The organism is Acidovorax sp. GW821-FHT09B03, assembly GCF_059418305.1.
Genome location: NZ_JBWKPP010000016.1, coordinates 1 through 56385 on the forward strand (window position 1 = coordinate 1; position 56385 = coordinate 56385).

Below are 56385 nucleotides of genomic sequence, written 5' to 3' on the forward strand. Positions count from 1 at the left end.
GCCGCCGTCAGGGTCGTCTTGCCGTGGTCCACGTGGCCAATCGTACCCACGTTGACGTGGGGCTTGGTCCGTTCGAATTTACCTTTTGCCATTTTCAATTCTCCAAAGAGCAATGCCTGTGTTGTGGTTTAACGTCTGCATCCGGTTGCTGGTTCGCCCTGCACAGGCAACGGGGCGGCACCGGATCGCAGACTGCAAAATCTTGCGAAAGAGGGTCGAGGCGGCCGCCGGCACCTGCATGCAGGCGCTGGCGGCAGTCTCTTGCGGATTGCTTACTTGGCGCGCGAAGCCATGATGGCTTCGGACACGTTGCGAGGCGCTTCGCTGTAGTGCTTGAATTCCATCGAGTACGTGGCGCGGCCTTGCGTTGCGGAGCGCAGCGAGGTCGAGTAGCCGAACATTTCCGACAGCGGCACTTCGGCGCGGATGGCCTTGCCACCGCCCGGGATGTCGTCCATGCCCTGGACCATGCCGCGGCGGGAGGACAGATCGCCCATCACCGTGCCGGCGTAGTCTTCAGGCGTTTCCACTTCCACGGCCATCATGGGTTCCAGGATGACCGGGTTGGCCTTGCGGCAGCCTTCCTTGAAGCCGAAGATGGCAGCCATCTTGAACGCCAGTTCGTTCGAGTCCACATCGTGGTACGAACCGAAGTGCAGCGTGACCTTGACGTCGACCACGGGGTAGCCGGCCAGCACGCCTTGCGTGACGGCTTCGTTGATACCCTTTTCCACGGCCGGGATGAATTCGCGAGGAACCACACCGCCCTTGATCGCGTCGACGAACTCGATGCCCTTGCCGGCTTCGTTGGGTTCGATCTTGAGCACGACGTGACCGTACTGGCCCTTGCCGCCGGACTGGCGCACGAACTTGCCTTCGGCTTCTTCCACCGTCTTGCGGATGGTTTCGCGGTAGGCAACCTGGGGCTTGCCCACGTTGGCTTCCACGCCGAATTCACGCTTCATGCGGTCGACGATGATTTCCAGGTGCAGCTCGCCCATGCCGGCGATCAGGGTCTGGCCCGATTCTTCGTCGGTCTTCACGCGGAAGGATGGATCTTCTGCAGCCAGGCGCTGCAGTGCGATGCCCATCTTTTCCTGGTCGGCCTTGGTCTTGGGTTCCACGGCCTGCGTGATCACAGGCTCGGGGAACACCATGCGCTCCAGAATGATCTGGGAGTCGATGTCGCTCAGCGTTTCACCGGTCGTCACGTCCTTCAGGCCCACGCAGGCAGCGATGTCGCCGGCGCGGATTTCTTCGACTTCCTGGCGCTCGTTGGCGTGCATCTGCACGATACGGCCGATACGTTCCTTCTTGCCCTTGATGGGGTTGTAGACGGTGTCGCCCTTGCTCAGAACGCCGGAGTACACGCGCACGAAGGTCAGCTGGCCCACGAACGGGTCGGTCATCAGCTTGAATGCCAGGGCCGAGAACTTCTCGCCGTCGTCCGCCTTGCGGGTGACTGGCTTTTCGTCTTCGTCGGTACCGGTCACGTCAGGAATGTCCGTCGGTGCTGGCAGGTAGTCGATCACGGCGTCGAGCATGCGCTGCACGCCCTTGTTCTTGAACGCGGTGCCGCACAGCATCGGGTGGATTTCCGTGGCGATGGTGCGCGTACGCAGGCCGAACTTGATTTCGGCTTCGGAGAGGTCGCCCTCTTCCAGGTACTTGTTCATCAGCTCTTCGGAGGCTTCGGCAGCGGCTTCCACCATCTTCTCGCGCCATTCCTTGGCGGATTCCACCAGGTCGGCCGGGATTTCTTCGTAGCTGAACTTCATGCCCTGCGAGGCTTCATCCCACAGGATGGCCTTCATCTTCAGCAGATCGACCACGCCGGTGAACTTGTCTTCGGCGCCGATCGGGATCACCACGGGCACGGGGTTGGCCTTCAGGCGCAGCTTCATCTGCTCGTAGACCTTGAAGAAGTTGGCACCGGTACGGTCCATCTTGTTCACGAAGGCCAGACGTGGCACCTTGTACTTGTTGGCCTGGCGCCAGACGGTTTCCGACTGGGGCTGCACGCCACCCACGGCGCAGTACACCATGCAGGCGCCGTCGAGCACGCGCATCGAACGTTCCACTTCGATCGTGAAGTCCACGTGACCGGGGGTGTCGATGATGTTGAAGCGGTGCTCTTCGTAAGAGTTGTCCATGCCCTTCCAGAAGCAGGTCGTGGCAGCCGAGGTGATCGTGATGCCGCGCTCTTGTTCCTGCTCCATCCAGTCCATGGTGGCAGCGCCGTCGTGCACTTCACCAATCTTGTGGCTCACGCCCGTGTAGAACAGGATACGTTCGGTGGTCGTGGTCTTGCCAGCGTCAATGTGGGCCGAGATACCGATATTGCGGTAGCGCTCGATGGGAGTCTTGCGAGCCATGGTGGATCCTTGGATGGGTCGTGTTATTCGGGGGAGGGGCCCAGCATTGTGGCGCTGCAACCCGTCAATTTTGTGACCGCCTCAATCGCCACAAGGCTGCAGGCAAAAATGCCGGCAGCCTTGCGCTTGGCGACGAGGGCAGTTCGTCGATTTAGAAGCGGAAGTGGCTGAATGCCTTGTTGGCTTCGGCCATGCGGTGAACTTCGTCACGCTTCTTCATGGCACCACCACGGCCTTCGGTGGCCTCCAGCAGCTCGTTGGCCAGACGCTGGGCCATCGACTTTTCGCCGCGCTTGCGGGCCGCTTCCTTGATCCAGCGCATGGACAGGGCCAGGCGACGGACAGGGCGCACTTCGACGGGCACCTGGTAGTTGGCACCGCCGACGCGGCGGGACTTCACTTCGACCATGGGCTTCACGTTGTTGATGGCAACGGTGAAGGCTTCCAGCGGGTCCTTGTCAGGGTGCTTCTTCTCGATCAGTTCCAGGGCACCGTAAATGATGCGTTCTGCAACAGCTTTCTTGCCGCCTTCCATGATCACGTTCATGAATTTGGACAGCTCTACATTGCCGAACTTGGGATCCGGCAGGATTTCACGTTTGGGGACTTCGCGACGACGTGGCATTTTTCACCTCATATTGCTTCAGTTGGCATCTTTTCAGACACCGCGAGATTCATTCAGAACCCCACTTACTCGACCCACACGGAACACTCCGCGCTTGGGGTCACTTCGTTTGACTGCGCCTGCCAGGCGAATCAAACACCGATGGAGACACAACCGCCAGGGCTTACTTGGCCTTTGGCTTCTTGGCACCGTACTTGGAGCGCGATTGCTTGCGGTCTTTCACGCCTTGCAAGTCGAGCGAACCGCGCACGATGTGGTAACGCACACCGGGCAAGTCCTTGACACGACCGCCGCGAACCAGCACCACGCTGTGTTCCTGCAGGTTGTGGCCTTCGCCGCCGATGTAGGAAATGACTTCGAAGCCGTTGGTCAGGCGAACCTTGGCGACCTTGCGCAGAGCGGAGTTAGGCTTCTTTGGCGTCGTGGTGTACACACGGGTGCACACGCCGCGGCGCTGGGGAGAGTTCTCCATCGCAGGGCTCTTGGACTTGATCTTTTCGACCTCGCGCCCCTGACGGACTAGTTGATTGATGGTTGGCATGAATACGTCCCTAAACGTAAAAAACGAAAACGTGAAACCCTTCGGAATTTCCGAAAAGCCTTCTAATGTAGCAGCATGAGCCCCGACGGGCAAGCGGCACGCGGTTTTCCGTGCAACCCGGTCGACCGTTCTTGCGCCTGCCCTGGCGTCTTGCTGCTCTTGGAAGCCCTTACTTGATCCAGAGGCGAATGGCGTCCCAGGCACGGCCCAGGATGCCGGCCTGCGCCACGCCGTCCAGCGCCACCAGGGGCACCTCGGCCAGCGTCTGCTCGCCCAGCACCACCTTCAGCGAACCCACGGCCTGGCCCTTGGTGAAAGGCGCCACCAGGGGATCGGGGCGGGCGATCTCGGTCTTGATCTTGCCGCCACTGCCCGAAGGCACGGCCACCACGATGGCCTCGCTGCGGCCGATTTTGAGGGTATTTTCCGTACCCTTCCAGACGGCAGGGGTGGCCACGGGCTGGCCCGCGTCGAACAGCTTGACCGCCTCGAAGGCGGTATAGCCCCAGTTCAGCAGCTTCTGGCTTTCATTGGCACGGGCGTTCTCGCTGGCGGCGCCGAGCACGATGGACAGCAGGCGGCGCTGGCCCACGTTGGGGAAGTCGCGCTTGGAGGTGGCCACCAGGCAGTAGCCGGCAGCGGCGGTGTGGCCGGTCTTGAGGCCATCCACCGTCGGGTCCCGGAACAGCAGCGAGTTGCGGTTGTTGCCGTTGGAGACGGGCGTGCCCGGGTAGCTGTACTGCTTGGTGGCGTAGTAGTGCATGTACTCCGGGAAGTCCTTCATGAGCCGGCTGGCCAGCACACCCAGGTCGCGCGCCGTGGTGGTATGGCCGGGCTCGGTCAGGCCCTCGGGGTTCTTGTAGGCGGTGTTCTTCATGCCCAGGGCCTTGGCCTGGTCGTTCATCAGCTTGACGAAGTTCTCGGCCGTGCCGCCCACGCCTTCGGCCAGCGCCATGGTGGCGTCGTTGCCCGACTGGACGATCATGCCCTTGATCAGGTCATCCACCGGCACCTGCATCTTGGGGTCGATGAACATGCGCGAGCCGGGCATCTTCCAGGCCAGCACGCTCACGGGCAGCTTCTGGTCCAGGGCGACTTTCTTGGCGCGCAGGGCGTCGAACACCAGGTAACCGGTCATCAGCTTGGTCAGCGAAGCCTGCTCCACGGGCACGTCGATGTCCTTGGCGGCCAGCACCTGACCGGCCGTGATGTCCAGCAGCAGGTAGTTGCGCGCGGCGATCTCGGGCGGCTGCGGGGCCTGCACCTGCGCCCACAGGGCGGCGGGCGCAAGCACCGCGGCGAGGAGAACGGAGCGCAGCGTGGGCAAGAGGGACTTCATGGAAACGGGCATTCGGGTGAGAGAAGAGGAGAGAAAACAGCAGAAAGCAGCGGGATAGCGGCGTGCGGTGTGCGCAGCGCACCGGCTGGCCGTGGAGCGTCAGGCCCCGGCCAGCAGGTGGCGGGTCACCAGGTTTTTCAGAAGCGGCAATTGTCCGTGAAAGAAATGCCCCCCACCGGGGACGACTGTCACAGGGAGTATCTGGGGGCGTGCCCAGTCCATCACCGCCGCCAGGGGCACGGTGTCGTCCTGCTCGCCATGCACGACCAGGGTGCGCTCGTGCGCCTCGGGGGGCACCGGGGCCACGGTGAAGCGGCTGGCCGCCGTGCCCACCAGCACCACACGCTCGATGGCGCGCTCGCCCCACAGGCTGGCCAGCGCATGGCTGGTGACGAACGCCCCGAAGGAGAAGCCGGCCAGGGCCAGCGGCCCCTCGGGCGCCGCCTGGCGCACCACCTCCAGGAAGTCCTCGGCTTCGCCCCGGCCTTCGTCGTGCGTGCCGGCGCTGCCGCCCACGCCCCGGAAGTTGAAGCGCACCGCCGTCCAGCCGCTGTGCACGAAGGCCCGCGCCAGGGTCTGCACCACCTTGTTGTCCATGGTGCCGCCAAACAGCGGATGGGGGTGGGCGATGACGGCGATGCCGCGCGGTGCGGCAGCACCCTCGGACAGCACGGCGGCGTCGCGCACCGCCTCGATGGCGCCGGCGGCGCCGGTCAGGGTCAGGCGTTCGGTCTGGGAATTCACGGAATTTGCTACCAGGTCAATAGCGGCCTGCACAAAAGGGACAAGGCAGGCAGCCTGAAATCAGGAGAGGCGACTGCGCTCTGAATGGAAATCAGCGCCCGAGTTCCGGCGGCGTCACCAGGCGTTCGACCACCTGGCCATTCTTGAGGTGGGACTCGACGATCTCGTCGATGTCGGCGTTGTCCACGAAGGTGTACCAGACCGCCTCGGGGTAGACCACGGCGATCGGCCCGCCCGCACAGCGGTCCAGGCAACCCGCCTTGTTCACACGCACCTTGCCGGCGCCGGACAGGCCGGCGGCCTTCACCTGCGACTTGCAGCGGTCGAAGGCCGCCTGCGCGCCATGGTGGGCGCAGCTGTCCTCACCGTTGGTGCGGTCGTTCAGGCAAAAGAAGATGTGGCGCTGGTAATAGCCCGGCTGTGCCGCCGGTGCCGTCGTGGAGGTGTCGGTCATGGCATCATTTTAGAAGCGGGCGTCGCGCCAGCCCGCACCCATAACCCCCACAGGGAGAAGCGGCCCCGCAAAAGGGCCGCGTCCCACAGACAGGAATCGAACCTGCGGGGTCAGAAATCGAAGCTGGCGGACACCTGCCAGGTGCGTGGCGGCGCCACCGCGATGAAGTTGCGCCCGGCAATCGTCCAGTAGGCCTTGTCCGCCAGGTTGGTGATGCCGGCCTGCAGGGTCATGGTCGTGCCGTCGCCCACCGCGGTCCGGTAGCGCACGCCCACGTCGATGCGGTTCCAGGCAGGCACGCGCTGGGTGTTGGCCAGGTCCACGAAGGCGCCGCCGGTGTGCAGGTAGCGCCCCGTGAGCGTGAGCCCCGGCACGGCCGGCAGGTCGAACTCGGCACCCAGGTTGGCCGTGATTTCAGGCACGCCGATGGCCTTCTTGCCATCGGCCGTGCCGCCCGCCGTGCGCGACATGCGCCCATCCGTCCAGGCCACGCCGCCCAGCAGGCGCAGGCCGCGCGCCACCTCGCCAAAGGTCTCCAGCTCCACACCCCGGTTGCGCTGCAGGCCGGCGGCGCGGAACACATTGCGGCCGTCCACGAAGGCCGTGGCCCGGCGGATGTCGAAGTACGCGGCGGTGATGCCGTAGCTGCCCTGGTCCCACTTGAGCCCCAGTTCGTGCTGTTTGGACAGGTAGGGTTCCAGCTGCTCACCCGCATTGGCCGAGCCGGCGGGCGCAATCGCGCCCTGGGCCAGCGATTCGGCATAGTTGCCATAGACCGAGAGCCCGCCCCCCAGCTTGTACAACGCCGCCAGCGTGGGCGTGACGCGCGACTGGCGGTACGGCGCCTTCTCGATGCGCTGGTGGCGCACGGCCGCCGTGAGCAGCAGGCGGTCGTCCAGCAACGCGACGGTGTCGGCCACGGCCAGGCTGTCCAGGTGCAGGGCCGGGCTGTCCACCCCAGGTACGCTGGGGATGCCGTTGGCAAACGGGTCGGGCACGGCCAGCGGCTGGTAGATGTTGCTCACCACCGGCGCGGCCAGCGGCACGGAGATGGAGCGCAGGTTCTGCAGCTGCTGGCGCTGCAGCACCGTGCCCACGGCCAGCTTGTGCCGCGTGGCGCCCCACTGGAATTCGCCGCGCACGCCCAGGTCGGTGACCTGGTTGGCCTGGGTCCAGAGCAGGCTGGAGGCGCTGGTGTAGCGCACCCGGCCCGCGCCGTCGACCGTGGTCTGGTCCACGTACTGGCGCACCGGTGGCGCTTCGCGCAGGCGCCCATGGCGGGCATGGGCCGTCCAGCCGCTCGCGAAATCCCATTCTGCGCTGAGCAGGCCGTAGGTCTGGCGCAGGTCCATGGCTTCCCAGGAGGGCTTGGCGTGCACGTGCGGATCGGGCACTGCCGGCACGGCCGCACCGGCCTGCAGCAGCCAGTGGCCGAACAGCGGCGAGGACTCGCGCCGCGTGCTGCCCGCGTCCAGCACCACGCGCAGCCTGTCACCCCGGTAGTCCAGCGCCACCTGGGGTGCGATCAGCCGCCGCTGGGCGCCATCGTAGAGCTTGCCATCCTCGGCCGATAGGTTCAGGCGGGCACCGAACTGGTTGTCCACGCCAAAGCGCTGGCCGATGTCGGCATGTGCGCCCAGCAGCGACTTGTCGAGCGCCAGGATGGACACGGAGCGCACCGGCGCATCGGTGGCCCGCTTGGGCACCAGGTTGAAGCTGCCGCCCACCGTGGCGCCGTAGCCCGACGCCCCGACCAGCCCACCGGCCGGCCCCTTGAGCACCTCCAGCCGCTCATAGTGGCGCACAGGGATATTGCTGTACGCGAACAAGCCCTCCAGGCCATCGAACAGGTAGGCATCGCTGTTGGTCAGGAAGCCCCGGATGGAACTCTGGTCCAGCGGCGAGGTGGCCGACAGGCTGGTGCGGATGGACGGGTCGTTGGCGACCATGTCGTTGACGTTGCGCGCGCCCTGGTTGCGCACCAGTTCGCTGGTCCAGGCCTTGGTGCTGAACGGCGTCTCGAACACATCGCTGTTGCCCAGCATGCCGGTGCGGCTGCCGCGCGCCACCTGGCCGCCGGCGTAGGCGCTGGGCAGCTCGCCCGGCAGCTCCTGGCTGGCCGTCACGCGCACGGCCGGCAGCGTGGTGGTGGCGCCGTCGGCCCCGGCGGGCGCTGCGGGAGCCGCCGCCCGGCGCAGCGAATAACCGCCGCCCGGCTGCGCCAGGGCCTCCAGGCCCGTGCCAGCCAGCAGGCGCGCCAGCGCTGCACCCACCGGCCAGGCACCCGACAGGCCCGGCGTGGCCAGGCCGGCCACCAGCGCGGGCTCGTAGCTCAGGTTGACGCCCGCGGCACGCGCAAAGCGGTCGAGCCCGGCACCCAGCGGGCCGGCCGGGATGGAAAAGCTGCGGCTCTCTGCGCTGGCGGGTGGGGCCGCGGCCGTGGCGGGCTGGGCAGCCGCCGGCAGGCTGGCCCATGCCAGCATGCAGGCCAGGGCAGCGGCGGTCGGGCGCGAGGGAAAACGGCGGTCGGTACGGGGCATGGCGGCGGCGGTTCCAGGACGGTGGAGGGACCCCGGGGCAGGTGCCCAGGGGAGGCTTTCACCAGGGAGGCCGCTCGAAACGCCCGATCCCCTCACTTTTTCGGGAAATATTTTTCAAGCCGGGGTCGATGGCCCCACCGAGACCCACAGCCGGGTGCGGTAGACCACCTCGACCGGCTGGGTCTGCAGCAGGAACTGCAGCGCCCGGTCGGTATCGCGCACGTGGTAGACGCCCGAGACGCGCAGGCCGGCCACGCGCTCGTCGCAGACGATGCGGCCGTGCCGGTAGCGCGCGAGCTCGGCCAGCAGGTCGGCCAGGCGCATGTCCTGCCCGGCCACCACGCCATCGGCCCAGCCGTCGGCATCGAAGCCCAGCGGCGGCGCCGGCTGGGCCCCCGTGGCGCCGAGCCACCAGGCATCGCCCGGCCTCGCCATGCGGGAGGCCGTGTCTTCGGCCGGGTGCATCTGCACGGCGCCTTCCTGCACGCTGATGCGCGCCCGGCCCGGCTCCAGCCGCACCACGAAGCGCGTGCCCAGCGCCTGCAGCGCACCGAACGGCGTCTGCACCCAGAAGGGCCGCCTGGCCGGTGCACCCGCATCGGCGCCGGTGGTCACCAGGATCTCGCCGCGGTGCAGCCTCAGCGTGCGCAGTTCGGGGGACAGGGCCGAGGAGAGCGCCGTGTCGGTGTTGAGCACGACGGTGGTGCCATCGTCCAGGCGCAGCGTGCGCTGCTCACCCACGCCGGTGCTGGCATCGGCCAGCAGGCGCTGCCAGGGCGCATGTTCGCGCACCGTCCAGCCCGCGGCGACGGCCATGCCTGCCAGACCCAGCAGGCGCAGGCCCTGGCGGCGGCGCTGGCGCTGCGCCTCGGCGGCGTGCAGGGTGCCCAGGGCCAGCGCGGGCGGCACGGCGGCGAAGTCACCGCGCAGCGACTGCACACGCTCCCAGGCGCTGGCGTGGACCGGCGCGGCCTGCAGCCAGCGCTCGAAGGCGGCGCGGGCGCGCGGCGTGGGCGTGCTGAAGTCGAGCTTGACGGCCCAGGCGATGGCTTCGTCCACCACGCCCTGCGGCAGCGGGTCAACGCCGGTCTTCATGGGCCGAAACGCAGTGCATAACAGTGGCGCAGCGCCGTGGCCACATAGCGCTCGGCGGTGGCCAGCGAGACGCCCAGGCGCTCGGCGATCTGCGGGCAGGTCAGCCCCTCGAGTTGGGCCCAGAGGAAGGCCGTGCGCACGCGCGGCTTGAGCGCATCGAGCATGCGGTCGATGGCGACGAGCGTTTCGAGCAGGACCAACCGGTCTTCGGGCGATGGTGCTTCGGCCTCGGGCAGATGGGCCAGGGTGTCCCGCCAAGCCTGCTCCAGCGCCCGGCGGCGCCAGTGGTCGGCCACCAGGCCACGGGCGATGGTGCCCAGGTAGGCGCGCGGCTCACGCGGGGTCTCCAGCGTCTCGCGTGCCAGCAGGCGCATGAACACGTCCTGCGCCAGGTCGGCCGCATCGCAGCTGTTGCCCAGTTGGCGGCGCAGCCAGCCATGCAGCCAGCCGTGGTGGTGGCGGTAAAGCGTGTGGATCTGCTGCAGGGCGGGCTCGGCAGCCGGCATGGGAACCTCTTTTCGGGGTGCCCGGCACCCGACTTTTAAATGCGAATAATTATCATTGTAGGATTGATGGGATGCTTTTCGCAATCCGGGGCCAGGCGATGGTGCGCCCGCAACAGCGCTTCGGCCTCTCTTGCGCTGGGCCTGGCATGGCAGATCCGGCGGAGATCGCAGTCGGCTAGGTGTCGCGCCGGGCGACGCGCACCACGACGTAGGCCAGCGCCGCATAGGGCCAGACCCAGCCCAGCCACTGGCCCAGCCCGTAGAAGCGGATGAAGCGCCCCTGCTCCCAGGCCTGCAGCGTCTGGGCAAAGTAGGCGCTGGTGGGGGCCTGGTTGAGCAGGCCCAGGTGCCACACCAGCACCAGCAGCAGCACGGCGGCGCAGGCACGCCGGGGCAGCGCCAGCAGCAGCACCGCTAGCGCCAGGGCGCCCCACACGCCCACGCGCACGGGCAGCCCCATCCACTCCCAGGCATGGGCGGGGCCCCAGCTCAGCGCCGCCGACAGGGCCGTGAGCACCACGCCCACCACCACCACGGCCAGGGCGAACAGGGCCCGGCGCCCCATCTCGCGGATGATGCAGTAGCCCAGCAGGCAGGGAATCAGCAGGCCCAGCGTCACGCACAGCAGCTCGCCACCGGGAGACAGGGGGTCGAGCGCGGTGTCGCGCATGGGCAGCCAGTCGAGGAACGGGGTGTCGGCCAGGATCTCGACCAAGGCCCCTTCCAGCCGCTCGAGCACCTGCCCCAGACCGAACGGCAGGGCCGCCGGGAACAGCAGGGCCAGGGGCCACAGCGCCAGCAGCACCAGGGCGCCATGCGCATCCTGCACGAACCAGCGGTTGCGAAAGTCGCTCCAGCGGTCGATGGCCCCCAGGCGTTCCAGCGCCGCGGCCGTGAGCGCCCCGGCCAGCGTGCCCGCCGAGTTGAGCAGCAGGTCCATGTTGGAGGGCACGCGCCGGGGCAGGTAGATCTGCAGGAACTCCAGGCTCAGCGACAGCAGCACGCCGGCCAGCGTGGCCAGCACCCATGCGCCCCAGCGCCAGCGCATGCGCAGCAGCGCCAGCGCCAGCAGAAAACCCAGCGGGGCATAGCCCACCAGGTTGGAGGTGACGTCAAAGCCCGTCCAGTAGGGCGGCGGAATCGGCGAGGCCAGGAACACCCAGGGGTCGATGCCCTGCGCACGCCAGCCGTCGAACGGGAACAGGCTGGCGAAGACGATCAGCGCCGCGTAGATCAGCGCCAGGGGACCTGCGGAGCTCTTGTACACGGGGTGGCGTGCCTCGGGGGGTCAGAAGGGCTTGACCACCACCAGCACCACCGCGGTCACAAGCAGCAGCACCGGCACCTCATTGAACCAGCGGAACCACCGGTGGCTGCGGCGGCTCGTGCCGTCGGCCAGCTTGCGCAGCAGCACGCCGCAGGCATGGTGGTAGCCGATCACCAGCACCACCACGGCCAGCTTGGCATGCATCCAGCCATTGCCCGGCCCGCGGCCGATGCCATAGCCCATCCACAGCCACAGGCCCAGGGCCAGCGCCGGCACGGCCAGCAAGGTGGTGAAGCGCAGCAGCTTGCGCGCCATGAGGATCAGGCGCTCGCGCTCGGCCACCGAGCCCGGCGCCACCATGGCCAGGTTGACGAAGATGCGCGGCAGGTAGAACAGGCCGGCGAACCAGCTGGCGATGAAGACGATGTGGAAGGCTTTGACCCAGAGCATGGCGGCAGTTTAAGGGAACGCTGAACCCGCGCTGGCGATGCACAGCCAGGGCGGGCAAGGTGGACGGTGCCGCAAAAAAAAGCCCGGCAAAAGCTGCCGGGCTTCGAAAGCCCTGCCTGCATTGCGGCAGCCCAGAGCCCCGCTCAGGGAGGAAAAGCGGGGGGCAGCAAGCTGCCCGGAACCAATTTAGCACCAGCCCGCGGGGCATACAAGCAGGGTTTGACACGTGCGCAAGACCCCCTGCGGCAGCCCCGGTACCAGCGCTTGAGGCACAATTTTCCCCATGCACCTCCCAAGCCCCGCCCCCTTCCCGCAGAACCGCCCGCGCCGCCTGCGCCGCGATGCCTTCACCCGCAACCTGGTGCGCGAGCACCGCGTGACCCCGCACGACCTGATCTACCCCGTGTTCGTGCACGAGGGCGAAGGCCGGCGCGAGGCCGTGGTCTCCATGCCCGGTGTGGACCGGCTGAGCCTGGACCTGCTGCTGCCCGTGGCGGAAGACTGCGTGCAGCTCGGTATCCCGGTGCTGGCCCTGTTCCCGGCCATCGACCCGTCCCTGAAGACGCCCGATGGCAAGGAGGCCCTGAACCCCGAGGGCCTGATCCCGCGCGTGGTGCGTGCCCTGAAGAAGGAATTCCCGGCCCTGGGCGTGATGACCGACGTGGCGCTGGACCCCTACACCAGCCACGGCCAGGACGGCGTGCTCGACGACACCGGCTACATCATCAACGACGACACGGTGGAGATCCTCACCGGCCAGGCGCTCACGCACGCCGAAGCGGGCGTGGACATCGTCGCCCCCAGCGACATGATGGACGGGCGCATCGGCGCCATCCGCGAGGCGCTGGAGGTGCAGGGCCACATCCACACGCGCATCATGGCCTACAGCGCCAAGTACGCGAGCGCTTTCTACGGCCCCTTCCGCGATGCGGTGGGCACGCGCGGCGCACTGGGCAAGGCCGACAAGAACGTCTACCAGATGGACCCCGGCAACACCGACGAGGCGCTGCGCGAGGTGGCCCTCGATATCGCCGAGGGTGCGGACATGGTGATGGTCAAGCCCGGCATGCCCTACCTGGACGTGGTGCGCCGCGTGAAGGACGAGTTCCGCGTACCCACCTTTGCCTACCAGGTGAGCGGCGAGTACGCCATGCTCAAGGCCGCGGCCGCCAACGGCTGGCTCGACCACGACGCGGTGATGATGGAAAGCCTGCTGGCCTTCAAGCGCGCGGGCGCCGATGGCGTGCTGACCTACTTCGCGCGCGATGCGGCACGCCTGCTCCTGAACCGATAGCACCCGACGTGTCCGATCTGCCAGCTTCCATGCGCATCTTCCACATCCAGAGCAGCGGGGCGCAGGAGCTCGACGCCATCCCTGCAGAGCCGCCGGCCCAGGGCTATGTCTGGATCGCCTGCGCACGGCCGGTCTTCCAGGCCCAGCTGGCCGAGGTGCAGGCCGCCCTGCTGCGGCTGACCGGGCTGCAGCTGGTGGACCTGCACGTGGCCGACCTGCTCAACGTGCAACTGCCCTCGCACTACGACTACACCTCGCAGTACGACCTGCTGGTGTTCCGCCGCCTGACCACGGCCCCCACGGGCGAGGATGCCGTGGCCCCGCCCACCCCACCCCGGCGGGGCGGCCCGCCGGTGCTGCGGCGCATCGACACCAGCGCGGTGGGCTTTGCCGTGTTCGACAATGTGCTGCTCACCGTACACCCGGGCGACTGCAGCGTGCGCGACGCCTATGCGGCGCGCCTGCTGGCGCCAGCGCCCAGCGACCCGCGCGAGGGCCGGGCCAATCCCACGGCTTCGGGGCTGCGCAAGCCCACCTCGCCCGCCGACCTGATGCTGCGGGTGGTGAACCTCATGGTCGATGGCTACCTGGACCTGCGCCGCGAAATCGCGCGCCAGCTGGAGCACTGGCAGACCGAGCTGCTCCGGCCCCGCGCACGCTACGTCAACTGGAGCTCGCTGCTGGAAGCGCGCCTGTCGCTGCATGCCCTGGACGAAATCTGCGAAGACCAGCACACGGCCGTGCAGGACTGGATCGATGCGCTGGAGACCTGGGCCGTGCCCGAGTCCCCCACGGGCCTGCGCGACCTGGACCTGCTCAAGGTGCGCAGCCGCGACGTGCTCGAGCACATCGAGCGCGTGGTGCACCACGTGCGCCGCATGGAGCAGAACACCGAGACCGCGGTGCAGATGCATTTCTCGGTGCAGGGCAACCGCACCAACGACATCATGCGCACGCTGACGGCGCTCACGGCCGTGTTCCTGCCGCTGAACCTGATCGCCGGCATCTTCGGCATGAACTTCGAATTTATCCCGCTGATCCACAAGCAGGACGGTTTCTGGTGGGCCATGGGCTCCATGATCACCATTGCGGTGGTGCTGGTGGCGGTCTTCTGGCGCAAGCGCTACCTGGCCCGTACAGGCTCCTGACGGCCGACGGCCCCGCCCTCGCAGGGGGGCAGGTCAGTTGGTGCCGGATGCCAGCAAAGCGTCCTTGAGCTGGTTGTCCACCGGTGAGGCCCCCAGCCAGATGCGCAACACCATGCCGAAATACTCGGCATCGCCGACGGGCGCACCCTGCGGCTGGCCCTGGATGAAGAAGGTGGTGCCCTTGCCCGGCACGAATTCCATCGCGAAGGTATCGCCCGAGGCCAGCTTGGTACGGCCCGAGAAGACTTCGACCAGGCGGTTGCTCGACGGCGTGTGGCGCCGGATCTGGTCCGGCGTGGCGTTGGCAGACAGGCCCTTGATGAACGACAGCCCCAGGTCCGTGCCCGGGATGTCGCGCTGGGCGACGAACTGCAGACGCACCGGCCCGCTGGTGGCGGCCAGCGCCTCGTCGGCCGTGCGCACCTTCTTGGGCAGGTACAGCGCCATGTCGTAGACCTTGAACACGGCGCGGTAGCGCGTGCCCGCGCCCTGCAGCACCAAGGGCGTGCCCTGCACGTTCTGGGTTGGCTCGAAGGCCGTGGCCGCGATGGCTGGCGCCACGAAACCCAGGCTGGCGGCCGCCAGGGCCAGTGCGCAGGCGCTGCGGGCCACGGGACGGTGGCCAAAATGGAAGGAAAGGGTTGTTGTGTTTTTCAAGGGCTTGTCTCCGCAATGCAGGCCGGCATGCCAGGGGAACCCCCTGGCCGCGCCGCACCTGCGCGGAAATCATAGGCCAGAGCGCGCCACGGGGCTCTATTTGCTTGGCACGGGAATGCCGAACAAAGCCGCGCTGTTGCCAAAAGCCACACCCTGCGCCACCGCGGGCGGCAGGCCGCCCAGCCAGCTGCGGTAGCCCTTCATGAGCCCCTCGTAGTGCTGCCAGCGCTGGTTGACCCAGGTGTCCGAGCCGATCACGAAGCGCGTGGGGTACTTGAGCAGCAGCGCGCGCCAGGCCGGGCACAGCTGCTCGTTGTCGCAGACCAGGCCCGGGCGGTAGGACAGCTCTCCCACCAGGCCTGGGTAACGCGCCATGAGCGCGTCCACCCGCTCCACCGGTGCGCCGCCGATGCCCGTGTGCGCCCAGATCAGCCGTACCTTCTGCCCCTTGGAAGGGGTGTTGGCCATCAGCAGGTCGATGGCGGCATCGTCCACATGGGCCAGCACCACCAGGTCGCGCTGCTCGGCCAGTGCCATGAGCTTCTTCGCCACCGGGCCGTCGGCATTGGCGCTGTCGTACAGGTGGAACTCGCCGATGCCCTTGTAGGGGCCCGAGGCCGTGCCCTTGGCCAGTTCGGCCTGCACCATCTCGTAGATGGTTTCGTCGCGGAACCAGTTGCTGTAGTCCTCGCGGTTGCGGTACAGCCGCACGAAAGGCACGACGGTGATGCCGGCATCGCGCACCTCCCTGGAGGCTGCCAGCGCCAGCGAACCCGTGTTGGGCCGCGAGTTGGCGACGATGGCGCGCACGCCCGAGGCCTTCATGCGTGCGATCACGTCGGCCGGCGGGTGCGGGCCGTTCTGGCCGTTCCAGGCCTCTTCGTTGTAGTGCAGGTGCGCGTCGAACAGCGGGCCGGTGTAGTCGGCGGCCTGCGCGGCGCCCGCTGCGCAGGCCGCTGCCAGCAGCCAACCCCCCAGCCCTTGGAAGCGTCGGGCCATGGCGTCAGCCCAGGTGCTTGTCGAAGAAGGCCAGCGTGCGGTCGCGCGCAGCCAGGGCCGAGGCTTCGTCGTAGCTGCCGCGCTGGTCGCAGTTGAAGCCGTGGTCGGCCTCGTAGATATGCACCTCCACCTCGGGGTGGGCGCGCGCGAAGGCCTGCACGCCATCCACCGGGATGTGCTTGTCGCGCTGGCCGAAGTGGGCGAGCACGGGCACCTGGGGCTGGCGCGCGGTCTCGGCCTCGGTGGTGATGCCGCCGCCGTAGTAGGGCACGGCGGCCGACAGGCCCTGGAGCAGGCAGGCCGAGCGCCAGGTCAACAGGCCGCCCCAGCAAAAGCCCACGATACCGACCTTGCGGCCAGAGCGCTCAGCCGCATAGTCGATGGCGGCCTGGATGTCCGGCAGCACGCCGGGGGCGGGCAGGCCTTCCACCGCGGCCTTGAGGGCGGCGCCGGCAGACACATCCTCTGCGGTGTAGCCCAGCTCCACGCCCGGCTCCACGCGGTGGAACGTGGCCGGCGCCACGGCCAGGTAGCCGCGCGCGGCCAGGCGGTCGGCGATGGCGCGGATGTGTGAATTGACCCCGAAGATCTCCTGCAGCACCACCACGGCGCCGCGCGGCGCGGTGTCGGGCTCGGCCACCCAGGCGGGAAAGACAAAACCATCGGCGGACTTCAGATCGACAAATTGACCCATGCTGCAACTCCTTGAAGACAAAACCGGACAAAGGGAAAAGAGGAGGCGAACCCGGGCCCGCAAAGGCCCTGGGGAATGCTGTAATGCCCCATTCTTGCAGGAGACGCCGATTTGGACAAAGTTGCATTGATCACTGGGGGCAGCCGGGGCATCGGCGCCGCCACTGCCCTGCTGGCCGCCGGCCAGGGCTGGGCCGTGGCCGTGAACTACCAGGCCAACGAAGCGGCGGCCCATGCCGTGGTGGCACAGATCCGCGCGCAGGGCGGCCGCGCCATTGCGGTGCAAGGCGACGTGGCCCACGAGGAGCAGGTGCTGGCCATGTTCGCCGCCGTGGATGCGCAACTGGGCCGCCTCAGCGCGCTGGTGAACAACGCGGGCGTGGTGGACGTGACCCAGCGCGTGGACGAGATGAGCGTGGCGCGCCTGCGCCGCATGTTCGAGACCAATGTCATCGGCAGCATCGTCTGCGCCCGCGAGGCGGTGCGCCGCATGAGCACGCGCCATGGCGGGACGGGCGGCTCCATCGTCAATGTGTCGAGCGCCGCATCGCGCCTGGGCTCGGCCCACCAGTACGTGGACTATGCGGCCAGCAAGGGCGCCATCGACAGCTTCACCCTGGGCCTGGCGCGCGAGGTGGCGGCCGAGGGCATCCGCGTGAACGCCGTGCGGCCCGGGCTGATCGAGACCGACATCCACGCCAGCGGTGGCCTGCCCGAGCGCGTGCGCGACCTGGCGCACCAGGTGCCCATGCAGCGCGGCGGCACCGCCCAGGAGGTGGCGCAGGCCATCGTGTGGCTGATGTCGGACGCCTCGCCCTACACGACCATGTCACTGTTGGATGTCTCTGGAGGAAGGTAGAACTGTATGGATCTGAAACCACTCATCACGCTGCTGGCCATCGTGAACCCACTGGCCATCGTGCCCTTCTTCATCCACTACACCCAGGGCTTCTCGGCCGCGCAGCGGCGCGCCACCATCCGCACCGCGGCACTGGCCTCGTTCTGCGTGATCGCGGCCTGTGCACTGCTGGGCTTGCAGATCCTGGAGTTCTTCAACATCTCGCTGCAGAGCTTCCAGGTGGGCGGCGGCATGCTGCTGTTGATCAGCGCGATGAACATGCTCAACGCCCAGCCGGCCGAGGCCAAGCCCATGACCAATGAGCTGGAGGAAGGCGTGGAGAAGGCGGCGGCGGGCTCCAGCATCGCCGTGGTCCCGCTGACCATTCCGCTGCTGACCGGGCCGGCCAGCATGTCCACCGTGGTGATCTATGCCGACCGCGCCCAGACCATCTGGCAGCAGGTGGCGCTGGTGGGCTACGGCGTGGTGATCGCGCTGGCCACGGCCGTGTGCTTCTCGCTGGCCGACCCGATCGCTCGCGTGCTGGGCAAGACCGGCATCAACGTGATGACGCGGCTCATGGGCCTGATCCTCGCGGCGCTGGCCGTGGAGGTGATGGCCGACGGCCTTGGCAAGCTGTTCCCGGTGCTGGTGGCGCGTTGAGCTTCCCCGCACGCACTCTGCCGGCGCGCTTGCTGCTGCTGGAGGACGACCCGGCGATTGCGCGCACCGTGGCGTATGCGCTGGAGCGCGAAGGCCTGGCGGTGGCGCACAGCGTGCTGGTGCACGACGCACGCGAGCAGCTCGCGCGCTCTTCCTTCGACCTGCTGGTGCTGGACGTGGGTCTGCCCGATGGCAGCGGCCTGGACCTGCTGCGCGAGCTGCGCGGCACCGCGGCCACGGCCGCCCTGCCCGTGCTCGTGCTCAGCGCCCACGGCGAGGAGATCGACCGCGTGCTGGGACTAGAGCTGGGTGCCGACGACTACCTGGCCAAGCCCTTCAGCCCGCGCGAGCTGTCTGCCCGCGTGAAGGCCCTGCTGCGCCGCGCGGGTACCCAGGCGGTTGCCGTCGCCGCTGCGGCCCCTGCCCCGTTGTTCCACGACGACGAGGCCGGCCAGCGCATCAGCCTGCGCGGCCAGCCGCTGGCGCTGACGCGGCGCGAGTACCGCCTGCTGTCCTGTCTGCTGCGCGGCGCGGGCCGCATCCACTCGCGCGACGCGCTGCTCAACGCCGCCTGGGGCGACGACAGCGAGAGCACGGACCGCACGGTGGACACGCACATCAAGACCCTGCGCGCCAAGCTGCGCGAGGTCGATGCCGGCCGCGAGTACATCAGCACCCACCGCGGCATGGGCTACTGCCTGGATCTGTAGACAAGGACTGCCGCCTATGCGCCTGGGCATCCGCCTGCTGTTCGCGTTCTTCCTGATCAACGGCATCGCCGCGTTCTTCGTGCTGCGCGTGTTCACCGCCGAGATCAAGCCCAGCGTGCGCGAGGTGATGGAAGACATGATGGTGGACACGGCCAACATCCTGGCCGAGCTGGCCAGCGACGACCTGGTGGCCGGGCGGCTGGAGGGTGGCGCGGTGGACAGCGCCTTTGCCCGGCATGTGCGCATCTATGCCACGCGGCCCATCGATGCGGCGATCTGGGGCTTTTCCAAGCAGTCGCTGGACTACCGGATCTACGTGACGGACGCCGCGGGCCGGGTGCTGTTCGACTCGGAGAACCGTGCCGTGGGCGCCGACTATTCGCAATGGCGCGACGTGGCGCGCACGCTGCGCGGCGAGTACGGCGCGCGCTCCACCCGCGACGTGCCGGACGACGATGCCAGCGGCGTGATGCATGTGGCGGCCCCCATCTATGCGCCGGGCCACAGCGCCGGCGAGCGCCGCATCGTCGGCGTGCTCACCGTGGCCAAGCCCACGCGCACGGTGCAGCGCTTCATCGACCGGGCCGAGAACAAGGTGCTGGCCAGCGGGGTTTTGCTGCTGGCCCTGTCGGCCGCCGTGGGCGTGGCCGTGACGCTGTGGATGGTGTGGAACGTGCGCCGCCTGCGCGACTACGCCCTCAGCGTGCAGGGCCCGGCGGCCGGCGACCACGACAGCCCCCCCACCACGGCCCTGGCAGTCCCCGAGGTGCCCGGCGAACTCGGCGACCTGGCCCGTGCCATGGACCGCATGCGCGCCCGGCTCGAGGGCCGCGACTACATCGAGGGCTATGTGCGCGCCCTCACCCACGAGCTCAAAAGCCCCGTGGCCGCCATCCGCGGCGCGGGCGAGCTGCTGCAGGACGAGCTGCCGGCTGCCGACCGCGCCGAGTTCGCGACCCAGGTGGTGCAGCAGAGCGAGCGCCTGCAGCGCATCATCGACCGCCTGCTGGAGCTGAGCAAGCTGGAGCAGCGCCACCATGCCGACGCCCAGGCCCCCGTGGCGCTGCAGGACTGCGCGGGCGCTGCCGTGGCACAGACCCAGGGGCGCGCGGGCCAGCGCGGCATCAGCCTGGCCATCACCGGCAGCGGTGCCAGCGGGCCGTGGGAATCGGAACTGGTGACCCTGGCCCTGACCAACCTGCTGGACAACGCCATCGATTTCGCCCCCGCCGGCAGCACGGTGCGCGTGGAACTGGCGGGCACCACCGTGGCCGTGCAGGACAGTGGACCCGGCGTGCCCGACTACGCCCTGCCCCGGCTGGGCGAGCGCTTCTTCACCACCGCCCGGCCCGACGGCGCGCGCAGCGGCTCCGGCCTGGGCCTGGCCATCGTGCGGCGCGTGATGGCGCTGCACGGCGGGCAGATGGCGGTGCGCAATACGGCGCCGGGGCTGCGGGTGGAGCTGGAGTTTCGGGGCGCCTACTTCGCAACGGCCAACCGAGGCTGGGCATTCAGGAAGTGCACCAGGTCACCCACTGTGGTGACCTGGCCGTAGAACGGGTTGCCTTGGGTGCATGAGAGGTCACGGCCCGCGCGCTGGGCGATGTCCGGCACCAGCGACAGGTCCAGGTCATCGGCATCCAGGCGCAGGTCCTTCTGGAGCCGGTCCGTCACCCGCATCGGCAACCGCATCCCCTGCAGCGCCAGTCCGGCCTGAAGTTCTTCATACACAGCACGCACCACCCAGGTATCCACGCTGCGGCAGTCGACGGACCGGGCGAACTGGCAGATCGACTCGCCCGCGCGCGCTCGCATCAGCCGCGCGAAGTGCTTTTCGTTCAGCCAGTCGGAGACGGTGACCAGGCCCCACAGCACGATGGCCGAAGCGCACACCGCAAGGGGATGGGTCCAAAGAACCCAGAGCAAGGCGCACGAAACAGCCGCCGCGAGGAGGCGGCCGGCCCACCGCCATGGTGGGGGCTGGCGCGAAACAGGGGGCATGAAGCGGGAAGCGCGGCGCATGGCAATCTCTCCGATACGCCATCCTGGGGCTGGCATCGGGGCCATTTTGCCATCGCACCGGCACTTCACACAGCCCTCACAAACTTCATTGCCCCCTCACACCCGCCGCCAACACTGCCTGCACATTCATCACCTGTGGAGGACTCCTTGAAACACCCCTTGTTCATCAAGCTGCTGGGGCTGGCAGCCATCGTGCTGCTGCTCATGGTCGGGCTGGGCCTGATCGAGGACGTGGTGCGCGACCGGCAGCGCTACCGCAGCATGACGGCGCAAAGCGTGGCCGACAGCCTAGCCGGACCGCAGACGCTGATGGGCCCGATGATCCACAGCGCCTGCGTGGAAAGCTGGGATGTGGAGACCGGCAAGGGCGAGGAGCGCCGCACCGTGGAGCAGCGCCGCGAATTCCTGCTCACGGCCATGCCCGAGCAGCTCAAGCTGCGCACCGGCGCCGCGATGGAAGAACGCGCCCGCGGCCTGCACAAGGTCAACACCTTCAACCTCAAGTCGCACATCACCGCGCAGTGGGGTGCGCTTGGCAGCCTGCAGCCGCAAAGCACCATGAAGGGCTCGCGCATGCACTGCGGCGCCCCCATCCTGATGGTGGCCGTGGGCGATGCGCGCGGCATCCGCATGGCCCAGGTCACGCTGGGCGAGCAGGCGTTGCCGCTCAAGCCCGGCACCTTCCACCCCACCTACACGCGCGGCCTGCATGCCAGCCTGCCCGAGTCGGTGCGCGGCCGGGCCGAGGGCCTGACGGCCACGCTGGACCTGGAACTGGTGGGCACCGAGCGCCTTTCCATCGTGCCCCTGGGCGGCAGCACCGAGGTGCAGATGACCAGCGGCTGGCCGCATCCCTCGTTCTCGGGGCGGTTTCTCCCCTCTGAACGCGAGGTGACGAAAGACGGGTTCACCGCCCAATGGCGCCTGTCGTCGCTGGCCACCACGGCCCAGCAGGACATCGCCAACAGCAAGCGCATCTGCGTGAACGGCCAGGACAGCCCGAACGAGTACGCGGCACCGGGTGGCGGCACCGCCAGCGACTGCGCCGACAGCTTCAGCGTGGCCTTCGTCGACCCGGTGAACCCCTACACCCTGGCCGACCGCGCCACCAAGTACGGGGTGCTGTTCATCGCGCTGACCTTCGTGGCCGTGGGCCTGTTCGAGCTCATGAAGAAGCTGCGCGTGCACCCCGTGCAGTACCTGCTGGTGGGCAGCGCACTGTGCAGTTTCTTCCTGCTGCTGGTGAGCCTGTCGGAGCACCTGCCCTTCGGCATCGCCTACGGCATCGCGGCCACCGCCTGCGTGCTGCTGCTGGCCTACTACGCGAGCCACATGCTGGGCAGCCTGGCGCGCGGCATCCCGCTGGGCGCAGCCATTGCCCTGCTGTATGGCCTGCTCTACGTGCTGCTGCAGCTGGAGCAGACCGCGCTGGCCGTGGGTGCGATCGCGCTCTTCCTGGTGCTGGCGGCCGTGATGGTGCTGACCCGCAAGGTCAACTGGTACGGACTGACCCCGGCTGCCAACACGCCCCGCCCGCCCGCCCACCCGGGATCGACCAGCGCCACCCAGCCAGGGAGCCCTTCGTGAATACGTCCGCCACGCGACAGCCTCCGTCGGCCTGGGAGCAGCACTTGGCAGCGCCTGCCGCTGCGCTCGCACGGTCTTTGTCGAGCGCCGAGGCCCGGCGCGTGCAACGCCACCGCGACCAGTTGCTGGCCGCCCTGCGGGCACAGGACCGGGCTGCGCTGCAATGCGCCAAGCAGGCCGTGCTGCGGGCCGCCTATGGCCCACCGGATACGCCGGGCACGCCGATCTCGGCCGCACTGCGCGCAGCGCTGCGCGACCTGTCGTGGCACATGGCGATCCTGCGGCTACCGCGCCATCCGGCCGGCTTGCTGGAGCGCTGAGGGCGGGGCCCGGCAGTGGCTCAGGCAACCACCGGCTGCGCCGGGGACGAGCAGCCCGCACCGCCGCAGCCATGCACCAGCCCGCCGGGCAGCGCTTCGGGTGCGTTCACCACGCCGGTGGACGCATCGAAGCCCACACGGCGCAGGTGCAGGGCCAGTGCCGCATCCATGGTCTGCGCATGCTGGGGAAACCACAGCGCCAGCTCGGCGGCCATCATGCGCAGCACCTGCAGGTCGCCCTGCCCCGCCTGCGCGGCGCCTTCGCGCATGACCTGCAGCACCACCTTGTGCTGCATGCTGTGGCAGTTTCCCGAGGCAAAGCGCGTGGCGGCCATCCACCGATCCTCCATGCCGAAGTGCTGCTCGGTGTGGGCCACGAGTGCCTGCCAGTGGGCCAGCAGCCGCGCGTCGTCCGAGCGCTCCACCTGGGCCAGGAGGTCGACGAACTCCTCGTGGGTTGCGTCCATCAGCGGCAGGTCCAGTGCCAGTGCGTCAGACCATTCCAGTGCTGCCATGTGCCATTCCGTTCTTGCAAACCATTGAAGGGCCAGCTTAGGGACTCCCGGCCCGGGCCGCTTTGACCCAGGTCAGACAGCGCCGCCAATGCAAAAGCCCCGCACGGGGCGGGGCTCTCCTGGGGCACCGCCGCTCCTTGCAGGAGCAGGGGCCGGGTTCAGGGCGCTCAGCTCTGGCCGTACATGCGCTTGGCGTCGTCCACGCACTTGGACTTGGCATCACCGCTCATGGCGTCGCAGCGTTCCTTGGCGGCCTTGTAGTTGGCTTCGTTCTTCTCGGCCGTGGCGTCCTTGCGGGCTTCGGCGACCTGGGCGCCCTTTTCTGCGGCATTGTCGGCGGGCTTGGCTGCGGCCTTGGCGACCTTGGCGTTTTCCTTGGCGGTGGTATGGGCTGCCTTGGCATCCTTCACGCACACGTCCTTGGCGTTGCCCTTGAGGTCATCGCACTTTTCCTTGGCCACGTCGTAGTCGGCGTCGGCGCGTGCCACGCGGGCCTTGTTCGTGGCCTTGTCGGAAGGCTTGTGCTGGGCGTCCAGTTCGGCCTTGGCCACGTTCTCAGCGCCCTTGGCTTCCTTGACGCAGATGTCCTTGGCGTTGTCCTTCAGGGTGTCGCAGTTCTTCTTGGCGGCTTTGTAGTCGGCCGAGATCTTGTCCTTGGCAGATTTGTACTCGGCGTCGGTCATGGCCATGGCGGAAGTGGCCAGCAGGCCAGCGGCAATGGAAGCGATCAGGGTACGGGCAAATTTCATGGTGTTCTCCTCGGGGTCTCAGGGTGTCTTGTAGGGCGATGAAAGAGCGATGTGCATTCGGTGGCCCGCCAACTGCAGGGTATTGGGCCCTGGAGGGTTCTGGCTACCGGTGCGCCACGGCCATGTCAGTCGTTGAAGCGGAAGTCGGGGTGGCGGCTCTGCCAGTCGCTGAGCTGCTTTTCGGCGGCGTCGCGGGCAATGCCCTGGCGTTCCTGCAGCTTGCCCAGGAACTGCTCGCGCTTGCCATCGATGACGTCGAGGTCATCGTTGGTGAGCTTGCCCCACTGCTCGGTGATCTTGCCTTTGAACTGCTTCCAGTTGCCCTTGATGGTGTCTTCATTCATGGTGTGCATCCTCCAAACATGTCGCTTCAGCCATCCACTCGGATTGCGTGGAACACTTGCGTGATGCGATGGAGAGACTGTAAGAACGGGCCCGCCTGCGGGGCGTAGTCCGCACCATGGAACCCGCGTCGGCGCATGCCTACGGCTTTGCCGGACAACCGCCCGTTAAGGCGTTTGGGCCGTTTGTGATCGCCGAAAAAGCGGGTGTTGCAGCAATGCATCGGAAAAACCCGGCCTGCTCTCTGTGGCGGCACCCGGGCGTTTCTTTTGGTAACGCTTACTAGCATGTAGGGAATGCAACTTTTGTAGGAGGTTGCCTACACTTCTCTACAAATCTTCACAAAAGTCGCTATGACACACGCCCACGAAGCTACCGATGCGGCGCTGGCAACACCGTTGCCCGCCCGCGCGCCCTCCTCTTTGTCGCCAGCCGATGCAGCACCAGGCGCGTCGGACTCCGTGGGCTCCCCGTGGCTCAAGGTCTCGGCTGCAGTCGCGGCCAGCGCTGCGCTGGCCGCGTGCGGCGGCGGCGAGGCCGAGGCCGAAGCCCCCCAGGCCCTGCGGCAGGCCGACAACGCCCCCCACATGCCGCTGTTGGGCGACATGGGCGGTTCGGGCTCCTTCCGGTCGGACCAGGCGGCCAGCCGCACGCCCACGCCCGATGAGCTGATGGACTGGGCGGAGATGGTGTTCCCGCAGTTCTTCGACTCGCACCAGGCCACCATCACCAACGGCACTCTCGTGTTCCGCTACTACGGCGGCACGCGCAACTACCTGGGGGTGTACCAGGGCAACGTGGTGGTGCTGGGCCCGCCCACCAACAACGCCGTGGTCAACGTCGGCGCGCTGGCCAGCTTTGGCGATGCGGTGTTCTCCAGCGGCCGGCCGCTCAACGACCCGGAGGCTGCGCGCTTTCTGCTGCAGGCGGGCTTCGCGGCGACCACGCAGGACATCGCCACCGTCCGCTCCATCGGTTTCGAAGCCTGGCTGAATTCGCAGTTCAACGCGCCCATCGGCATCTCGGGCTGGGAATGGCTCAACCAGCGCGGCTATGCCACGGTCGACAACTCCACGGCCTACTACGACAACACCTACCCCGGCGACTGCATGATCTGGTCGCAGCTCATGACATCGCCCGATGGCCTGCGCAAGCGCGTGGCGCTCGCGCTGTCGGAGATCTTCGTGGTCTCGCTCTCGGGCCTGGACTTCAACTGGCGCAGCCACGCCATCGCGCACTACTGGGACACGCTGGTCCTGCATTCGTTCGGCAACTTCCGCAACCTGCTGCAGGATGTGTCGCTGAACCCGGCCATGGGCTACTACCTCAACACCCGTGGCAACCAGAAGGAGAACGCGGCCACGGGCCGCCAGCCGGATGAGAACTATGCGCGCGAGGTCATGCAGCTCATGTCCATCGGGCTGGTCATGCTCAACATCGACGGCACCGTGCGCCGCGACGGCGCGGGCCAGCCGATCGAGAGCTACAGCCAGTCCGACGTGACCAACCTGGCGCGCGTGTTCACAGGCTACGACTACAACCAGTCGCTGAACCAGCAAGGCACCGTGCCAGGCACCACGCGCACGATCCCCAACACGGCGTTCACGCGGTTGTCCATGTCGCTCAATGCCTCGCTGCACTCCAGCCTGGCAGTCAGCTTCCTGGGCACCACCATTCCGGCCAACACGCCGGGGGCTGCAGCCCTGGCCACGGCCATGGACACCCTGTTCTACCACACCAATGTGGGGCCTTTCATCTGCAAGCAACTGATCCAGCGCCTGGTCACCAGCAACCCCTCGCCAGCCTACGTGGCACGCGTGGCCACGGTGTTCAACAACAACGGCGCCAGCGTGCGCGGCGATATGAAGTCGGTGGTCAGGGCCATCCTGCTCGACGACGAGGCGCGCTCTTCCGCCGGCCTCACGCAGCCGGGCTTCGGCAAGCTGCGCGAGCCCATGCTGCGCCTCGTGCAGTGGGGTCGCACTTTCAACATCAGCTCCGGCTTCGGCAGCTGGAAAATCGGGGACACCAGTTCCGCCAGTTCGCGGCTGGGCCAGAGCCCGCTGCGCTCGCCCTCGGTGTTCAACTTCTTTCGGCCCGGCTACGTGCCGCCGTCGACCGCCCTGGCCCAGAGTGGCGCGGTCGCACCCGAGTTCCAGCTGGTCAACGAAAGCAGTGTGGGCGGCTACCTGAACTACATCCAGGGCGTGATCCGCAACGGCATCTACGTGAATGCGCCGGACGTTCCCTTCAACAGCAGCAACGGCACCAACGGCTACGACATCAAGGCGCTGTACACCCACGAGATGGTGCTGGTCGTCGACCCCGACGCCCTGGTCGCGCGCATCAACCTGCTGATGTGCGCGGGCCAGCTGTCGGCCGCCACCGTGAAATTGATCAGCGATGCGATCAAGGCCACGCCGGTCACGGCAGCCAGCACCGATGCCGTCAAGCTCAACCGCATCGCGTCGGCGATCTTCCTGGTCATGGCTTCGGCCGAGTACCTCATCCAGAAATAAGAGGACGCGCTGCCATGCACCTGCTCCAACCCGAACTCCACACCCGCCGTGCCTTCCTGCGCCGCAGCGGCCAACTCGGCCTGGCCGGTACCGCCCTGCCCTTTGCGCTGAACCTGGCCGCCATGGGCGAGGCCGCCGCCTTCACGGCCACCGACTACAAGGCCCTGGTCTGCGTCTTCCTCTACGGCGGCAACGACTACGCCAACACCGTGGTCACCTACGACGACCCGAGCTACCTCAAGTACAGCGCCATCCGGGGCGGCAACGGTCTCGGCGGTGGCGGCATCGCCATCCCCAGGGATGCACTGGGTGCCACCTTGCTCAGCCCCACGGCCGCCCTGCCCGGTGGTCGCCAGTACGCGCTGCACCCGGCCATGTCGGGCCTCACGGGCCTGTTCAACAGCGGCAAGGCCGCCGTGCAGCTCAACGTCGGCCCGCTGGTGGTGCCGCTGACGCGCGCCCAGTACAACGGCTCCAACCGCAGCCTTTACCCGCTGCCGCCCAAGCTGTTCTCGCACAACGACCAGCAGTCGGTGTGGCAGTCGTCCTCGCCCGAAGGCTCGACCATCGGCTGGGGCGGCAACATCGGCGACCTGGCCCTGTCGTCCAACGCCAACTCGCTGTTCACCTGCATCTCGGTCACGGGCAATGCGGTGTTTCTTTCGGGCGACTCGGCCCTGCAATACCAGGTGAGCACCAGCGGTGCGATCCCGATCAATGGCGTCAAGAACAGCGTCTATGGCTCCACCGCCGTGCGCTCGGCGCTGACCAGCCTGATCCAGCAGACCAGCGGCCAGACGCTGGAGAACGAATACAACAAGGTGACCACGCGCGCCGTGACCTCCGAATCGCTGGTCACCACCGGCATCGCGGGCGTGAACCTGGCCACGCCCTTCCCCGCCAACAACGGCCTGGCGGACCAGCTCAGGATGGTGGCGCGCCTGATCGGCGCGCGCGGCACCATGGGCACCAAGCGCCAGGTGTTCATGGTCTCGATGGGCGGCTTCGACCTGCACGACAACCTGATCTCCCAGCAGCCGGGGCTGATGCAGCGCCTGAGCGATGCGATGACCGCCTTCCACAGCGCCACGGTGGAACTGGGCATCGCCGACAAGGTGACGGCCTTCACCGCGTCCGACTTCGGCCGCACGCTCAACTCCAACGGTGATGGTTCCGACCACGGCTGGGGCAGCCACCACCTGATGGTGGGCGGCGCCGTCAAGGGCAAGGCCTTCTACGGCTCGGCCCCACCGGTCAGCAACACCAACACCACCGCGCCCGACGACCAGTGGCATGTGGGCCAGGGCCGCCTGCTGCCCAGCACCTCGGTGGACCAGTACGCGGCCACACTGGCCAAGTGGTTCGGCGTAAGCAGCACCGAGCTGGCCGGGGTGCTGCCCAACCTGAGCCACTTCGGCGGCGCCGAATACCCCGTGGACCTGGGTTTCATGAACGCATGAAGTGAACACCCCCTGAGTCGCTTCGCGCCTTCCCCCTCTCTCATATTGCTTCGCAATCTGGGAGGGGGACGCCCCCGGTGCGGCGGGGCGGCCCTTGCACGGGGCACTGGCTTTGGCGCACGCCAGTTTCGTGCGCAGCGGGTGTCGTGCAGCGCAATGGGCAACTGACCCAGCGAACCAACGACGCCAGCGATTCCGTATTGGGATCGTCCCGCGCAGACTGCCCATAATGCAGCCATGAGCAGCATTCCCAATACAGCCATCCGCCCTCGGGTCGTCATCATCGGTTGCGGGTTTGGCGGGCTCGAAGCGGCCCGCGCACTGCACGGCAGCGCCATCGATGTCACGGTCATCGACAAGACCAACCACCATCTCTTCCAGCCCCTCCTGTACCAGGTGGCCACCGCCGGACTCTCGGCGCCGGCGATTGCAGCTCCCGTGCGCCACCTGTTTCGCAAGCAGCCCAACGTGACCACGCTGCTGGGCGAGGTGGAGCGCATCGATGTGGCCGCACGCAGCGTGCTGCTGCAGGGTGGCGATGCCCTGCCCTACGACCACCTGATCGTGGCTGCGGGCGCCACCCACAGCTACTTCGGCCGCGACGACTGGGCCCCGTTCGCGCCCGGCCTCAAGACCCTGGACGACGCTTTCGAGATCCGCCGCCGCATCCTGCTGGCCTTCGAGGCCGCAGAGCGCGAGGGCGACCCGGTGCGCCGCGCCGCCTGGCTCAACTTCGTGGTGGTGGGCGGTGGGCCCACGGGCGTGGAGATGGCCGGCACCCTGGCCGAGATCGCGCGCCACACCCTGCCTGGCGAGTTCCGCCACATCGACCCGGCCAGCGCCAGGATCATCCTGCTCGAAGGCGGCACGCGGGTGCTGCAGGCCATGCCCGAGGCCCTGAGCCAGCGCGCCAAGGAGCAACTGGAAAAGCTGGGCGTTGAAGTGCGCGTGAATGCGCGGGTCACCGCCATCGATGCCACGGGCCTCACGGTGGCCGGCCCCGCGCCGGGTGCGGACCCCACTGCCGCCAGCTATGCGATTCCCAGCCAGTGCATCGTCTGGGCGGCCGGCGTGGCCGCCTCGCCGCTGGGGCGCCTGCTGGCCGAGGCCACCGGCTGCACCACCGACCGCGCAGGCCGCGTGGTGGTCGAACCCGATCTCAGCCTGCCCGGCCACCCCGAGATCAGCGTGGTGGGCGACCTGGCTGCGGCCAATAGCCATGTGCCCGGCCAGGAGCCCACGCCCGTGCCAGGCGTCTCGCCCGGCGCCAAGCAGATGGGCCGCGCCGCCGCCGCCAACGTGCTGCGCCGCCTGGCCCAGCAGGCCACGCAGCCCTTTCGCTACCGCGACTACGGCAACCTGGCCACCATCGGCCGCAACGCCGCCGTGGTGGACCTCACCTCGCCCATGGGGCCGGTGCGCTTTTCAGGCTATTTCGCCTGGCTGTTCTGGCTCTTCGCCCACGTCTATTTCCTCATCGGCTTTCGCAACCGCCTGGTCGTGCTCATGGACTGGGGCTGGGCCTACTGGAGCTTCGCGCGCTACGCCCGCGTGGTGACCGGCATTGAAGGCGCCAAGAAACAGCTGCGGGAATAGAACCCACAGCCTGTGCGCACGCACTGCCCAAGCCAGAGCAACCGTGCAAGGGCCGCCCCGCCGCACGGGTTGCGTCCCCCTTCCCGAATTGCGCAGCAATTCGAGAGAAGGGGTGAAGGCGCGAAGCGCCTCAGGGGGATGTACCGAATCAGTACCCAGCGCCGATCGCCAGCGGCAGGAAGGTATCCACTGCCCCCAGGACGCCCGGTGCCGAACCCACCGAGGTGTAGCTCAGCTGGCCGTTGCTGATGGACAGGATGGTGCCGGTGTCGCGGTAGAAGCGGTAGTACTGGTTGCCAGAGGTCAGCGAAGGGGCGAACGAGGGCTTGAACATGGTGGGGAAGCTGTCTTCCGCATAGTTGAACAGCCGGTCCTCGGCCCGCGTGACCACCGCCTTGAACGGTGCCAGGCCACCGGCCTGGCCCAGGCCGGTGAAGTTCATCACGTAGCTGATGGCGCCGGTGGAGGGGTCCACCTTGAACAGCTTGTCGAAGGCAGCGCCGTACAGCGTGTTGCTGTCGCCCTCGGCCAGGCCGTAGACCGACGTGGCCAGGCCGAAGCTGCCGACGTTGGCCGACTGCTGGTTGTTGCGCAGGTTGACGATGCCCAGCGAGTCGTTCTCGCCGGCAAAGAACAGCCGGCCGTTGAGGTAGGCCAGGTCGCCTGCCGACTGCGCGGGCAGGGTGCCGGCGATGGTGGACTGCGCGTTGTCGGGGTTGATCTGGTAGAGGTTCTTGTTGGTGCTGGAGGCACCGAACAGCCGGCCGCCGCCGTCGAAGGTGAGCGCGTTGGCGCCATTGATGCCGTGCTTGCCGATCAGCGTGGCGTTGCCCGCGGCATCCAGGCGGTACAGCGAAGTGAAGGTCAGCACATACAGCGTGCCGGCGGCGTTGGTGGCGATGTCGGTGATGGAGCCGTCTACCGTGGGGCGCGACACCAGGGTCAGGGACTTGGCGTCCACATCGACGAGCATGATCTTGCCGCTGTCCTGCACATAGAGCTTGTCACCGGCCCAGGCGGTGGTGGCGGTGGCGGCAAGGGCGATGGTGGCGGCGCAGGCGGAGCGCAGCAGCGATGGCTTGAAGAACATACGGGAAATGACCTCGGCAATGAACGTGGATCGGAGCCTGCGGGGGCCAGGGTGGCTCAGCGTGCGCCGCCCCGCCACGCGCCCACAGGGCGGGGAAGAAGAAAAAACCAACCAACAGCTTCTCGCTGCGGCAGGCACAGGGCTGGCCGCAGCGGTAGGCACCAGGCGTTTGTGCACGCCAGGAACGTACTGACGATCCATGCGAAACCGTGTCGGGCAGCGCCTGCGGTTGCTGCCCACAAGGGACTTGCGCGGCCCCGAACAGATCGTCAACACGGTCCGGGCCATTATGGGAGAGGGTTGCTTGCCGGGGCACCCTACCAAAGTAGGGTTTGGGCCGAATACACAAAGTGTTTCAACCGCAGCAGACCGCCCGCTGCGGGGGCTGGCGCCTCAGCGCGCCTGCACCACCTGCTCCAGCCATTCGTCGATGTCGCGCGCGGCCTGCTGGGCTGCCTCGGCAAGCGCGCGGGTCCCTCCCGCCGCATCGGCCGTGGCCGCAGGGCGCTGCACGATGAAGACCCGCTGGCCCACCAGGTTCTCGCCCAACTGGGTCGGTTCGGCCACGGTGGCACGCAGGCGCACCAGCCCCGCGCTCTCGGTGGCGCTGCTGAACACCTGGCTGAACTCTTCGAGCTCCAGGCGCAGCACGGTGGGGCGCTTGTTCGCCACGCGGGCCTGCACGGCCGCATCGCTGGTGTTCAGGATGGCCCGGCGCAGGCCCAGGTGCTCGCGGATGCGCTGCTGCACCAGCACGGCCGGAGGCTGGCTCCAGCGTGCCTGCGCATAGGGCCGTGGCTGCTGGGCATCGGCGTAGGCCAGGCGGTAGAGCACCGAGGTGCTGCTCTCGGGCATGCCGGTGGCCTCCACATCGGCCAGCGCCAGCGGCGACAGCGGGGCGCGGCGGTCGCTCGGCGCCGTCGCCATGGCGCCAGGGCCGAAGTCGTACTGCACCGCCCGTGTGGGGGGGCCGGGCAGGGCCGAACAACCGGCCAGGAGGGCGGCGGCGCACACCAGGGCGACGCTCCGGCGCTCCAGGCGTCCCGAGACAGTGCGTTGGTTATCCAGCATGGCGATGTACTCCTTGAATGCGTCGGACAGCGCCATCAGCGCGCGGCACCGGGTGCGGCAAAACCCTCTTCGCCCGGACCGGGGGGGATGCGGCCCGAGCCATAGATGAACGATTGCGGGTTGTCGCTCACGCTGTTGGCGGCCCGGCCGATCTGGCGCGCCGTGCGCGACAGTTCATCGGCCGCGCGGGTGACGCGCGGCAGGGTGTTGCTGCCCAGCGCGTCGGCCGCGCGCGTGAGCGCCTGGGTGCCCTGGGTGATCTGGTCGATGGCCCCACCCTCGGCCGCAAGCCGCTGGTTGGTGGCATTGATGCCCGCCGCCATGTCCGACACGCTGGTACCGGCCTTCTGCAGCGACTGCAGGGTCTGGCGCGCATCGCCGGCCAGCGCGGGCAGTGATGCCAGTGCCGGGTCGATGCGGGTCTGCAGCGTGGTATCCAGCCGTTTGGTGAGCGCGTTGACACTGCCGGCCGCCTGGCCGATGTTGCCGATGGCTTCGGTGAGCAGCTTCTGGTTGTTGTCGCCCAGCAGCTGGTTGATGCGGCGCGTGGCCTCCTCCACCTGGCCCAGGATGGCCGGCGCCTGCTCGGCCAGGCGGCCAAACGGCGAAGGCTTGAGCGGCAGGCGCGGCAGGCCGCTCGGACCGGGCGGCAGCTCGGGGTACGGCGAGGCCGCATCGTCGAGCTGCACGTGGGCCAGGCCGGTGACGCCCTGGTAGCCCAGCACGGCGAAGGTGTTGGGGCTGATGGGGGCCTGCTCGTTCACGGCAATGCGGATCAGCACATTGCCATTGACCTGGGGATCGAAGCCGATGCGCGTGACCTTGCCCACGGCCACACCCTTGTAGCGCACAGTGGCCTGGGGCTGCAGGCCGCTCACGCCGTCCTTGGTGGACAGCTCGTACTGCTCGTAGTTGGCGTTGTCGCGCGTGAGCCAGATCGCCAGGCCCGCCAGCATGGCGGCCACCACGATGACGAAGATGCCGGCGGCGAGTGCATGTGATTTGTTTTCCATCAGGCGTCCTTGGAAGTCTGCGTTGGGGCCGCGGCCGGCTGCCCGGGCGAGCCTGCCAGGGGGGCCATGGCGCGCTGGCCACGTTCACCCATGAAGAAGTGCTCGATGAAGGGATGCTTGAAGCGCGCCACCTCGGTGGGTGGCCCGGTGACGATGACCTTCTTGTCGGCCAGTACGGCCACCCGCGTGGACAGGGCGAACAGGGTATCGAGGTCGTGCGTGACCATGACCACCGTGAGGCCCAGCGCCGCGTGCAGCTCGCGCAGCAGCGCGCAGAACTCGTCGGCGCTGTTCGGGTCGAGCCCGGCCGTGGGCTCGTCGAGCAGCAGCAGCGGCGGGTCCATGATCAATGCCCGCGCCAGGGCCACGCGCTTGACCATGCCGCCCGACAGGTCGGACGGCATGCGGCTGGCGTGCTCGGGCTTGAGGCCCACCATCTGCAGCTTGACCAGCGCGGCATCGCGCACCAGATCGTCGGGCAGGGTGCCCTGTTCGCGCAGCGCGAAGGCCACGTTGTCGAGCACGTTGAAGGCCGAGAACAGCGCCCCATGCTGGAACAGCATGCCCACCCGGCTGGCCGCGCCCGCGCGCCCCATCTCGGAGGCCGGGCGGCCGAGCACCGTGACCGTGCCGCGCGCGGGCCGCGCCAGCCCCAGTATCTGGCGCAGCAGCACCGTCTTGCCCGTGCCCGAGCCGCCGACCAGCGACAGCATCTCGCCGCGCTGCACGGTGAATTCGAGGTCCTGGTGCACGGCGAAGGCTTCGCTGCCCTTGCCGAACACGCTCCACAGGCCCTTGACCTCGACCACGGGCGGGGTGCCCGGGGGCACGTCCAGCGCCTGCGGCCTATTGCCAATGGCAGCGATGGGAGCGGTGTCTGTCGTGGTGGCCATGGCGTCAGATCCCGATGCTCTTGAAGCCGATGGCAAACAGCGCATCCACGATGATGACCATGGTGATGGACGTGACCACCGAGGCCGTGGTGCCCTCGCCCAGGCTCTGGGTATTGGGCTTGACGCGCAGGCCCCAATGGCAGCCGATGAGCGCGATGCAGGCACCGAACACCACCGACTTGGCCATGGCCAGCCCCAGGTTGCCGATCTTCACGGCGGAGGGCAAGGCCTGCACGAAATACGCGGGCGAGATGTCCATGGCGACGTCGGCGGCCAGCATGCCGCCGGCCAGCGCGGCCAGCGTGGTCCACACACTGATCAGCGGCATGGCCAGCGCCAGCGCCAGCGTGCGCGGCATCACCAGCCGAAAGCCATGCGGGATGCCCATGACGCGCATGGCATCGAGCTCTTCGGTCACGCGCATCACGCCGATCTGCGCAGTGATGGACGAGCCCGAGCGCCCGGCCACCAGGATGGCTGCGAGCATGGGCCCGAGTTCGCGGATCAGCGAGATGCCGAGGATATTGACGATGAACGACTCGGCGCCGAACTGGCGCAGCTGCAGCGACATCAGGTAGGCCAGCACCACCCCGATCAGGAAGCCGACCAGCGCCGTGATGGGCAGCGCCGTGGCGCCCATGCGGTACAGGTGGCCCGACACGTCGCGCCAGGGGCCGCGCTGGGGCGCTCGCGCCAGGCGCAGCAGGTCCAGCACCAGTTGCCCCACCATCTGCAGCACGTGGCGCGCATGGTCCACGCCGTGCAGCACCAGCAGGCCCAGGTGGTCCACCTCCTTGGCCAGGCTCCAGGGCTCGGGCGGCGGCGGCTCGGCCACGGTGAACTCGGCCACGCGCTCCAGGATGTCGCGCTGGATGTCGGTGAGCGCCAGGCGCTCGGGCCAGGCGCGGCCCCAGTGGTTCCACAGCAACTGTGCGCCCACGTGGTCCAGCCACTGCAGTTGGCGCAGGTCCCAGCCAAGCCCGGCACCGCCCGGCTGCGCCTCAAGCTGCGCGGACAGGGACTTCCACTGCCTGCGCGTGCCCAGCTCTGCAGCACCCCAGCGGCCATGCAGCAGCAGCCCCGGGCCTTCGGGGGTGTCGGTGCGGGCAATGCGCGGGGCAGGGTCGGTCATGAAACGGGCGGCGCAAGCCACCGGTAAGGGAGTTGGGGAAGCATGGTAGCGGAGCCGATGGCCCGCAGGTAGGACAAGCCCTTGCGTGCAAGCACGACACGGGCCCGAATGCTTGCAATTATTATCAAATTGCTTGCAATCGCAAATCCTGCAAGCCATGCAAGCTACAAACTTGCTAGCAAGCCGCGTTTACCCCCTCGACACCACCAACGCGCTCCGCACAATGGCGCCGACCCTTCCGATCAACCTGCGCCACCCCTTTGCCACACCGTACTTCCCATGAGCGACACCACGTTTGACCACATCATCATCGGCGGCGGCACAGCGGGTGCCCTGCTGTGCAACCGCCTGAGCGCCGACGGCCGCAAGCGCGTGCTGCTCATCGAGGCGGGTCGCAAGGATGATTACCACTGGATACACATTCCCGTGGGCTACCTGTATTGCATCGGCAACCCGCGCACCGACTGGCTCTACAACACCGAGCCCGATGCCGGCTTGAACGGCCGCACCCTGCGCTACCCACGCGGCAAGACACTGGGTGGCTGCAGCAGCATCAACGGCATGATCTACATGCGTGGCCAGGCGCGCGACTACGACCAGTGGGCCGAGCTCACCGGGGATGCCAGCTGGCGCTGGGACAACGCCCTGCCCTACTTCCGTCGCCACGAGGACCACTGGCGCCTGGACCAGCCCGGCGAGGTCAACGAGAACTTCAAGCGCCTGCACGGCAACAAGTCCACCGGCAGCACCGGCGAGTGGCGCGTGGAGAAGCAGCGCCTGCGCTGGGACGTGCTGGACGCCTTTTCCAAGGCCGCGCAGCAGGCCGGCATCCCGGCCACCGACGACTTCAACGGCGGCAGCAACGAGGGCGTGGGCTACTTCGAGGTCAACCAGAAGAGCGGCTGGCGCTGGAACACGGCCAAGGCCTTCCTGCGGCCCACCTGCTACGGCCGGCCCAACTTCGAGATGTGGACCGCCGCGCATGCCACGCAGCTCATCATCGAGACCCAGGCCGACGGTACGCGCCGCTGCACGGGCGTGAAGGTCTGGGACGGGCATGAGATGGTCACCGCCCACGCCACCGGCGAGGTGATCCTGTGCGCCGGCGCGATCAACTCGCCCCAGCTGCTGCAGCTGTCGGGCATCGGCCCGGCCGACCTGCTCCAGCGGCATGGCATCGCCGTGGTGCAGGACCTGCCGGGCGTGGGCGCCAACCTGCAGGACCATCTGCAGATCCGCGCGGTGTTCAAGGTCAACGGCGTGCCCACGCTCAATACCATGGCTGGCTCGCTCTGGGGCAAGGCCAAGATCGGGCTGGAGTACGCCATGAAGCGCAGCGGCCCCATGAGCATGGCGCCGTCGCAGCTCGGCGCCTTCACGCGCAGCGACCCCGGCCAACCCTGGCCCAACATCGAGTACCACGTGCAACCCCTGTCGCTCGACGCCTTCGGCGAGCCCCTGCACAGCTTTCCGGCCTTCACGGCCAGCGTCTGCAACCTCAACCCCACGAGCCGCGGCACGGTGCAGATCAAGAGCGCGGACTTCCAGGCCGCGCCGGCCATCGCCCCCAACTACCTGAGCACCCCCGAGGACCGGCAGGTGGCCGCCGACAGCCTGCGCGTCACGCGCCGCATCGTGGCCCAGCCGGCCCTGGCGGGCTACCAGCCCGAGGAGTGGAAGCCCGGCGTGCAGTTCGAGAGCGATGAAGACCTGGCACGCCTGGCCGGCGACATCGCCACCACCATCTTCCACCCCGTGGGCACGACGCGCATGGGCCGGGCCGACGACCCAATGGCCGTGCTCGATTCGCAGCTGCGCGTGCGTGGCATTGCCGGCCTGCGCGTGGTGGATGCGGGCGCCATGCCCACCATCACCAGCGGCAACACCAACTCGCCCACGCTGATGCTGGCCGAGAAGGCGTCCGAATGGATCCTGGCGGCGCAGAGGGCGTAAGCCGTCAGCGTATGCCGCCCACGTAGCGGGGTACCTCGACGACCGGAGCAGGCACCAGGCGCTGGCGCACCGCCTGGCTGGCGGCATCCAGCAAGGGGCGACGCTGCGGCGCAGGGGCCGGCTCGTGCACCGCCCGATCGAGCCGGTCGGCCCATTCAGCGAGCTCGGGCACTCCGTCCTCCAGCGCATGCTGGCGTGCGAAGCGCACGACCTCCAGCGCGTACTCGGCGTTGACCGCCATCCACTCGGTGTCGGTCACGCGGCCGGTCTTGCGGCGCAGCAGCACGTGCAGATGCGCTGCGATGGCGAGTTTGTCGCTGTCCTGCATGGTGATGAACTCCTCAGAACGTTGGCAGGCCTACTGACCCAGGCGCTCCCGGTGCTGTGCAATATCCAGACCCGCCTGTTCGCTTTGCTCATCCACGCGCAGGCCGAGCACGAGGTTGGTGATCCACAGCAGCAGCGCCGTGCCCACCAGGCTGAACAGCATCACCGCGCCCACGCCGATGGCCTGGGTCCACAGGCTGCCCGCCACGCCGCCCACGCTGCGGCTGGCCAGCACGCCGGTGAGCAGCGAGCCCACGATGCCGCCGATGCCGTGCACGCCGAAGACGTCCAGGGAGTCATCGGCACGCAGCAGGCGCTTGAGCCCCGTTGCGCCCCAGTAGCAGGCCAGACCGGCCACCAGGCCGATGACCACGGCCGAGCGCAGGGTGACGAAGCCGGCGGCGGGCGTGATGGCCACCAGCCCGGCCACCAGGCCCGAACACAGGCCCAGCAAGGACGGCCGCCCGCGCATGACGGCCTCGCCCAGCATCCAGGACAGCGCGCCGGCAGCGGCGGCCACATGGGTGACGGCCATGGCCAGCCCTGCCCGGCCGTCGGCTGCCACGGCAGAGCCGGAGTTGAAGCCGAACCAGCCCACCCAGAGCATGCCCGCGCCCACCATGGTCAGCGCCAGGCTGTAGGGCTCGAACGGCTCGCGCCCGTAACCGCTGCGCCGCCCGAGGAACCAGGCGCACACCAGGCCGGCCACGCCGGCGTTCACGTGCACCACGGAGCCCCCGGCAAAGTCCAGGGCCCCCATCTGCGCCAGCCAGCCGCCCGGCTCCCAGACCCAGTGCGCCACGGGTGCGTAGATGAACACCGTCCACAGGCTGATGAACAGCAGCATCGCGGAAAAGCGCATGCGCTCGACGACGGCCCCCACCAGCAGCGCGGCGGTGATGATGGCGAAGGTGAGCTGGAACATGGCGTAGACCGACTCGGGAATGGCCGGCGCGACATGGCTCACCGAGAGCTTGCCGGCCGCCAGCTGGAAGTCGAACCCGGCAAAGCCCATGCGCTCGGTGCCGCCCAGCCAGGCACTGCCCGGGGTGAAGGCCCAGGAGTAGCCGATGGCAAACCACCACAGGCTCACCAGCGCGGCGATGGCCACCACGCTGGCCATGGTGTTGAGCACGTTCTTTCGGCGCACCATGCCGGCGTAGAACAGGGCGATGCCCGGCAGCGTCATGAGCAGCACCAGGGCCGTGGAGGTCATCATCCAGGCGGTGTCGGCGGCATTGATGGCCTCCTTGGCCACCAGGCCAGGGCGCGTCAAGGGTGCGGGTGCAGGCGTGGCCATGGTGGCCGATGCGGCGGCTTCGGGAGCGGGCGCCTGCGCCCAGGCCGTTGTGGTGCAGAGCCCAAGGCACAAGGCCATGACCGTGACGAACCCATGGATGACTGCCCGCATGTGGAAGCTCCCTTTTCGCAATTTGTTACAAGGCACAACGCACAAGGCATGCCAAGCAAAAAGCCCCATTTGGGGCAATCCGGGCGCCTCCCCGCCCGATCTGCTCCCCCAAATGGGGGCGGGAAACCCCCAATGCACCAAGCGGGTGCCGCCGTTACAGTACCGTCACTCGAAAGCGCGCCCCGGTGTGCTGGACGAGGGGCCGAGGAGACATCCCTACAAGCACAACCGAACAAGCATCCAACGAGATGCACCCCCCTTTCAGGCGCTGGCAATCCCAGCGCCTTTTTTATGCCCGCAGCGAAAGCGATATCGCTAGCAAAAACGTAGCTGGCGGGGTGCGACAATCAAGGGATGGAATGGATTTTCATCACCCTCGCCTCGTTGCTGGCCGGTTTTGTGGATGCCATCGTCGGCGGCGGCGGCCTGGTGCTGGTGCCGGCGCTGTTCGCGGCATTTCCCGTGGCGCCGCCCGCCACGCTGCTGGGCACCAACAAGGCGGCCGGCGTCTGGGGCACGGCCATGGCCACCTGGCAGTACAGCCGCCGCGTGCAGATGCGCTGGGCGGCCCTGCTGCCGGCCGCGGCCGCCGGCTTTGCGGGCTCGTTCGCCGGGGCCTGGGCCGTCACCGTGGTATCGCCCGACTTCCTGCGCCGCCTGCTGCCGCTGGTGCTGCTGGGCGTGCTGGCCTACACGCTGGCCAGGAAGGACATGGGGCGGCACCACACGCCGCGCTTCGCAGGCCGCGCGGAAATCGCCGCCGCGAGCCTGATCGGCCTGGCCATCGGCTTCTATGACGGGTTCTTCGGCCCGGGCACGGGCAGCTTCTTCGTCTTCCTGTTCGTGCGGCTGCTCGGCTACGACTTCCTCAATGCCTCGGCGTCGGCCAAGCTGCTCAATACGGCCACCAATGTGGCGGCCATCGCCCTGTTTGCGGCCAAGGGCCATGTCTGGTGGCACTTTGCGGTGACGCTGGCCGTGGCCAATGTGGCGGGCAGCCTCATCGGCACGCACATGGCGCTCAAGCACGGCACCGGCTTCGTGCGCGGCATCTTCATCGTGGTGGTCGGGGCGCTGATCCTCAAGACGGGCTACGACGCTTTCTGGCGCTAGGTAGGCCATGCCGGGCGCCCCAAAAGCCCGGGAGACTTCTCTAAACCTGTTGTGAATTGGCACACAACCGGCTTTTGCAGGGCCTCCCCTGTGGCGGCGGAAAAATCCCCCTCCTTATAATTGGTGACTATTTCGTGACGTCAGCCATCGCAATCCGCGATGGCATTCGTGCACTCCCACCGTCTCCGGCCTGCTTACCCGCATGCCGGATTTTTTGTACCTGAAATACCCCGTACAGGATCCATCCCATGCAATTGTTCAAGGCTGTAGCCACCGCCCTCGCGCTCTGCGCCGCCTTCTCCGCCCAGGCCCGGACTCTGGACGAGGTGAAGAAGGACGGCAAGATCCTCATCGCGACCGAAGGACAGTTCGCACCTTTCAATTTCTTCAACGGCACCACGCTGACCGGCTTCGAAGTGGAGACGGCCGAGCTCGTGGCCAAGAAGATGGGCCTCACGATCCAGTGGAAGACCCTGGGTTTCGACGCCCTGCTGACCGGCCTGCGCCAGGACCGCTGGGACCTGGTGATCGCCTCCCACGGCATCACCGAAGAGCGCGCCAAGGCCGTGACCTTCACCGAACCCCACTACTGCTCGGGCGGCATGATCATCGCCATGGACCCGGCCATCAAGAGCGCCAAGGACCTGGCCGGCAAGGTGGTTGCCGTGCAGACCGGCACCAGCTACCTCGAGAACGTGCAGAAGGTGTCGTCGATCAAGGAAATGAAGAACTTCCCCACCGACGTCGACGCCCGCAGCGCGCTGAACTCGCGCCGCGTGGACGCCTGGGTGACCGACCGTTTCGTGGCCAAGGCCGTGTCCGAGAAGAACCCCGGCGCTGGCTTCAAGCTCGGCGACATGCTGTTCATCGAGCGCATCGCCGCTGCCGTGGCCAAGGGCAACAGCTCGCTGGCCGGCGGCTGGAACAAGGCGCTGGCCGAAGTGATGGCCGACGGCAGCTATGCCGCGCTGTCCAAGAAGTACTTCAACGAAGACGTTCGCTGCACGAACTGACCCCTGGTCCTGAACGGGGTTTCCCATGCTCACTGCCCTTTGGCCCGAGCGCTGGTCTCGCCAGCAGCGCAGCAACGCCACGCTCGTCTCGGCCGTCGTCCTGATGGTCCTGGCGCTGGCGCTGCTGGGCAAACTGCTCTCTTTCCTGCCCGAGCCCATCGGGCCCAACGCCCAGGCCTTCTCTGACGGCGCGCGCACCACTCTGTGGCTCACCCTGGTGAGCGGCAGCCTGGGCCTGGTGCTCGGCACCGGCGCCGCACTGGCCCGCACCTCGCGCTTCATGGCCGTGCGCTGGGTGGCCAGCTTCTACATCTGGGTCATCCGCGGCACGCCGCTGCTGGTGCAGATCCTGTTCGTCTACTTTGCGCTGCCGGTGCTGGTGCCGGGGCTGAACCTGCCCGACTTCGCGGCGGCCGTGCTGGCCCTGGGCCTGAACGTGGGCGCCTACAACGCCGAGGCCATCCGCGCCGGGCTGCTGGCCGTTCCGCGCGGCCAGACCGAAGCCGCCCGGGCCCTGGGCCTGGGCCGCATGCATGTGTTCGCCGACGTGGTGTTCCCGCAGGCCTTCAAGATCTCGCTGCCGCCGCTGGTCAGCAACTTCGTGGCGCTGCTCAAGGACTCTTCGCTGGCCTATGCCATCGGCGTGGTGGAGCTCACCAACGTGGGCAACCGCATCCAGTCGGCCACGTTCCAGCCGATTGCCACGTTGTCCACGGTGGCCATCACCTACCTGCTCTTGACCACGCTGGTGACCCAGATCTCGAACGCCGTGGAGTACCGCTTCGACGTGGAAGGGCGCAACCAATGAGCCGCCCCACGCCTTTCATCGTCGTCAAGCAGGTCTGCAAGTCCTTCGGCAGCCACCAGGTGCTGCGCGATGTCTCCACCGTGTTCAACACCGGCGAGGTGACCGTGATCATCGGTGCCTCGGGCTCGGGCAAGAGCACGCTGCTGCGCGCCATCAACCGGCTGGAGCCGCACGACAGCGGCACCATCACCATCGGCGGCGAGCCCGTGACCGACGACCAGCACACGCTGCAAAAGCAGCGCAGCGAAGTCGGCATGGTGTTCCAGCAGTTCAACCTGTTCGGCCACATGAGCGTGCTGGACAACGTGACGCTGGCGCCCCGGCGCATCCGCCGCACGCCGCGCACCCAGGCCAATGAGCAGGCCATGGCCCTGCTGCGCCGCGTGGGCATGCAGGACCATGCGCACAAATACCCCTGGCAGCTCTCGGGCGGTCAGCAGCAGCGCGTGGCCATTGCCCGCGCGCTGGCCATGCAGCCCAAGGTGATGCTGTTCGACGAGCCCACCTCGGCCCTGGACCCCGAAATGGTGCAGGAAGTGCTCGACGTGATGCGCGAACTGGCCCGTGGCGGCATGACCATGATCGTGGTGACCCACGAAATGGGCTTTGCCCGCGAGGTCTCCGACCGCGTGATGTTTTTCGACCAGGGGCGCATCGCCCACGACGCAGCACCCGCCGAATTCTTCGACAACCCCGCCAACGACCGCATCCGCGCCTTCATCGGCCGCATGGGCGCCTGAGATCCAGGCCCACCCAGCGCAACAACCACAAGCCCCTACCGGAGTGACCATGAAACTGAACCACACGTTCCTCGCCCTGATGGCCGCCGGCCTGTGCAGCCTGCCACCCGCAGCCTTTGCCCAGACCGCCAAGGACTTCGAAGAGATGCGCAACGAGCTCAAGGCCCTGCGTGCCGAGCTCAACGCGCTCAAGGCCCAGCAGGCCCAGGCGCCTGCCGCGCCCGCCGCCTCGGCATCGGCCTGGAACGACCGCATCGAGGCCGTGGAGCTCAAGCAGAAGGACGCCGTGGTGCTCGGCGACATCCCCGGCAGCTTCCGCCTGCCCGGCAGCGAGACCTCGATCCGTGTCTACGGCTTTGCCGAGGCCAACCTGGTCAAGGACTTCAAGGGCACGGCCCCCGGCGACACCTTCACCAACCTGATGGAACAGCCCCTGGGCGACACGCGCGGCGGCAAGAGCAGCCTGACCGCGCAGACCTCGCGCTTCGGCTTCGAGACCTCCACGCCCACGTCGATCGGCACCTTCAACACCAAGATCGAAGCCGACTTCTACGCCTACTGCGGCAGCGAGTGCAACCGCAACCGCCTGCGCCTGCGCCATGCCTACGGCGAGTACGCCGGCTGGCTGATCGGCCAGACCTGGTCGACCTTCATGGACACGGACAACCTGCCCGAGACCGTGGACTTCAACGGCCCGCCCGGCGCCACCTTCCGCCGCCCCGCGCAGATCCGCTACACCTACAACAACCCTGACCTGGCCAAGTTCCAGTTCGCGCTCGAAGAACCCACCGATGGCGCCAAGGGCCTGAACTTCGTGGCCCGCGTGGACAAGGCCTTCGACTGGGGCAATGTGAACGCCCGCCTGCTCTCGCACGAGCAGCGCATCGACGGTTTCAGCAAGCGCGGCCTGGGCCTGGGTATCGGCGCCGGCTACAAGATCACCGGCACCACCACCCTGATGGCCCAGTACACGCGCCTGGACGGCGACGGCGATGGCGCCTACCTGGTGGGCACGAACTACCCCGTGCTCGATGGCGGTACCGTGCGCCTGGACCGCTCGCACGGCGTGGTGATCGGCCTGAGCAATGTGTTCAGCGAGAAGATGCGCGGCACCGTGTCGCTGGGCGCCGTGCGCTCGCGCCACCGCCTGGGCGACGACTACGTGAACGCCTATGGCGGCGAAGGCAACCACAAGCTCTACCAATGGCATGCCGGCATGTACTACCTGCCGATCAAGAACGTGGAGCTGGGCAGCGAGCTGATCGGTGGCCGCCGCACCACCTTCGACGGCCAGAAGGGCGACATGCTGCGCCTGAACCTGCAGGCGCGCTACCTGTTCAACTGATCGATCGTCGGCATCCCTTTCGCCTGACAGGCTGGCCGGAGACCCGGCCAGCCTTTTCTTTTTCTACCTATGCGCTCCGAACGTTTCGGCCTCCTGGCCCTGTTGGTGGTGACCGTGGTGTGGGGCACCACCTTCCCCGCCATGAAGCTGCTCTCTGCCCAGCTCGATGCACTGCAGATCATCTGGCTGCGCTTCGTGATCGCCCTGGCGGTGCTCGCGCCGCTGTGGCGCGGCATGCTGCGCCACGAGCGGCGCTGGGGTTGCGCCCTGGGCCTGCTGCTGTTCCTCGCGTTCTGGCTGCAGATCGAGGGCCTGGCACGCACCAGCAGCAACCGCAATGCCTTCGTGACCGGCCTGAACGTGCTGGTCGTGCCCCTGATCGCGATGGCGCTGATGGGCCGGCGCTACGGCTGGCGCCTGTGGGCGGCCTGCGCCATGGCCTGCGCGGGCATGGCGCTGATGTTCCACGAGAACGAGCCCTGGAACCTGGGCGATACGCTGACGCTGGCCAGCACCGTGTTCTATGCCCTGTACATCCTGGCGCTGGAGGAATGCGCACGGCGCACCGCGGCCCACCCGCTGCGGGCCACGCGCATGGCGGCGGCGCAGGCCCTGGTGATGGCCCTGGCTTCCACGCTGCTGCTGCTCGCGCGTGGCAGCGGGATGGACTGGCTGCCCCAGGCCGCCGGCCGCCTGCCGGCCGATGCCTGGGTGGCCCTGGTCTACCTGGGCCTGCTGGCCAGCGTGGTGGTGGTCACGCTGCAGGCCTGGGGCCAGCAGCGCGTGGACGCCATGCGCAGTGCCATCGTCTTCGGGCTGGAGCCGGTGTTTGCCGCCCTCACGGCCTGGGCCCTGCTGGGTGAGCGGCTGGGCTGGGCAGGATTGGGCGGCGCGGCCCTGATCGTGGCCGCGCTGGTGTTCAGCCAGCTGGCGCCGCCGGCACAGGGCGCCAAGGCCTGACGAAGAAACTCAGGGTGCCGCCGGGCTGACGGGCACATCGGCCGCGAGGCGCGGCTTGCCGATGGGCGCCGCGGCCAGGCCCTTGCGCACGGCGGCCAGGTCTTCCTCGTTCGGGTACTCGCCCTGCAGCCAGTAGTCGAACACGCGCCGCGCGATCGGGCCGGCCGCAGCCGCGCCGAAGCCGGCGTTCTCCACGATGACCGCCAGCGCGATCCTGGGTTCCTCGGCCGGCGCGAAGGCCGCGAAGAGCGAGTGGTCGCGCTGGTGCTCTTCGAGCGCCTTGGCGTTGTAGCGCACGTTCTGGCCCAGGCTCATGGCCTGCGCGGTACCCGTCTTGCCGGCAGAGGTGTAGGGTGCGCCGGCAAAGATGCGCGTGCCCGTGCCGCCCTTGTTCACCGCCACCAGCGCATTGCGCACGATCTCCACGTTCTTGGGCAGGTAGCCGAGGTTCTCGCCCGGGGGCTGCACCACCGGCGTCACGGTGCCGGTGACCGTGTCGCGCACCGCCTTGATGAGGTGCGGCGCATACCGCGTGCCGCCATTGGCCAGCGTGGCCTCGGCCTGCGCCAGCTGCAGCATGGTGAAGTTGTTGTAGCCCTGGCCGATGCCCAGGGACACGGTCTCGCCCGGATGCCAGCGCTTCATCTCGGGACGCTTGTAGGCGTTGCGCTTCCAGGCGGTGCTGGGCAACACCCCGCGCAGCTCGCCATTGAGATCGATCCCCGTGACCTGGCCCAGGCCCAGCGGTTTCATGAAGTCGTGGATGGCGTCCACGCCCATTTCAACGGCCAGCGAATAGAAGTAGGTGTTGCTCGAGAACTGGATGGCGCGGTGCATGTCCACGCCGCCCAGCCCGCCTTCATGGCTGCGGAAGGTATGGCCGCCGAAGGTGTAGAAGCCCGGATCGCTGACCACCATGCTTGGCGAGCGCTTGCCCAGTTGCAGCGCGGCCAGGGCCATGAAGGGCTTGTAGGTCGAGCCCGGCGGGTAGGTGCCGCGCAGCGCGCGGTTGAGCAGCGGCTTGTCGATGGACTCGTTGAGCGCCTGCCAGCTTTCGCTGTCGATGCCTTCGACGAACAGGTTCGGATCGAAGGTGGGCTTGCTCACCAGTGCCAGCACCTCGCCATTGCGCGGGTCGATCGCCACCAGCGCGCCGCGCCGGTCGCCGAACATGTCCTCGATGAGCTTTTGCAGCTTGATGTCCAGCGACAGCATCACCGTGTTGCCCGGTGTGGCCGGGTGGCTGGCCAGGCGCCGCACGGCATGGCCGCCGGCCGAGGTCTCCATGCGCTCCACGCCGGTCAGGCCATGCAGCATGTTCTCGAAGCTCTGTTCCACGCCGAGCTTGCCGATGTATTCGGTGCCGCGGTAGTTGGCCTCGTCCTCCGAGTCCTGGATGCGCGCCTTCTCGGTCTGGTTGATGCGCCCGATGTAGCCGATGGCATGGGCGCCCGCATCGCCCAGCGGGTAGTTGCGGAACAGCCGGGCCTTGATGTCCACACCGGGGAAGCGGTAGCGCTGCGCGGAAAACCGCGCCACTTCCTGGTCCGTGAGGCGCGTGCGGATGGGCAGGGACTCGAAGTTGCGCGACTCCTCCAGCAGGCGCTTGAAGCGCCGCCGGTCTCGCTGCTGGATGTCGACCACCTTGGCGAGTTCCTCGATGGTGTCTTCCAGCCCGCCGGTGCGCGAGGGCGTGATCTCCAGCGTATAGGCCGCATAGTTGGTGGCCAGCACCACGCCGTTGCGGTCCATGATCTGGCCGCGGTTGGGGACGATGGGCACCACGGCCGTGCGGTTGCTCTCGGCCTGGGCAGCCAGGTCGTCGTGGCGCACCACCTGCAGGTACACCAGGCGCGAGACCAGCAGGCCGAAGGCCAGCAGCACCACGAAGGCGACGGTGAAGATGCGGGCGCGAAAGCGCGAGGAGTCCGCTTCGGCGTTGCGCAGTTCAGTCATGCTGCACGCTCCCCACCACCATGCGGCGGGCGCAGGCGGGTTGCTGGATGGTCCACACCGGGCTCATAGCGGGCGATTCTGGTCGCGATCGGGCGGGCGCCGCTGGGGTGCCAGCAGCACCCAGCTGGCCAGGGGCCAGAGCAGCGCCTCCAGCACTGGCGCCACGAAGATCCACAGGCCGGGGAAGATGCCCCCCGAGACCACGCGCACCAGCAGTTCGATGGAATGCGCGATGAGGAACAGCGGCAGCACCTGCAGCGCCTGCGAGGGCACGCTGAACCACAGCAGGCGGCGGTGGATGGCGATGGCGCCGAAGGCCAGCACCGAGTAGGACAGCGCATGCTGGCCGAGCAGCGCGGACTGCTGCACATCCATGCACAGGCCCAGCGCAAAGGCCGTGCCCATGCCGATGCGCAGCGGCTGGTGCACGCTCCAGAACACGATCAGCAGCATCAGCAGGTCGGGCGTCCAGACCACGCGGCCCAGGGGCAGCATGTTGATGGCCAGCCCCACCGCCAGGCTGGCAGCGATGAACACGGGATTGACGGGGAGCAGCAGCGGCTGGCCGCGCGGCATGATCATTTGTGGCGCCCCTTCTTGCTGGAGCTGGGCGTGGGTGCCGGCTCGGGCCGCTCCGGGATGTGGCCCGACAGCGGCTTGAGCACCACCACGTGGCGGGCCCCCTGCACCTGGGCCAGCGGGGCGCAGTAGATGCGCGCAAAGGCCGAATCGGCACGGCGCTCCACACGCACGACCTTGGCCACGGGCAGGCCCGAGGGGTACAGGCCGTCCACGCCGCTGGTGGTGAGCAGGTCACCCTCGCGCACGTCGGCATTGGCGGGCATGAAGCGCAGTTCCATGCCGCCCTCGTTGCCGGCGACCGGATCGCCATAGGCGACGCCGCGCGCGCCGGTGCGGATGTTGAGAACCGGGATGGCCTGGTCGCGGTCCACCAGCAGCGTGACCTCGCTGAGCATGGGGAACACACGCGTGACCTGGCCCAGGATGCCGGCCTCGTCGAGCACCGGGGCGCCGAGCTCCACGCCGCCCATCTGGCCCTTGTCCAGCACCACCCGGCGGGTGTAGGGATCGGCGGTGTCATAGATGACCTCGGCCGCCTGCGATGGCGTGCTGACCCGCTCGCGCAGCGCCAGCAGCTTGCGCAGGCGGTCGTTCTCCAGCAGCAGTTGCTCGGCCTGGCTGGCGCGCTCGGACATCTGCGCCATCTTGCTGCGCGCGGCATCGGCATCGTGCTGCGCGGTCTTCAGGTCCTGGAAGTAGCCGGCGCCCCGCCCCGCGAACTCCACCGGCTGCAGCATGAGCCACTGCACAGGGTAGAGCACGGTGGAGACGGCCTGGCGGAACGGCCCGGTCAGCTTGAAGCGGACGTCCGCCACCATGAGGAACAGGGCCAGAGCGCCATAGAGCGCCAGCCGTGACAGGGCCGAAGGGCCTTGCTTGAAGAAGGGAGGCGCACTGCGCTCCAGGGTTCCCAGGGGCATGGCGCTCAGCGTCGGATCTGCAGCGCGTGCGAACGCGGCGGCCAGGGGCACGGCTCAAAAAGCATCGGTGCGGTTGCGGTCATGCCATTTCAGCGCGATGGGGTGCCTGCGCGGCGCGCAGGCACGGGGAACTTACTCGCTTGTAAAGATGCTGCCCTGGCGGTCCATGCGCTCCAGCGCAATGCCGCAGCCGCGCACCACGCAGGTCAGCGGGTCTTCGGCCACCAGCACCGGCAGGCCGGTTTCCTCGGCCAGCAGACGATCGAGGTCACGCAGCAGCGCACCGCCACCGGTCAGCATCATGCCGCGGTCGGCGATGTCGGCACCGAGTTCCGGCGGGGTCTGCTCCAGGGCGTTCTTGACGGCCGAGACGATCTGGTTGAGCGGATCGGTCAGCGCCTCCAGCACTTCGTTGCTGGAGATGGTGAAGCTGCGTGGCACGCCTTCGCTAAGGTTGCGGCCCTTGACTTCCATCTCGCGCACTTCGGAGCCCGGGAAGGCGGAACCGATGTTCTTCTTGATGGATTCGGCGGTGGGCTCGCCGATCAGCATGCCGTAGTTGCGGCGGATGTAGCTGATGATGGCTTCGTCGAACTTGTCGCCGCCCACGCGCACACTGCCCTTGTAGACCATGCCACCCAGCGAGATCACGCCCACCTCGGTGGTGCCGCCGCCGATGTCCACGACCATGGAGCCGCTGGCTTCCGAGACCGGCAGGCCGGCGCCGATGCCGGCGGCCATGGGTTCCTCGATCAGGTAGACGGCGGTGGCGCCAGCCGCTTCGGCCGCGTCCTTGATGGCACGGCGCTCGACCTGGGTGGAGCCGCAGGGCACGCAGATGATGATGCGCGGGCTGGGAGTGAACAGCGTGCGCGGGTGCACCATCTTGATGAACTGCTTGATCATCTGCTCGGTGATCACGAAGTCGGCGATCACCCCGTCCTTCATGGGCCGGATGGCTTCGATGTTGCCGGGCACCTTGCCCAGCATGGCCTTGGCTTCATGGCCTACGGCCTGGATGACTTTCTTTCCATGGGGGCCGCCTTCGTGGCGGATGGCGACTACAGAGGGCTCATCGAGCACAATGCCTTTGTCGCGGGCGAATATCAGGGTGTTGGCTGTGCCAAGATCAATGGCAAGGTCGGTGGAGAAGTACCGACGGAAAGCTCCGAACATTCAAGAATCCTCTCAGGCATGGCGTGCGCATCGGCCTGCCATCGCCGGGTTTACGGGGTCAAATTTCGCTTTTTTCGCACAATGACCGGCATGAGGGAGGGTATTGCGGCAAAGCCGGGATAATACCCTATCCCCTGTGAATAACTCCCCTGGCCCCACCCCCCCATTCAGCTTTACATCTGGTTTCCCCCGAATTTTTTCCCTATGGCACTGACATCCCTGGACATCGGTCGAATCGCCAACCTGGCGCGACTGGAATTGAGCGCGAGCGAAAGTGAGCGCATGCTCACGCAACTCAACGGCTTTTTCGGCATCGTCGAGAAAATGAGCGCTGTGGATACCGGGGACCTCACGCCCCTGGCACACCCCGTGGCGGCCATCCAGGCGGTCGCCCTGCGCCTGCGCGACGATGTGGTCAGCGAACCCAACCAGCGCGAGGCCAACCAGCGCAGTGCCCCGGCGGTAGAGCAAGGATTGTTCCTTGTGCCCAAGGTGATCGAGTGAGGCCGGCCATGAGCGACAACAAGACCACCGACCTGCACGACCTGACCGTCACCGCCCTGGCCGCGCAGCTGCGCGAACGCCAGGTTTCCGCCGTGGAAGCGGCCCAGCATTTCCTGGCCCGCGCCAAGGCCCACCAGTCGCTGGGTGCCTACGTGGCGGTCAATGAAGACGCCACGCTGGCCCAGGCCCGCGCGGCCGATGCCCGCATCGCCACGGGCACGGCCGGCACGCTCGAAGGCGTGCCGCTGGCGCACAAGGACATCTTCGTCACGCGCGACTTCCCCAGCACCGCCGGCTCGAAGATGCTCGCGGGCTACCAGTCCCCGTTCGACGCCACCGTGGTGCGCAAGCTGGCCGAAGCCGGCGCCGTGACCCTGGGCAAGCTCAACTGCGACGAATTCGCCATGGGCTCGGCCAACGAGAACTCGGCCGTGGTCCCCGTGGGCTTCGATGCACCCGCCCCGGTGCGCAACCCCTGGGACACCGCGCGCATTCCCGGCGGCTCCTCGGGCGGCAGCGCCGTGGCCGTGGCCGCGCGGCTGGCCCCGGCCGTGACCGGCACGGACACCGGCGGCTCCATCCGCCAGCCGGCCTCGTTCTGCGGCATCACCGGCATCAAGCCCACCTATGGCCGGGCCTCGCGCTACGGCATGATCGCCTTCGCCTCCAGCCTGGACCAGGCCGGCCCCATGGCGCGCACCGCCGAGGACTGCGCGCTGCTGTTGTCCACCATGTGCGGCCCGGACCTGGACCGCGACTCCACCTCGCTGGATGTGCCTGCCGAGGACTACAGCCGCTCGCTGAACGACTCCATCGACGGCCTGCGCATCGGCATCCCGGCCGAGTTCTTCGGCGACGGCCTGGCACCCGACGTGCGCGCCGCAGTGGACGCTGCGCTCAAGGAATACGAGAAGCTCGGCGCGAAGCTGGTGCCCATCCGCCTGCCGCGCACGGAACTCTCGATCCCGGTGTACTACATCATCGCGCCGGCCGAGGCGTCGTCCAACCTGAGCCGTTTCGACGGCGTGAAGTTCGGCCACCGCGCCAAGGACTACGTCGACCTGGTGGACATGTACAAGAAGACCCGCGCCGAAGGCTTCGGCGACGAGGTGAAGCGCCGCATCATGATCGGCACCTACGTGCTCTCGCACGGCTACTACGACGCCTACTACCTCAAGGCCCAGAAGATCCGCCGCATGATCGCCGACGATTTCCAGCAGGCGTTCGCGCAATGCGATGTGATCGCCGGCCCCGTGGCCCCCACCGTGGCCTGGAAGCTGGGCGAGCATGGCGCCGACCCGCTGGCCGACTACCTGGCCGACATCTTCACGCTGCCCGGCTCGCTGGCCGGCCTGCCTGGCATGAGCGTGCCCGCGGGCTTCGGCGAAGGCGGCATGCCCGTGGGCCTGCAGCTGATCGGCAACTACTTCCAGGAAGCGCGCCTGCTCAACGCAGCGCACCGGCTGCAGCAGGCCACCGACTTTCACCTCCGCCAACCCGGAGGTCTGTGACATGACGACAACGACGACCAGCAAATTGATCCGTGGCTACGAGGTCGTGATCGGCTTCGAGACCCACGCCCAGCTCGCCACCGAGAGCAAGATCTTCAGCCGTGCCTCGACGGCCTTCGGTGCCGAGCCCAATACCCAGGCCTGCGCCGTGGACCTGGCCCTGCCCGGCACGCTGCCGGTGATGAACCGCGCCGCGGTGGAATGCGCGATCAAGCTCGGCCTGGCCCTCGGCTCGCACATCGCGCCCGAGAGCATCTTCGCGCGCAAGAACTACTTCTACCCCGACCTGCCCAAGGGCTACCAGATCAGCCAGTTCGAGATCCCCGTGGTGCAGGGCGGCGAGGTGCAGTTCTTCCTCGGCGACGAGAAGAAGACCGTGCGCCTGGTGCGCGCCCACCTCGAAGAGGATGCCGGCAAGTCGCTGCACGAGGACTTCATCGGCCAAAGCGGCATCGACCTGAACCGTGCCGGCACGCCGCTCCTGGAGATCGTGACGGAGCCCGACATGCGCTCCACCGAAGAAGCCGTGGCCTATGCGCGTGAACTGCACAAGATCGTGACCTGGATCGGCATCTGCGACGGCAACATGCAGGAAGGTTCGTTCCGCTGCGATGCCAACGTCTCGGTGCGCAAGCCCGGCGCCCCGCTGGGCACGCGCCGCGAGATCAAGAACCTGAACAGCTTCAAGTTCATGCAGCAGGCCATCGACTACGAGATCCTGTGGCAGATCGAGGAGATCGAGGATGGCCGCACCATCCAGCAGGCCACGGTGCTGTTCAACGACGCCACGGGCGAGACGCGCGCCATGCGCACCAAGGAAGACGCGGCCGACTACCGCTATTTCCCCGACCCGGACCTGCCGCCGCTGCAGATCCCGCGCGAGTGGGTGGATGCGCAGCGCGCACTCATGACCGAACTGCCGCGCACCATGGCCGCGCGTTTCGTGGCCGACTACGGCCTGCCCGAGTACGACGCCACCACGCTGACCCAGAGCAAGGCCATGGCCGCCTACTTCGAGGCAGCGGCCCAGGCCAGCCAGCAGCCCAAGCTGGCCAGCAACTGGATCATGGGCGAGGTCTCGCGCCGCCTGAACGCAGGCGACCTGGCGCTTGACGCATCGCCCGTGACGGCCGCCCAGTTGGGTGCGCTGATCGGCCGCATCGCCGACGGCACGGTGTCCAACAACGCCGCCAAGCAGGTGTTCGAAGCGCTGTGGACCGGCGAGTCCAGCGACGTGGATGCCGTCATCGAGGCCAAGGGCCTCAAGCAGATGAACGACACGGGCGCACTGGAAGGCATCATCGACGAGGTGATTGCGGCCAATGCCGACAACGTCGCGCAGTTCCGCGCGGGCAAGGACAAGGCCTTCAACGCTCTGGTGGGCCAGATCATGAAGGCGAGCAAGGGCAAGGCCAACCCGCAACAGGTCAACGACCTGCTGCGCGCCAAGCTGTCAGGCTGACACCGTCCCGCGGGCACCTTCCTTCCATCCCCTGGAAGGTGTCTGCCCCACGGAACCCCGCCCAGGGTTCCAGGGGTGTTGTAGTTTCAACGTGAGCCGCCGGCGGATGCCGGGGTGGCGGCGCCGGGCACCGCAACGCCCCGCTGCTCGTCCCACAGCTTGCGCAGCTGTGCCAGCTCCACATCGAAGCGCTGGTGCACCCGGCGCTTCTCGTCACCCTGACCGGCAATGAAGCGCTGCTGCTCGGCAACGCTGTCTTCGTTCTCGGCGATCCGCGTGCGCAGCACCATCGGCGCCTTGCTCGGGTCCTTCTTGTAGAACTCCATCTCGGTGTCCAGCGTCTTGCGCTGCTGGCGCAACTCGATGAGGCGCTTTTCTGCCGTGGCAGCGACGTCTTCCACCATCTGGATGGCGGCCTTGCGCTCCACGTCGTGGGCTGCCTTGTCGGGGTAGCGCGCCGTCAAGGCACGCTCGCGGCGGCGCTCCTCCAGGGCACGGGAGCGCTCCTCGGCCTCCTTGCGCTGGCGCGCCTCGACCACCGCACGCTCCTGCTCGGACAGCACCGGGCCGACCTGGCGCCGCACCATGCCCGAGGGGGCCAGCTCTCGCTGCTCGCGGTCCAGGCAGTCGGCAATCGGCCGGTCCGCCGTGAGCTTGCGCCCATTGCGGTCCGTGCAGGTGTAGATACTGCCCACGGGGCCCGTAGGCTGCTGCGCCCACACGGATGCCGTGGCCAGGCCTGCCAATGCCAACTCGCCGATGAGCCACGCCGTCTTGTGCAACTAATTACCCTTCATTCACCCCGTACCGCTCGCGGTATGCGGAAACCCGCTCGTGGTGGGCGCGCATCTCCGCCCCCCCTGTTTGCGATAGGTACAGCAATAAGTCTGCCAGCTTGGCGATAGTACAAACCTTCATTCCAAGCTGCTGGCGCACATACTGCACTGCACTGTGCTCCACGTCCAGTCCATTTTCGGTGGCTTTCTCCTGGCGGTCCAGTGCAATGGCCACGGCATGGGGAGTGGCACCGGCGGCCTGGATAAGGGCGATGGACTCTCGCGCGGCCGTGCCGGCCGACATCACGTCGTCCACGATCAGCACGCGGCCTTGCAGGGGCGCGCCCACCAGGGTGCCGCCTTCACCATGGTCCTTGGCCTCCTTGCGGTTGTAGGCAAAGGGCACATTGCGCCCATGGCGCGCCAGCTCCACCGCCACGGTGGCGGCCAGCGGGATGCCCTTGTAGGCGGGCCCGAACACCATGTCGAACTCGATGCCGCTGGCGATCAGGGCTTTTGCATAGAATTCGGCCAGGCGCCCCATCTTGCTGCCATCGTCGAACAGGCCTGCATTGAAGAAATAAGGACTCAGGCGCCCGGCCTTGGTCTTGAATTCCCCAAAGCGCAGCACCCCCGATTCGACGGCAAACCGCACAAAGTCCTGCGCCAACTGGCCCTGATCCGGGCCCTGGCTACCTACATCTACCATGGGAAATTCCTTGTTCAATTTGACCAGCCTCAACCTCAATGGCATCCGGTCCGCCACCACCAAGGGGGTGGAAAGCTGGATGGCTGCCACACGGCCAGATTGTATTTGCGTGCAGGAAGTCAAGGCGCAGGCCGCCGACATTGCCACACGCTTCGAGCGCCTGGCCGAGATGGACGGCCACTTCCACTACGCCCAGAAGAAGGGCTACTCGGGCGTGGGCATCTACACCCGCCACCTGCCCAGCGACGTGGTCGTGGGCTACGGCTCGACCGAGTTCGATGCCGAAGGCCGCTACCTCGAACTGCGCTTTGACACCCCTGCGCGCAAGCTGTCCATCATCAGCGCCTATTTCCCGAGCGGCTCCTCGGGCGAGGAGCGCCAGCTCGCCAAGTACCGCTTTCTCGCCGAGTTCCATCCCCACCTCATGAAGCTCAAGGGCGAGCGCGAGTTCATCCTGTGCGGCGACATCAACATCGCGCACCAGCAGATCGACCTCAAGAACTGGCGCAGCAACCAGAAAAACAGCGGTTTCCTGCCCGAAGAACGGGCCTGGATGACAAAGTTGTTGCACACAACTGATGAAGGCGGCGGCCTGATCGACGTTTACCGTCAGTTACAACCGACCACCACCGACACCGCGTACACATGGTGGAGCAACCGCGGCCAGGCCTATGCCAACAACGTGGGCTGGCGCCTGGACTACCACCTGGCCACCCCGGCGATGGCAGCGCTGGCGCGCACCGAGGCCATCTACAAGGACGTGAAGTTCTCGGACCACGCGCCCATCACCATCGGCTACGACTTCACGATGTGAGCCCGCGGGGTGTGCCGGCGATCCGCTCAGCGCGGGAACCGCAGTTCGAAACGGATCGTGCCCGGTGCCGGGCAAGACGCCCGGACCTCGCCCCCATGCAGGTCCATGATGGCCTTGACGATCGCCAGGCCCAGGCCGCTGGACTCCGCGGGGCGGTCGTGCACGGCCTCGGCCCGGTAGAAGCGGTCGAAGAGCCGCTCCATCTGCGCGGGCGGAATCGGCAGGCCCTGGTTCTCCACCACCATCGTTGAGGCACCCTCCTCCTCGGAGGCCGCCAGGCGGACCACGGTTCCGGGCGTGCTGTAGCGCACCGCATTGACCACCAGGTTGTGCAGCGCGCGCAGGGCGAGCGGCGGGTTCACGCGGGCCATGCCACCGGCCTGCACCACGAAGCGCAAGCCCGCCTCGTCGGCCGGGCCCTCGAAGTAGTCGGCGATGCGCTGCAGCTCGGCCGCCATGTCCATGGGCGTGCGCTCGATCTGCAGCGTGGCATGGTCGGCCTGGGCCAGGAACAGAATGTCGTCGACGGTGCGGCGCAGGCGGTTCAGCTCCTCCAGGTTGGATTCGAGCACCTGCCGGTATTCCTCGGGGCTGCGGGTGCGGCTGAGCGCCACCTGCGTCTGCCCGATCACGGCACCGACCGGCGTGCGGATCTCGTGTGCCAGATCGGCCGAGAACTGCGACAGCCGGCCATAGCCGGTGGCGATGCGGTCCAGCATGGCATTGAACACCGCCACCATCTGCTGCAGCTCCAGCGGCGCATCGTATTCGGGCAAGCGGATCGCCAGGTTGATCGGGTCGATCAGCGAGGCCTGCGCCGCCACCCGGTGCAGCGGCCTCAGGCCATGGCGCAGCACCCAGTAGACCAGCAGCGAACAGGCGAGCACGGCCAGGAAGGTGCTGAACAGCACCTGGTCGCGGCTGCGCCGGATCATCTGCATCTCGCTGGCCAGCGCATGCCCCGCCAGCACCTCCACCATCCGCCCGTCGTGGCCTGAGCGCGCCGCGCCCGCGGCCCAGTGCATGCGGGGCACGCCCGGGGTCTCGCTGTGGCACAC

At 67.8% G+C, this 56385-nt stretch carries 55 protein-coding genes (1 of these 55 only partly in view); 22 read left to right on the top strand and 33 right to left on the bottom strand.

Annotated elements, in window-relative coordinates:
* The 12 genes from AC07PA_RS23795 to AC07PA_RS23850 all read right to left on the bottom strand — a co-directional run.
* The coding region (locus AC07PA_RS23795) for a GTP-binding protein (RefSeq protein WP_005434227.1) at positions 1–92 on the bottom strand (92 nt) is incomplete at its 3' end.
* Between the two features lie 180 nt (positions 93–272).
* Positions 273–2375 carry an elongation factor G gene (fusA, locus tag AC07PA_RS23800; RefSeq protein ID WP_007851118.1) on the bottom strand — a complete coding sequence of 701 codons (2103 nt, stop codon included), beginning with the start codon at positions 2373–2375 and terminating at the stop codon, positions 273–275.
* Between the two features lie 151 nt (positions 2376–2526).
* Positions 2527–3000 (bottom strand): 30S ribosomal protein S7, encoded by a 474-nt coding sequence (gene rpsG, locus AC07PA_RS23805; protein ID WP_005798541.1) that lies wholly within the window; start codon positions 2998–3000, stop codon positions 2527–2529.
* A gap of 163 nt (positions 3001–3163) precedes the next feature.
* Positions 3164–3541, bottom strand: a complete 378-nt coding sequence (rpsL, locus tag AC07PA_RS23810; protein ID WP_007851137.1) for a 30S ribosomal protein S12 — start codon at positions 3539–3541, stop codon at positions 3164–3166.
* Positions 3542–3710: 169 nt separating this feature from the next.
* The gene (locus AC07PA_RS23815; protein WP_471635608.1) at positions 3711–4880 is read right to left on the bottom strand and encodes a D-alanyl-D-alanine carboxypeptidase family protein; all 1170 of its coding nucleotides are present in this window, start codon (positions 4878–4880) and stop codon (positions 3711–3713) included.
* Positions 4881–4979: 99 nt separating this feature from the next.
* Complete coding sequence (locus AC07PA_RS23820; RefSeq protein ID WP_494609025.1) at positions 4980–5624, bottom strand: alpha/beta hydrolase; 645 nt, start codon at positions 5622–5624, stop codon at positions 4980–4982.
* A gap of 91 nt (positions 5625–5715) precedes the next feature.
* Positions 5716–6078 carry a (2Fe-2S) ferredoxin domain-containing protein gene (locus tag AC07PA_RS23825; protein ID WP_007851146.1) on the bottom strand — a complete coding sequence of 121 codons (363 nt, stop codon included), beginning with the start codon at positions 6076–6078 and terminating at the stop codon, positions 5716–5718.
* A gap of 110 nt (positions 6079–6188) precedes the next feature.
* On the bottom strand, positions 6189–8618 hold the full coding sequence (locus AC07PA_RS23830) for a TonB-dependent siderophore receptor (RefSeq protein ID WP_494609024.1): 2430 nt from the start codon (positions 8616–8618) through the stop codon (positions 6189–6191).
* A gap of 114 nt (positions 8619–8732) precedes the next feature.
* A complete protein-coding gene (locus tag AC07PA_RS23835) occupies positions 8733–9713 on the bottom strand; it encodes a FecR domain-containing protein (protein WP_494609023.1) in 981 nt (326 codons plus the stop codon).
* Positions 9710–10219 (bottom strand): sigma-70 family RNA polymerase sigma factor, encoded by a 510-nt coding sequence (locus AC07PA_RS23840; RefSeq protein WP_494609022.1) that lies wholly within the window; start codon positions 10217–10219, stop codon positions 9710–9712. The genes AC07PA_RS23835 and AC07PA_RS23840 overlap by 4 nt, the downstream gene beginning before the upstream one ends.
* A 175-nt stretch (positions 10220–10394) precedes the next feature.
* Complete coding sequence (locus tag AC07PA_RS23845) at positions 10395–11486, bottom strand: VanZ family protein (protein ID WP_007851158.1); 1092 nt, start codon at positions 11484–11486, stop codon at positions 10395–10397.
* A 21-nt stretch (positions 11487–11507) separates the two neighbouring features.
* Positions 11508–11936, bottom strand: a complete 429-nt coding sequence (locus AC07PA_RS23850) for a CopD family protein (protein WP_007851160.1) — start codon at positions 11934–11936, stop codon at positions 11508–11510.
* 283 nt (positions 11937–12219) lie between these two features.
* On the opposite strand from AC07PA_RS23850, the gene hemB reads away from it, so the two are divergent.
* Both hemB and AC07PA_RS23860 read left to right on the top strand, forming a co-directional pair.
* Positions 12220–13230, top strand: coding sequence for a porphobilinogen synthase (gene hemB, locus AC07PA_RS23855; protein WP_494609021.1), 1011 nt, complete (start codon positions 12220–12222; stop codon positions 13228–13230).
* A gap of 29 nt (positions 13231–13259) precedes the next feature.
* Entirely contained in the window at positions 13260–14378 is a 1119-nt protein-coding gene (locus AC07PA_RS23860) for a magnesium transporter CorA family protein (protein ID WP_007851167.1), read from the top strand.
* A 33-nt stretch (positions 14379–14411) separates the two neighbouring features.
* Here the strand turns inward: AC07PA_RS23860 and AC07PA_RS23865 are convergent, their stop codons facing one another.
* The 3 genes from AC07PA_RS23865 to AC07PA_RS23875 all read right to left on the bottom strand — a co-directional run bounded on the left by AC07PA_RS23865 (position 14412) and on the right by AC07PA_RS23875 (position 16728).
* Complete coding sequence (locus tag AC07PA_RS23865) at positions 14412–15035, bottom strand: chalcone isomerase family protein (protein WP_494609020.1); 624 nt, start codon at positions 15033–15035, stop codon at positions 14412–14414.
* Positions 15036–15131: 96 nt separating this feature from the next.
* Positions 15132–16034 carry an amidohydrolase family protein gene (locus AC07PA_RS23870; RefSeq protein WP_007851171.1) on the bottom strand — a complete coding sequence of 301 codons (903 nt, stop codon included), beginning with the start codon at positions 16032–16034 and terminating at the stop codon, positions 15132–15134.
* A gap of 4 nt (positions 16035–16038) precedes the next feature.
* Positions 16039–16728, bottom strand: coding sequence for a dienelactone hydrolase family protein (locus AC07PA_RS23875; protein WP_007851172.1), 690 nt, complete (start codon positions 16726–16728; stop codon positions 16039–16041).
* A gap of 111 nt (positions 16729–16839) precedes the next feature.
* Between AC07PA_RS23875 and AC07PA_RS23880 the strand changes: the two genes are divergently transcribed.
* Genes AC07PA_RS23880 through creC form a run of 4 tightly spaced genes read left to right on the top strand, consistent with a single transcriptional unit; the run spans position 16840 to position 20493 of the window.
* Positions 16840–17586, top strand: a complete 747-nt coding sequence (locus AC07PA_RS23880) for an SDR family oxidoreductase (protein ID WP_494609019.1) — start codon at positions 16840–16842, stop codon at positions 17584–17586.
* Between the two features lie 6 nt (positions 17587–17592).
* Positions 17593–18228 carry a MarC family protein gene (locus AC07PA_RS23885; protein ID WP_007851175.1) on the top strand — a complete coding sequence of 212 codons (636 nt, stop codon included), beginning with the start codon at positions 17593–17595 and terminating at the stop codon, positions 18226–18228.
* A gap of 17 nt (positions 18229–18245) precedes the next feature.
* Positions 18246–18938: a two-component system response regulator CreB gene (creB, locus tag AC07PA_RS23890; RefSeq protein WP_494609028.1), complete on the top strand. Its 693-nt coding sequence runs from the start codon at positions 18246–18248 to the stop codon at positions 18936–18938.
* A gap of 16 nt (positions 18939–18954) precedes the next feature.
* Positions 18955–20493: a two-component system sensor histidine kinase CreC gene (gene creC, locus AC07PA_RS23895; RefSeq protein ID WP_494609018.1), complete on the top strand. Its 1539-nt coding sequence runs from the start codon at positions 18955–18957 to the stop codon at positions 20491–20493.
* Here creC and AC07PA_RS23900 read toward each other — a convergent pair.
* The gene (locus AC07PA_RS23900) at positions 20418–20960 is read right to left on the bottom strand and encodes a hypothetical protein (protein WP_494609017.1); all 543 of its coding nucleotides are present in this window, start codon (positions 20958–20960) and stop codon (positions 20418–20420) included. The two genes, creC and AC07PA_RS23900, sit on opposite strands and share 76 nt — an antisense overlap.
* 147 nt (positions 20961–21107) lie before the next feature.
* Between AC07PA_RS23900 and creD the strand changes: the two genes are divergently transcribed.
* Both creD and AC07PA_RS23910 read left to right on the top strand, forming a co-directional pair.
* Complete coding sequence (gene creD / locus AC07PA_RS23905) at positions 21108–22547, top strand: cell envelope integrity protein CreD (protein ID WP_494609016.1); 1440 nt, start codon at positions 21108–21110, stop codon at positions 22545–22547.
* The gene (locus AC07PA_RS23910; protein WP_494609015.1) at positions 22544–22867 is read left to right on the top strand and encodes a hypothetical protein; all 324 of its coding nucleotides are present in this window, start codon (positions 22544–22546) and stop codon (positions 22865–22867) included. The genes creD and AC07PA_RS23910 overlap by 4 nt, the downstream gene beginning before the upstream one ends.
* Positions 22868–22887: 20 nt before the next feature.
* Here the strand turns inward: AC07PA_RS23910 and AC07PA_RS23915 are convergent, their stop codons facing one another.
* The 3 genes from AC07PA_RS23915 to AC07PA_RS23925 all read right to left on the bottom strand — a co-directional run bounded on the left by AC07PA_RS23915 (position 22888) and on the right by AC07PA_RS23925 (position 24475).
* Entirely contained in the window at positions 22888–23382 is a 495-nt protein-coding gene (locus AC07PA_RS23915; protein WP_494609014.1) for a hemerythrin domain-containing protein, read from the bottom strand.
* 167 nt (positions 23383–23549) lie between these two features.
* Positions 23550–24131: a hypothetical protein gene (locus AC07PA_RS23920; protein ID WP_494609013.1), complete on the bottom strand. Its 582-nt coding sequence runs from the start codon at positions 24129–24131 to the stop codon at positions 23550–23552.
* 125 nt (positions 24132–24256) lie between these two features.
* The gene (locus tag AC07PA_RS23925) at positions 24257–24475 is read right to left on the bottom strand and encodes a CsbD family protein (protein ID WP_007851196.1); all 219 of its coding nucleotides are present in this window, start codon (positions 24473–24475) and stop codon (positions 24257–24259) included.
* A gap of 351 nt (positions 24476–24826) precedes the next feature.
* On the opposite strand from AC07PA_RS23925, the gene AC07PA_RS23930 reads away from it, so the two are divergent.
* The 3 genes from AC07PA_RS23930 (at position 24827) to AC07PA_RS23940 (ending at position 30048) form a co-directional block, all read left to right on the top strand.
* Entirely contained in the window at positions 24827–26992 is a 2166-nt protein-coding gene (locus tag AC07PA_RS23930; protein WP_494609012.1) for a DUF1800 domain-containing protein, read from the top strand.
* A gap of 14 nt (positions 26993–27006) precedes the next feature.
* Positions 27007–28452, top strand: coding sequence for a DUF1501 domain-containing protein (locus AC07PA_RS23935; protein ID WP_494609011.1), 1446 nt, complete (start codon positions 27007–27009; stop codon positions 28450–28452).
* 237 nt (positions 28453–28689) lie between these two features.
* A complete protein-coding gene (locus tag AC07PA_RS23940) occupies positions 28690–30048 on the top strand; it encodes an NAD(P)/FAD-dependent oxidoreductase (protein WP_494609010.1) in 1359 nt (452 codons plus the stop codon).
* A 148-nt stretch (positions 30049–30196) separates the two neighbouring features.
* Here AC07PA_RS23940 and AC07PA_RS23945 read toward each other — a convergent pair whose 3' ends face one another.
* The 5 genes from AC07PA_RS23945 to AC07PA_RS23965 form a co-directional block, all read right to left on the bottom strand.
* A complete protein-coding gene (locus tag AC07PA_RS23945; protein ID WP_007858145.1) occupies positions 30197–31138 on the bottom strand; it encodes an NHL repeat-containing protein in 942 nt (313 codons plus the stop codon).
* Between the two features lie 393 nt (positions 31139–31531).
* A complete protein-coding gene (locus tag AC07PA_RS23950; RefSeq protein ID WP_494609009.1) occupies positions 31532–32209 on the bottom strand; it encodes an ABC-type transport auxiliary lipoprotein family protein in 678 nt (225 codons plus the stop codon).
* A 35-nt stretch (positions 32210–32244) separates the two neighbouring features.
* The gene (locus AC07PA_RS23955; RefSeq protein ID WP_494609008.1) at positions 32245–33222 is read right to left on the bottom strand and encodes an MlaD family protein; all 978 of its coding nucleotides are present in this window, start codon (positions 33220–33222) and stop codon (positions 32245–32247) included.
* Positions 33222–34115, bottom strand: coding sequence for an ABC transporter ATP-binding protein (locus tag AC07PA_RS23960; protein ID WP_494609007.1), 894 nt, complete (start codon positions 34113–34115; stop codon positions 33222–33224). Before AC07PA_RS23960 ends, AC07PA_RS23955 begins: the two co-directional genes overlap by 1 nt.
* Positions 34116–34119: 4 nt before the next feature.
* On the bottom strand, positions 34120–35247 hold the full coding sequence (locus tag AC07PA_RS23965; protein WP_494609006.1) for an MlaE family ABC transporter permease: 1128 nt from the start codon (positions 35245–35247) through the stop codon (positions 34120–34122).
* 279 nt (positions 35248–35526) lie between these two features.
* On the opposite strand from AC07PA_RS23965, the gene AC07PA_RS23970 reads away from it, so the two are divergent.
* Positions 35527–37200 carry a GMC family oxidoreductase gene (locus tag AC07PA_RS23970; protein ID WP_494609005.1) on the top strand — a complete coding sequence of 558 codons (1674 nt, stop codon included), beginning with the start codon at positions 35527–35529 and terminating at the stop codon, positions 37198–37200.
* 4 nt (positions 37201–37204) lie between these two features.
* On the opposite strand, the gene AC07PA_RS23975 is transcribed toward AC07PA_RS23970, so the two are convergent.
* Both AC07PA_RS23975 and AC07PA_RS23980 read right to left on the bottom strand, forming a co-directional pair.
* Positions 37205–37528 (bottom strand): hypothetical protein, encoded by a 324-nt coding sequence (locus tag AC07PA_RS23975; RefSeq protein WP_007858139.1) that lies wholly within the window; start codon positions 37526–37528, stop codon positions 37205–37207.
* A 30-nt stretch (positions 37529–37558) separates the two neighbouring features.
* Positions 37559–38938 (bottom strand): ammonium transporter, encoded by a 1380-nt coding sequence (locus AC07PA_RS23980; protein WP_494609004.1) that lies wholly within the window; start codon positions 38936–38938, stop codon positions 37559–37561.
* A 354-nt stretch (positions 38939–39292) separates the two neighbouring features.
* Here AC07PA_RS23980 and AC07PA_RS23985 point away from each other — a divergent pair, with 354 nt between their 5' ends.
* The 6 genes from AC07PA_RS23985 (at position 39293) to AC07PA_RS24010 (ending at position 44917) form a co-directional block, all read left to right on the top strand.
* Positions 39293–40051 (top strand): sulfite exporter TauE/SafE family protein, encoded by a 759-nt coding sequence (locus AC07PA_RS23985; RefSeq protein ID WP_494609003.1) that lies wholly within the window; start codon positions 39293–39295, stop codon positions 40049–40051.
* A 248-nt stretch (positions 40052–40299) separates the two neighbouring features.
* Complete coding sequence (locus AC07PA_RS23990) at positions 40300–41064, top strand: ABC transporter substrate-binding protein (protein ID WP_145694400.1); 765 nt, start codon at positions 40300–40302, stop codon at positions 41062–41064.
* Between the two features lie 25 nt (positions 41065–41089).
* Complete coding sequence (locus AC07PA_RS23995) at positions 41090–41872, top strand: amino acid ABC transporter permease (protein WP_494609002.1); 783 nt, start codon at positions 41090–41092, stop codon at positions 41870–41872.
* Entirely contained in the window at positions 41869–42612 is a 744-nt protein-coding gene (locus AC07PA_RS24000; RefSeq protein ID WP_007858134.1) for an amino acid ABC transporter ATP-binding protein, read from the top strand. The genes AC07PA_RS23995 and AC07PA_RS24000 overlap by 4 nt, the downstream gene beginning before the upstream one ends.
* A 49-nt stretch (positions 42613–42661) precedes the next feature.
* Positions 42662–43957 (top strand): DcaP family trimeric outer membrane transporter, encoded by a 1296-nt coding sequence (locus tag AC07PA_RS24005; protein WP_007858132.1) that lies wholly within the window; start codon positions 42662–42664, stop codon positions 43955–43957.
* 69 nt (positions 43958–44026) lie between these two features.
* The gene (locus AC07PA_RS24010; protein WP_494609001.1) at positions 44027–44917 is read left to right on the top strand and encodes a DMT family transporter; all 891 of its coding nucleotides are present in this window, start codon (positions 44027–44029) and stop codon (positions 44915–44917) included.
* Between the two features lie 9 nt (positions 44918–44926).
* On the opposite strand, the gene mrdA is transcribed toward AC07PA_RS24010, so the two are convergent.
* The 4 genes from mrdA to AC07PA_RS24030 form a co-directional block, all read right to left on the bottom strand.
* A complete protein-coding gene (gene mrdA, locus AC07PA_RS24015) occupies positions 44927–46873 on the bottom strand; it encodes a penicillin-binding protein 2 (protein ID WP_007858128.1) in 1947 nt (648 codons plus the stop codon).
* A 63-nt stretch (positions 46874–46936) separates the two neighbouring features.
* On the bottom strand, positions 46937–47455 hold the full coding sequence (gene mreD / locus AC07PA_RS24020) for a rod shape-determining protein MreD (RefSeq protein ID WP_007858127.1): 519 nt from the start codon (positions 47453–47455) through the stop codon (positions 46937–46939).
* Positions 47452–48375 carry a rod shape-determining protein MreC gene (gene mreC, locus AC07PA_RS24025; RefSeq protein ID WP_007858126.1) on the bottom strand — a complete coding sequence of 308 codons (924 nt, stop codon included), beginning with the start codon at positions 48373–48375 and terminating at the stop codon, positions 47452–47454. The genes mreD and mreC overlap by 4 nt, the downstream gene beginning before the upstream one ends.
* Positions 48376–48507: 132 nt before the next feature.
* Positions 48508–49551: a rod shape-determining protein gene (locus tag AC07PA_RS24030; protein ID WP_007858125.1), complete on the bottom strand. Its 1044-nt coding sequence runs from the start codon at positions 49549–49551 to the stop codon at positions 48508–48510.
* A 204-nt stretch (positions 49552–49755) separates the two neighbouring features.
* On the opposite strand from AC07PA_RS24030, the gene gatC reads away from it, so the two are divergent.
* The 3 genes from gatC to gatB are packed head-to-tail and all read left to right on the top strand — an operon-like array spanning position 49756 to position 53028.
* Positions 49756–50055 carry an Asp-tRNA(Asn)/Glu-tRNA(Gln) amidotransferase subunit GatC gene (gene gatC, locus AC07PA_RS24035; RefSeq protein ID WP_007858124.1) on the top strand — a complete coding sequence of 100 codons (300 nt, stop codon included), beginning with the start codon at positions 49756–49758 and terminating at the stop codon, positions 50053–50055.
* A gap of 8 nt (positions 50056–50063) precedes the next feature.
* Positions 50064–51566, top strand: coding sequence for an Asp-tRNA(Asn)/Glu-tRNA(Gln) amidotransferase subunit GatA (gene gatA, locus AC07PA_RS24040; RefSeq protein WP_494609000.1), 1503 nt, complete (start codon positions 50064–50066; stop codon positions 51564–51566).
* A gap of 1 nt (position 51567) precedes the next feature.
* Entirely contained in the window at positions 51568–53028 is a 1461-nt protein-coding gene (gene gatB / locus AC07PA_RS24045; protein ID WP_494608999.1) for an Asp-tRNA(Asn)/Glu-tRNA(Gln) amidotransferase subunit GatB, read from the top strand.
* Positions 53029–53114: 86 nt separating this feature from the next.
* Here gatB and AC07PA_RS24050 read toward each other — a convergent pair whose 3' ends face one another.
* On the bottom strand, positions 53115–53810 hold the full coding sequence (locus AC07PA_RS24050; protein ID WP_007858121.1) for a hypothetical protein: 696 nt from the start codon (positions 53808–53810) through the stop codon (positions 53115–53117).
* 4 nt (positions 53811–53814) lie between these two features.
* The gene (gene pyrE, locus AC07PA_RS24055) at positions 53815–54513 is read right to left on the bottom strand and encodes an orotate phosphoribosyltransferase (protein WP_007858120.1); all 699 of its coding nucleotides are present in this window, start codon (positions 54511–54513) and stop codon (positions 53815–53817) included.
* Between the two features lie 10 nt (positions 54514–54523).
* Between pyrE and AC07PA_RS24060 the strand changes: the two genes are divergently transcribed.
* Positions 54524–55327 (top strand): exodeoxyribonuclease III, encoded by an 804-nt coding sequence (locus AC07PA_RS24060; protein WP_494608998.1) that lies wholly within the window; start codon positions 54524–54526, stop codon positions 55325–55327.
* Between the two features lie 26 nt (positions 55328–55353).
* Here the strand turns inward: AC07PA_RS24060 and AC07PA_RS24065 are convergent, their stop codons facing one another.
* Positions 55354–56385, bottom strand: partial view of a heavy metal sensor histidine kinase gene (locus tag AC07PA_RS24065; RefSeq protein WP_494608997.1) — the 3' portion only. 372 nt of this gene lie beyond the right edge of the window; the window shows 1032 of its 1404 coding nt (coding positions 373–1404); its start codon lies off the right edge, out of view; its stop codon occupies positions 55354–55356.

Coding starts and splice junctions, on each gene's coding strand:
- AC07PA_RS23990 (WP_145694400.1), top strand. CDS start 40,300: ATGCAATTGTTCAAGGCTGTAGCCACCGCCCTCGCGCTCTGCGCCGCC.
- AC07PA_RS23965 (WP_494609006.1), bottom strand. CDS start 35,247: ATGACCGACCCTGCCCCGCGCATTGCCCGCACCGACACCCCCGAAGGC.
- gatB (WP_494608999.1), top strand. CDS start 51,568: ATGACGACAACGACGACCAGCAAATTGATCCGTGGCTACGAGGTCGTG.
- rpsL (WP_007851137.1), bottom strand. CDS start 3,541: ATGCCAACCATCAATCAACTAGTCCGTCAGGGGCGCGAGGTCGAAAAG.
- AC07PA_RS23920 (WP_494609013.1), bottom strand. CDS start 24,131: ATGAAATTTGCCCGTACCCTGATCGCTTCCATTGCCGCTGGCCTGCTG.
- pyrE (WP_007858120.1), bottom strand. CDS start 54,513: ATGGTAGATGTAGGTAGCCAGGGCCCGGATCAGGGCCAGTTGGCGCAG.
- AC07PA_RS23840 (WP_494609022.1), bottom strand. CDS start 10,219: ATGCCGGCTGCCGAGCCCGCCCTGCAGCAGATCCACACGCTTTACCGC.
- AC07PA_RS23860 (WP_007851167.1), top strand. CDS start 13,260: ATGCGCATCTTCCACATCCAGAGCAGCGGGGCGCAGGAGCTCGACGCC.
- AC07PA_RS23970 (WP_494609005.1), top strand. CDS start 35,527: ATGAGCGACACCACGTTTGACCACATCATCATCGGCGGCGGCACAGCG.
- AC07PA_RS23975 (WP_007858139.1), bottom strand. CDS start 37,528: ATGCAGGACAGCGACAAACTCGCCATCGCAGCGCATCTGCACGTGCTG.
- AC07PA_RS24010 (WP_494609001.1), top strand. CDS start 44,027: ATGCGCTCCGAACGTTTCGGCCTCCTGGCCCTGTTGGTGGTGACCGTG.
- AC07PA_RS23870 (WP_007851171.1), bottom strand. CDS start 16,034: ATGGCCCGACGCTTCCAAGGGCTGGGGGGTTGGCTGCTGGCAGCGGCC.
- fusA (WP_007851118.1), bottom strand. CDS start 2,375: ATGGCTCGCAAGACTCCCATCGAGCGCTACCGCAATATCGGTATCTCG.
- AC07PA_RS23960 (WP_494609007.1), bottom strand. CDS start 34,115: ATGGCCACCACGACAGACACCGCTCCCATCGCTGCCATTGGCAATAGG.
- AC07PA_RS23850 (WP_007851160.1), bottom strand. CDS start 11,936: ATGCTCTGGGTCAAAGCCTTCCACATCGTCTTCATCGCCAGCTGGTTC.
- AC07PA_RS23950 (WP_494609009.1), bottom strand. CDS start 32,209: ATGCTGGATAACCAACGCACTGTCTCGGGACGCCTGGAGCGCCGGAGC.
- AC07PA_RS24030 (WP_007858125.1), bottom strand. CDS start 49,551: ATGTTCGGAGCTTTCCGTCGGTACTTCTCCACCGACCTTGCCATTGAT.
- hemB (WP_494609021.1), top strand. CDS start 12,220: ATGCACCTCCCAAGCCCCGCCCCCTTCCCGCAGAACCGCCCGCGCCGC.
- gatC (WP_007858124.1), top strand. CDS start 49,756: ATGGCACTGACATCCCTGGACATCGGTCGAATCGCCAACCTGGCGCGA.
- AC07PA_RS23900 (WP_494609017.1), bottom strand. CDS start 20,960: ATGCGCCGCGCTTCCCGCTTCATGCCCCCTGTTTCGCGCCAGCCCCCA.
- AC07PA_RS23940 (WP_494609010.1), top strand. CDS start 28,690: ATGAGCAGCATTCCCAATACAGCCATCCGCCCTCGGGTCGTCATCATC.
- AC07PA_RS23825 (WP_007851146.1), bottom strand. CDS start 6,078: ATGACCGACACCTCCACGACGGCACCGGCGGCACAGCCGGGCTATTAC.
- creC (WP_494609018.1), top strand. CDS start 18,955: ATGCGCCTGGGCATCCGCCTGCTGTTCGCGTTCTTCCTGATCAACGGC.
- AC07PA_RS23830 (WP_494609024.1), bottom strand. CDS start 8,618: ATGCCCCGTACCGACCGCCGTTTTCCCTCGCGCCCGACCGCCGCTGCC.
- AC07PA_RS23925 (WP_007851196.1), bottom strand. CDS start 24,475: ATGAATGAAGACACCATCAAGGGCAACTGGAAGCAGTTCAAAGGCAAG.
- AC07PA_RS23935 (WP_494609011.1), top strand. CDS start 27,007: ATGCACCTGCTCCAACCCGAACTCCACACCCGCCGTGCCTTCCTGCGC.
- AC07PA_RS23875 (WP_007851172.1), bottom strand. CDS start 16,728: ATGGGTCAATTTGTCGATCTGAAGTCCGCCGATGGTTTTGTCTTTCCC.
- mrdA (WP_007858128.1), bottom strand. CDS start 46,873: ATGACTGAACTGCGCAACGCCGAAGCGGACTCCTCGCGCTTTCGCGCC.
- AC07PA_RS23985 (WP_494609003.1), top strand. CDS start 39,293: ATGGAATGGATTTTCATCACCCTCGCCTCGTTGCTGGCCGGTTTTGTG.
- mreD (WP_007858127.1), bottom strand. CDS start 47,455: ATGATCATGCCGCGCGGCCAGCCGCTGCTGCTCCCCGTCAATCCCGTG.
- AC07PA_RS23995 (WP_494609002.1), top strand. CDS start 41,090: ATGCTCACTGCCCTTTGGCCCGAGCGCTGGTCTCGCCAGCAGCGCAGC.
- mreC (WP_007858126.1), bottom strand. CDS start 48,375: ATGCCCCTGGGAACCCTGGAGCGCAGTGCGCCTCCCTTCTTCAAGCAA.
- AC07PA_RS24005 (WP_007858132.1), top strand. CDS start 42,662: ATGAAACTGAACCACACGTTCCTCGCCCTGATGGCCGCCGGCCTGTGC.
- rpsG (WP_005798541.1), bottom strand. CDS start 3,000: ATGCCACGTCGTCGCGAAGTCCCCAAACGTGAAATCCTGCCGGATCCC.
- AC07PA_RS23980 (WP_494609004.1), bottom strand. CDS start 38,938: ATGCGGGCAGTCATCCATGGGTTCGTCACGGTCATGGCCTTGTGCCTT.
- AC07PA_RS23915 (WP_494609014.1), bottom strand. CDS start 23,382: ATGGCAGCACTGGAATGGTCTGACGCACTGGCACTGGACCTGCCGCTG.
- AC07PA_RS23930 (WP_494609012.1), top strand. CDS start 24,827: ATGACACACGCCCACGAAGCTACCGATGCGGCGCTGGCAACACCGTTG.
- AC07PA_RS23885 (WP_007851175.1), top strand. CDS start 17,593: ATGGATCTGAAACCACTCATCACGCTGCTGGCCATCGTGAACCCACTG.
- AC07PA_RS23945 (WP_007858145.1), bottom strand. CDS start 31,138: ATGTTCTTCAAGCCATCGCTGCTGCGCTCCGCCTGCGCCGCCACCATC.
- gatA (WP_494609000.1), top strand. CDS start 50,064: ATGAGCGACAACAAGACCACCGACCTGCACGACCTGACCGTCACCGCC.
- AC07PA_RS24000 (WP_007858134.1), top strand. CDS start 41,869: ATGAGCCGCCCCACGCCTTTCATCGTCGTCAAGCAGGTCTGCAAGTCC.
- AC07PA_RS23955 (WP_494609008.1), bottom strand. CDS start 33,222: ATGGAAAACAAATCACATGCACTCGCCGCCGGCATCTTCGTCATCGTG.
- AC07PA_RS23815 (WP_471635608.1), bottom strand. CDS start 4,880: ATGAAGTCCCTCTTGCCCACGCTGCGCTCCGTTCTCCTCGCCGCGGTG.
- AC07PA_RS23835 (WP_494609023.1), bottom strand. CDS start 9,713: ATGAAGACCGGCGTTGACCCGCTGCCGCAGGGCGTGGTGGACGAAGCC.